Here is a 57,671-nt window from a genome sequence, read left to right on the forward strand (position 1 = left end):
CGTTAAGCAAATTCAATGGAACAAAGGAAATAAGGAAAAGCAGGGAGCCTTTTTCTTTGCCTTCTTTCTTTTGGGCAAGCAAAAGAAAGGAGGTCGCCCTTTCGGGCAAAATCCGAAACTAAAGTTAATGATGTTTATGATTCTTAATATCCGCCACCTTATGCGCCCGATAAATCGCATTAATCGCATGAACCAAGGCTAACGCTGATGATTCCACAATATCCGTTGCCAAACCGACGCCGTGGAATTTTCTGCCTTCGTGTTCCACCACAATATCCACTTGCCCTAAGGCTTCCGCACCTTCTCCCTTAGCGGTTAAATTATAGTGGGACATTTTGATGTCTAAGCCGGTTAAGTTTAAGATGGCGTTATATACCGCATCCACAGGTCCGTTACCACCAATAGAGGAAGTACTTAATTTTTCGCCGTCTAATCGTAATTGAACGAATGCCGTTGCCGGATATTCCTTGGTAGAATGAGCGGAAAGCTTATCCAACACTAAGCGATCCTCGTCACCTTGTTGCATATCGATAAATGCTAAGGCTTCTAAATCGTAGTCGAATACTTGTCCCTTTTTATCCGCCAATTTTAAGAAGGAATCATATAATTTATCCAAATCATAATCTTGCTCGGTGTAGCCCATATCGCTCATATGACCTTTTACTGCGGCACGACCGGATCGGGCGGTAAGGTTTAATTTTTCCTTCTTCAAACCAATACTTTCCGGCGACATAATTTCGTAAGTATTTTTGTTTTTCAACATACCGTCTTGGTGAATACCGGAGGAATGGGCAAAGGCATTGGCGCCTACAATTGCCTTATTCGGTTGGATCGGCATATTGCATAATTGGCTGACCATTTGGCTGACACGATGGATTTCTTGCGTATTAATGCGGGTATCCACGCCAAACAGTGCTTGGCGAGTTTTAATCGCCATGACTACTTCTTCAAGCGCGGTATTACCTGCACGTTCACCAATACCATTGACTGTACACTCAATTTGGCGTGCACCATTTTGTACGGCAGTTAGGGAATTGGCAGTTGCCATACCTAAGTCATTGTGGCAATGCACGGAAATAACGGCTTTATCAATATTCGGTACGCGATTACGCACTTGGGCGATAATATTGCCGTATTCTGTTGGTAAGCAGTAACCTACGGTATCGGGGATATTGACTGTTGTCGCACCTGCATTGATGGCTGCTTCCACAATACGACAAATATTATCAATACCAGTGCGGCCGGCATCTTCGCAGGAAAATTCTACATCGTCAGTGTAATTGCGGGCTCGTTTTACCGCAGCGACCGCCATTTCCACGACATCATCAAAAGTGCGTTTTAATTTAGCTTCCACGTGTAATGCGGAACTGGCAATGAAGGTGTGAATACGAAAGACCTCCGCGACTTTTAATGCTTCGTAGGCGGCATCAATATCTTTATCAACCGCACGGGATAAGGCAGCCACGCGTGAATGTTTAATATGGCGGGCGATCGTTTGTACTGATTCGAAATCCCCCTGCGAGGATACCGGAAAACCTACTTCCATGACATCCACCCCTAAACGTTCCAACGCCAAGGCAATTTGCAATTTTTCTTTTACTGTCAAGCTCGCTTTTAATGCTTGTTCGCCGTCACGCAAGGTTGTATCAAAAATAATTACGCGATCTGTCATAATAATATCCTTCTAAAATCACTCCGAAAGTGCGGTTGTTTTGGCAAAATTTTTTAAACAAAAACCCGCAATTCTATGAAGTGCGGGTTTATCAAAAAGAGGATTTATATTTAATTGTTTTTCATCCACAACTTAGCCGCACAAAGAATGTGTGAGCAGCAGGTTGAGAGATAAAGAAACAGAAGAAAACATAAAAATCCTATCAAAATTTGTTGTAAAACGTTTGTTATGTTACGAATAAATAAGAAACTGTCAAATGATTTTTTAGCGTTTTATCTCTGTTGTTGTGTTATTGATAACATATGGGTAGTTAAATTATCTTTTTATATTTTTGTTCTCAGAATAATATTCTGTTGTTTGGGGTTGGGAAGCTGTTTTTTCTCTGTCTTTTATTTATTTTTAAGCGTGTAAAAAAATCATCAGATTTTATTCTTTTTACGATCTTTCTCGCAAAAATGCGGTGAAAAACTCGCGAATTTTTAAGTTACTTGAATAATTAGCGATTTATTGCAGAAAAGGATGATGAACATAATGACACATATCAATGAAACTTTACTTCGTTTGATGCAGATACCCAAATTAGGTGGTGTGGCGATTAATAAAATTTTGTCAGCCATGACATTAGATGATTTGCTGAACGCAGATGAAAACGTTTTTCGCCAAATGGGATGGGGGGCGATTCAGATTCGTCGTTGGTTTAAACCAGAAAAAAAATTTATGGAATCAGCTCTCGTTTGGGCGGAGAAAGAAGGGAATTATTTGGTGAACTATTTTTCACCCTTTTATCCTTTTTTGTTAAAGCAAATTGGAAGTTTTCCTCCTATCTTGTTTGTTAAGGGGAATGCGACGGCAATTTCACAGCGTCAAATAGCGATGGTAGGCAGTCGTTATTGTACGTCTTACGGCGAATATTGGGCAAAGTATTTTGCTACAGAGCTCTCTTTTGCTGGTTTTACCATTACAAGCGGATTAGCATTAGGTATTGACGGATATTGTCATCAAGCGGTGGTGGATGTAAAGGGGCAGACCGTTGCCGTTTTAGGTAGCGGATTGGAGGAAGTTTACCCTGCAAAAAATAGACGGCTTGCCGAACAAATTTTGGAAAATAATGGTGCGTTGGTTTCTGAATTTGTGCCGAATCAGCCCCCAATTGCAACAAATTTTCCCCGTCGCAATCGTATTATTAGCGGTCTTTCTGTGGGAACGTTGGTGGTTGAAGCAACAGAAAAAAGCGGTTCTCTTATTACTGCACGCTATGCGTTAGAGCAAAATCGGGAAATTTTCGCCGTACCGGGCAATATTCAAAGTGAGTTTAGTCAAGGCTGTAATCTTTTGATTAAACAAGGTGCAATGCTGGTAGAAAATGTGAAGGATATTTTAGAAACCTTGTATCAACATTCTATTCATAGTCAAACGGAGATTGATTTTAGCCGAATTGAAAGTCAAAATTATACTCCGTCAACGAACTCTCATCAGTTAACCGAAACGCCAAGTCATCCTAAACTTTATGCCAGAATTGGCTATACCCCTGTGAGTATTGATGATCTCGCACAAGAGTTCGGTTTGAACGTAGAGGTATTGTTAGTGCAACTTTTAGATTTGGAATTACAGGATTTAATCCTCAATGAAAATGGACTTTATAAACGTGTGTAAAAATATGTTAAGATAGCGACCGATTTTATTGAGGATAAACCATGTTAGCTATTATTTCCCCTGCAAAAACCTTAAATTTTGAAAGTGCGGTCAGAAAATTTTCTTTTTTTCAACCGCACTTAACCGATTATAGCGAGCAATTAATTGAAATTTGCAGACAGCTTTCGCCGCAAGATATTGCTTCATTAATGTCTATTAGCGATAAACTTGCCGGTTTAAACGCAGCCCGTTTTACCGAGTGGACGAAAGAACACAATGAACAAAATTCTCGCGCGGCTATTTTTGCTTTTAAAGGTGATGTTTATACCGGATTGGAGGTAGAAACTCTATCTGATGAAGATATTGGTTTTGCTCAATCTCATCTTCGTATGTTGTCGGGGTTATATGGTTTACTTCGACCTCTTGATTTAATGCAACCTTATCGCTTGGAAATGGGGACAAAATTAACGAATGCCAAAGGTAAGGATCTTTACGCCTTTTGGGGTGATGTGATTACCCAATCCGTGCAACAAGCGCTTGATGAGCAGGGAGATAATGTGTTGGTAAACCTTGCTTCCGATGAATATTATAAGTCCGTAAAAGAAAGCCGGCTTCAAGCGCACATTGTAAAACCGATTTTTTTGGATAATAAAAATGGTCGCTATAAAGTTGTTAGTTTTTATGCGAAGAAAGCTCGAGGATTAATGTGTCGTTATATGATTCAAAACCGTTTAACCCGGGTTGATCAATTAAAAGACTTTGATTTGGGGGGATATTGGTTTGATGCAACGGCTTCTACTGAAAATGAATTTGTATTTAAGCGAGACCATGATGAATAAAATTCTTGTTATTTTGACCGCACTTTTGCTTTCGGCTTGCGTAGGCACGCCTTCTCAATTGGAGGTACCGAATCAAATTAAATATCACAGTAAAATTTACCGCATGGCTAGCGGGCAAGATTTAGGCTCTGTGGCTCGTTATATTTATTTGAGTAAGCCCGATACCTTAGAAAAATGGCAATCCCAGATAGAGTTGTTATTGGATCGTAATAAACAACATCGTGATATTAAAGAACGTATTACGTTACGTGAACGGATTTATCGTAATACAAATGTTGTATCATTCAAATTGATTCCGATTAGAAATGAAAAAACAAAGAAAAATGAAGGGTTGAAGGGCTATGTCGTTTATACGCCTACGGATAAGGAGCCTTCTTGGCAAGTGAATATCATGATGGGAAAAAATGTTCCTCAATGCGGTTTTGTTCAATTTCAGTATTCACAAAAAGTAAAAAATAGCCGACGCTTAAATAATAAAAAAGCGTTACAGCATTTAAAGAAATATTTGATTGATAAAGAAATGAAAGTCTTAGGAAAAATGGATTGGCAATGGTATTGCCAAAATCTAAAGTAGCCTGGAGTAAAAGTATATTTAGAACAAGGGATAAGATTTCTCAAATTTTTATAGAGCAGTATGTTTGAATGGTGTAATCTTGACAACGTTTCCGATTGATTAAATTAACTTAAGCAGGTGGTATATGATTAAAAAAATAGCAGTATTAACCAGTGGTGGTGATGCGCCCGGCATGAATGCCGCGATCCGTGGCGTAGTGCGTTCAGCATTATCGGAAGGCCTGGAAGTATTCGGTATTTATGACGGATATCAAGGCTTATATAACAACAGAATTAAGCAATTAAATCGCTTTAGCGTGTCCGATATTATTAATCGTGGCGGTACATTTTTAGGCTCTGCGCGATTCCCTGAGTTTAAGGATGAATCGGTACGGACGAAATGCGCCAAGATTTTACGTTCACACGGTATTGATGCATTAGTGGTCATCGGTGGGGACGGTTCTTACATGGGGGCAAAACTTTTAACGGAGGAACATGGTTTTCCGTGCGTGGGTATCCCCGGTACGATAGATAATGACGTGGCAGGAACGGATTACACTATTGGCTATCAAACAGCACTACAAACGGCGGTAGAAGCTATTGACCGTTTGCGTGACACTTCAAGTTCTCACCAACGTATTTCGATCGTAGAAATTATGGGACGTCACTGCAGTGATTTAACTATTTCTGCCGGTATTGCAGGGGGCTGTGAATATATTGTAGCTTCTGAGGTGGAATTTAATCGCGAAGAGCTTATTCAGCAAATTGAAAGTAGCATTATGCGAGGTAAACGCCATGCGATTGTTGCGATCACGGAGTTAATTACCGATGTTCATTCTCTTGCAAAAGAGATTGAAGCGCGAGTTAACCAAGAAACCCGTGCAACCGTATTAGGACACATTCAACGTGGGGGGACTCCTTGTGCTTTTGACCGTATTTTGGCTTCACGTATGGGGGGGTATGCGGTAGATATTCTCCTTCAAGGTAAAGGCGGTTACTGTGTAGGTATTCAAAATGAGCAACTTGTTCACCACGATATTATTGATGCAATTAATAATATGCGGCGTGAATTTAAACAAGATTGGTTACAAATGGCGAAACGCCTAGAGTAATAAAAATAAAAGTGCGGTTGTTCTTACAACCGTATTTTTAATCGGCAAGTAAAGTTTTAAAAAAGCGCTTTTAAAAGTGAGACTTGCTGTTGATAAATTCATATGTTTTTATAACATAAAAATGTGATTTCCCTTTGACTATTTTCGTTACAACAGGTAATATTCACGCCCTATGCAAAAGGTAAAACTACCCTTGACCGTTGATCCGGTTAAAGACGCACAACAAAGGATTGATTATGAAGGCTATTATTCTATTAATCAATTGGTGCGTTTGGCTGAATCCGCGGTAAATGTGCTTAGCGATGCACAGGTAACATTATCGTTTTATATTGATCCGCAAAAATTAGCGGTGATGAAAGGTAAAGCACAGGTTGAGGTTGAATTAGAATGTCAGCGTTGTGGGGAACCTTTCAAACAGAAATTGGAATGTGAATTTACATACAGTCCGGTGGTTAATTGGGATCAAGCTGATGTATTGCCCGAAATTTATGAACCGATCGAATTAAATGAGTTTGGTGAAATAGATTTACTTGGCACGGTGGAGGATGAGTTAATTTTAACTCTACCGCTTGTACCGAAGCATTCATCTGAACACTGTGAAGTGTCCGCGCAGGAACAGGTTTTTGGCAAATTGCCAGAAGAATTGGCAAAAAAACCGAACCCGTTCGCTGTATTAGCTAATTTAAAGCAAAAGTAAATTAAATTTAATTTAGGAGTATGGCCAATGGCTGTTCAACAAAATAAAAAATCTCGTTCACGTCGTGATATGCGTCGTTCACACGATGCGTTAACTACCGCTGCAGTATCAGTGGATAAAGCAAGCGGTGAAACTCATTTACGCCACCACGTAACTGCTGACGGTTACTACCGTGGTCGTAAAGTGATCAATAAGTAATCTTTTTACTTACAGGTATTCACTTGACTCGTCTAACCTTAGCGTTAGATGTGATGGGCGGGGACGTTGGTCCCCGTATTACTATCCCCGCATCTCTTCTTGCATTGGAAAAAAATCCAAGGCTTTCTTTACTTCTATTTGGTGATAACCAACAGATTTTTCCTTTGTTAAAAGATTGCTCTAAAGCACTTTTAGATCGTGTACAAATTCGACATTGCACAAGGGTTATTGATAACCACCAAGGTATTTCTTACGCTTTACGTCATAGTAAAGGTACTTCCATGCGTTTAGCACTTGAAGCGGTTAAAGACGGTTTGGCACAGGGTTGTGTTAGTGCGGGAAATACCGCTGCATTAATGGGATTGTCAAAGATTTTATTGCAGCCGCTTAAAGGTATTACTCGCCCGGCTTTAGTTTCAATGATTCCAACTATTGGAGGGGAAAAATCTGTAATGTTGGATTTGGGGGCGAACGTTGAATGTAATGCAGAAAATCTTTATCAATTTGCTATAATGGGAAGCATTTTCGCAGAGCATAGACTGAATTTAGTTTATCCCCGAATTGGATTATTAAATATTGGCGTTGAAGAAATTAAAGGACATCAATTTATTCGTGATGCGGCAAATCTATTAGAAAAATCGACCGCACTTAATTATATCGGGTTTATTGAAGGCGATTTATTACTAAACGGCAAAGCGGATGTGATTGTTAGTGATGGTTTTTCAGGAAATATTGCATTGAAAACTTTAGAGGGGGCAGCGAAAAATGTGTTGTCCCTATTTAACGAACAACCAAAACACCGTTATTTAAAATCCGTTTTTTCGTGGGTGGTTCGTCATTTGTTTCAGACAGGCTATCAGCGGTTGAAACATATTAACCCCGATGAATATAATGGTGCATCACTTATCGGCTTAAATTCAGTAGTGGTAAAAAGTCACGGGAGTGCAAATGTGAACGCCTTTGCTCACGCCATTACTGAGGCGGTTTTTCAAGCCCGCCTGCAATTTCCGGAAAAAATATTGGCGGGCTTGGCACGTTATTAATGACTTAATTTATTTGATTATGAATAGCAGAATTTTATCTACCGGTAGCTATTTACCGAGTCGTATTCGCACCAATGCGGATCTTGAGAAAATGGTTGATACTTCGGACGAATGGATTGTTACTCGTTCAGGTATTCGTGAACGTCGTATTGCCGATGAAAATGAAACTGTAGCAACGATGGGTTTTGAGGCTTCCAAAAAAGCGATTGAACATGCCGGAATTAACCCTCAACATATTGATTTAATTATTGTTGCTACCACCAGTAGCTCTCATGCTTATCCGAGTGCTGCTTGTCAAATTCAAGGGTTGTTAGAAATTGATGATGCTATTTCTTTCGATTTAGCCGCCGCTTGTACCGGTTTTGTTTATGCGTTAAGTGTTGCTGACCAATTTATTCGTACGGGCAAAGTAAAAACAGCTTTAGTAGTGGGATCTGATCTTAACTCTCGTAAATTAGATGAAACAGATCGTAGCACGGTTGTATTATTTGGTGATGGCGCAGGTGCTGTAATTTTAGAGGCAAGTGAACAAGAGGGGATTATCTCTACCCATCTACACGCCTCCGCAGATAAACACAATGGGTTAGTTTTACCTCAACCTGAGCGTGGTGTGGAAAAATCCGGTTATATTGAAATGCAAGGTAATGAAACCTTTAAACTTGCGGTGCGTGAACTTTCCAATGTGGTTGAAGAGACCTTAGCCGCAAATAATTTGAATAAAGAAGATTTAGATTGGCTTGTGCCACATCAAGCAAATTTACGTATTATTAGTGCAACGGCGAAAAAACTGGAAATGCATATGTCGCAAGTGGTTGTTACGTTAGATAAATATGCGAATAATAGTGCGGCAACGGTACCGGTGGCATTGGATGAAGCAGTTCGTGATGGTCGTATTCAGCGAGGTCAGTTGCTACTATTAGAGGCCTTTGGCGGTGGTTGGACTTGGGGTTCGGCGTTGGTGCGTTTCTGATAATTCTGTTAGAATCGCAGTGAAATTGTTGGAAAGTGCGGTTAAATTTGACCGCACTTTTTAATATATGTAATCATGAATGCCGGTTTTTATCAAAAAAATATTTCAATTTAGAATAAATAGGAAAACAGAATGAAAAAATTTGCAATGGTCTTCCCAGGGCAGGGATCTCAGAGTATCGGTATGCTTGCTGAGCTTGCCACCGAATATCCGATTGTTATTGAAACCTTTAAACAAGCTTCTGATGTGCTTGGCTATGACTTATGGCAACTTGTTCAACAAGGTCCGGTAGAAGAGTTAAATAAAACATGGCAAACCCAGCCTGCACTTTTGGCGGCATCCGTTGCGATTTATCGTGTATGGCAAGAAAAATATCCGCAATTTAAGCCGGAAGTGATGGCCGGTCATAGTTTAGGCGAGTATTCCGCATTAGTTTGCGCGGGTGTACTGAATTTTCAAGATGCCATTAAATTGGTGGAATTACGTGGTAAATTAATGCAACAAGCAGTACCTGAAGGCACTGGTGCTATGTATGCGATCATCGGGTTAGATAATGAGTCTATTATTAATGCTTGTAAACAGGCTGAACAAGGCGAAGTGGTGTCTGCTGTGAATTTTAATTCACCGGGACAAGTGGTGATTGCAGGAGCGAAGGCGGCGGTAGAACGTGCTGCCGCATTGTGTAAAGAGGCAGGTGCTAAACGTGCATTGCCGTTAGCAGTGAGCGTACCATCACATTGTGCATTGATGAAACCGGCGGCGGATAAATTAGCAACTACCTTAGAAACAATAGTGGTGAATATTCCGGAGATCGCAGTAATTAATAATGTTGATGTCGCAACAGAATCTGAAAGTGCCGCTATTCGTACGGCTCTTATTCGCCAGCTTTACAGTCCGGTACGTTGGACGGAAACGGTAGAAAAAATGGCGCAAGACGGTGTACAGGTATTGCTGGAAATAGGTCCCGGTAAGGTATTAAACGGATTAACAAAACGTATCGTGAGTGATTTACAGGCAACATCGGTAAATGATCCTGTATCACTTAATTCGCTTGAAGAACTATTAGTATAGAGGAGAGAAAAATGCAAGGTAAAATTGCGTTAGTAACGGGGGCAACGCGTGGTATTGGTCGTGCGATTGCCGAAGAATTGGTTTTAAAGGGCGCATTTGTAATTGGTACGGCGACTTCTGAAAAAGGCGCAGAAACTATTTCAGCATACTTGGGTGAAAAAGGTAAAGGTCTAGTATTAAACGTGGCGGATAAAGTCTCTATCGAAACGATGTTGGAACAAATTAAAAATGACTTTGGCGACATTGATATTTTGGTGAATAATGCAGGTATTACACGTGATAATTTACTCATGCGTATGAAAGATGATGAATGGTTTGACATCATGCAAACTAATTTAACTTCGATATATCATCTTTCTAAAGCTATGTTGCGTTCAATGATGAAAAAGCGTTTTGGCCGTATTATTAATATTGGTTCTGTCGTTGGTTCAACGGGAAATCCGGGACAAAGCAACTATTGTGCGGCTAAAGCCGGGGTGGTTGGTTTCTCAAAAGCATTAGCAAAAGAGGTCGCATCTCGTGGAATTACCGTAAATGTTGTAGCACCGGGTTTTATTGCAACTGATATGACAGAAGTATTAACGGATGAACAGAAATCAAGCATCCTTGCTAATGTACCGGCAGGGCGTTTGGGTGAAGCGAAAGATATTGCGAAAGCCGTTGCGTTTTTGGCATCTGATGATGCGGCCTATATCACCGGCACGACTTTACATGTAAATGGCGGGCTATATATGAGCTAATTCCTTGATGGAAATAGTTATTTTTTGTTAGGCGATTTCTCCTTATAAAATCATAGCCAAAGATTTTAGATAATGTTAAAATCAGCCACGCAACATAATTTAGTTATGCCTTGAATGTATAAAAGGTATATCGTTATTTTCTCTGTATGTATTTTACTTGTGATTTTGTGGTGCGACCACTTATGAAAAGATTGCAAGAATGTTAAAAATTCATACACTAACCGCTCAGCAATGAGTTATAACAACATAGGAAAAACAAATGAGCATTGAAGAACGCGTAAAAAAAATCATCGTTGAACAATTAGGTGTCAAAGAAGAAGATGTGAAACCTGAAGCTTCTTTCGTTGAAGATTTAGGTGCGGACTCTTTAGATACAGTTGAATTAGTTATGGCTTTGGAAGAGGAATTTGATATTGAAATTCCGGATGAAGAAGCTGAAAAAATCACAACTGTTCAATCTGCAATTGATTACGTTCAAAATAATCAATAATTTCAAGTCGGGCGACCTTTTTAGGTCGCCTGATTTTCTTACCTAAAATTCCCTTTAAATAGACCGCACTTTCCTTTTATAAAATTTGATCTAAATTAGTTTTTCATTAAATTCTTCAAAAAGTACTTATTGAGAATATGGTTTTATACTTCAGAAGGAGTATGATTCGCAAAGTTTTTTAATTTTTGAGGTATTTTATGCTTTATTTAGAATTTTTATTCTTACTTTTAATGCTTTATGTAGGAAGCAGGTTCGGCGGTATTGGACTCGGCGTAGTATCCGGAATCGGGCTTGCTATTGAAGTATTTATTTTCCGTATGCCGGTGGGTAAAGCTCCTATTGATGTGATGCTTATTATCCTTGCGGTGGTAACTTGTGCGGCAATATTGGAAGCCGCAGGCGGTTTAAAATTTATGTTGCAAATTGCCGAACGTATTTTGCGTAAAAATCCAAAACGTATCACATTACTTGGACCTATAGTGGTTTATTTCTTGACGTTTATGCTTGGAACGGGGCATTCCGTTTATACTATCATGCCCATCATTGGGGATGTCGCATTAAAAAACAAAATTCGTCCGGAACGTCCGATGGCTGCATCTTCTGTGGCTTCACAGCTTGCCATCACCTCCAGTCCGTTATCTGCTGCGGTCGTATTTTATTTAGGTAAAATCACGGCAATGCCGGGTTTTGAACATATCAGCTTGTTGGATATTATTTGCGTAACCGTCCCGGCAACTTTTGCCGGTACTATCGCCCTTTCTTTATACAGTATGCGCCGTGGTAAAGAGTTGGAGCAAGATCCTGAGTATCAACGTCGTTTGCAAGACCCGGTATGGTGTGAGCGTATTTTAAACACGACGAGTACGACGTTAAATGAAACGCTCCCGCAAGGTGCGAAAAAATCCGTTTATTTGTTCTTGCTCGCTTTGGTTACTATTGTCGTTATTGCGATGGTACCGGAAATTCGCACCATTGGCGGGGGTAAAGCCGTTTCAATGTCTCTCATTATTCAAATGATGATGCTATGCTTTGGCGGGATTATTTTACTTAGTACGAAAACAAATCCACAAATTGTGTCAAACGGTGTAGTGTTCAAATCCGGAATGGTAGCCGCTATTGCAATTTACGGTATCGCATGGATGAGTGATACTTACTTCCAATATGCAATGCCTGAATTTAGAGCTGCGATTACCGATATGGTGAAAACTTATCCTTGGACATTCGCGCTGGCGTTATTCGCTGTATCCGTGGTGATTAACAGTCAAGCAGCAACAGCGGTAATGTTACTTCCTGTTGGAATTTCTTTGGGTATTTCTGCTCCAATCTTAGTGGGGTTAATGCCGGCTACTTATGCTTATTTCTTTATTCCAAACTACCCTTCGGATATTGCCACAGTAAATTTTGACGTCACAGGTACAACCAAAATCGGTAAATACTATTTTAACCACAGTTTTATGGTGCCGGGTTTAATCGGTGTGTTAGTCGCTTGTTTAGTTGGTGTAACAGTCGCTGAACTTGCTATCCGCTAAGCTCCTTTTATTTTCAATCGAAGCACCTTTTCTTTGGAGGTGCTTTTTTCATTTAAGTATTGAAAGTGCGGTCATCTTTCGCCGCATTTTTAATTTTTTTGATAGAACTCGTTTTTTTGAAAAATATCTGCTTTTGTACAAGTAAAGGCAGAGAAAAATTGGAAAATCATTAACACAGAATAGTAAATAAACTCTATTCAAAAGAATAGCCTTTAGTATTAAATCTGTTAGGGAATATTCTCAATAAAGATGAATAAAAAAGCCCTTTCAAAATTTGAAAGGGCAAAATATTTGGAGTCATACTATGAATTGTTGAATAAACAAATCAGGTATGAGTAGGCATTATAGTAATATTTAAAATAAATGCAACATTTTATTAACAATTAATTGTGTGGATTACGGGTATTGGTGTTCACTAAATTACGCACTAAGAGTGCGTATTCTAAATTGATATCTTGTGGAATGTCTAAGAACACGAAATGTCCGTCACCTAATGCGGCTTCTAGTTGTTCATTTTTTCGATTTAGCATTCTTTCAATTTTAAAATTGATATTACCTTGCGGTGTCATCATTTCCACCTCATCACCAAGTAAAAATTTATTTTTTACTGCGACTTCCGCCATGCCTTGTTCATTACGTTTTCCGGTAAATTCTCCGACAAATTGTTGGCGATCGGAAATAGAATAGCCGTATTCATAATTTTGATATTCATCATGTGTATGACGGCGTAAGAATCCTTCGGTATAACCTCGGTGTGCGAGAGATTCTAAGGTATCCATCAAACTTTCATCGAAAGGTTTACCTGCCACGGCATCATCAATAGCTTTTCGATAGACCTGCGCTGTGCGGGCGCAATAATAGAAAGACTTGGTTCGACCTTCAATTTTTAAGGAATGTACGCCAAGTGCGGTGAGTTTTTCTACATGTTGTACGGCACGCAAATCTTTTGAATTCATAAAATAAGTGCCGTGTTCGTCCTCAAAGGCGGTCATTTGTTCATCCGGCTTTTGTGATTCCGTATAGAGAAATACTTTGTCCGTCACTGTTCCTTCACCGAGTGTCGGTGCAACATTTTTGACCTCGATTTGTTGTGCCGGATCAATTTTCGGCACAATATTACCAACTTCATCAACCGTACCTTCTTCCATTTTATATTCCCAGCGGCAGGCATTGGTGCACGTTCCCTGGTTTGGATCACGTTTATTAATATAACCTGAAAGCAAGCAACGACCGGAATACGCCATACATAGTGCGCCATGTACGAAAATTTCAAGTTCAATATCCGGCACTTGTTGGCGAATTTCGGCAATTTCATCCAAAGAAAGTTCACGGGACAAAATCACGCGGGTTAATCCCATTTGTTTCCAGAATTTCACTGTCGCCCAGTTTACGGCATTGGCTTGCACGGAAAGATGAATATCAATGTCAGGAAAATGTTCGCGCACTAACATAATTAAACCGGGATCCGACATGATTAAGGCATCAGGCTGCATATCGATCACGGGTTGTAAATCTTTAATGAAAGTTTTAAGTTTAGAATTATGCGGTGCAATATTCACCACCACATAGAATTTTTTGCCAAGAGCATGGGCTTCATCAATCCCAATTTTTAAATTCGCATGATTAAATTCATTGTTACGCACACGCAAGCTATAACGGGGCTGACCGGCATAGACTGCATCCGCACCATAGGCAAAGGCGTAGCGCATATTTTTGAGGGAACCGGCAGGGGAAAGTAATTCTGGTTTAAATGAGGTTGTCATAATTTTCTCTTTTCTGATGTCAAGTCAGTAGCTTGCCTTTAGGCAAACTGTATTTAAGCGTCGTATTTTAGGCGGATTTCATTATTTGTAAAGGAAAAGTGCGGTTGGTTTTCGCAAGGTTTTTTATGAGTGGAAAAAGAAATCGCCCACTAAATATGGGCGTTCTATTAGTTTGAAAGTTCACTTTCCGGGGAGGCTTGTTCCATCAAAAGTTCTCGCTCGATCTCCTCGTAGGGTATCCCATTAATGAAATAGCCATTGTCATTTTTTTCAAACTTAGCCACATAATTTTTACCTTCCGCTACAAAAGGAGGAAGAACAGTGTCATACGGTTTTATTTCACTTTGAATCATATGCCAGAATGAACTTTGTTCTTTAATCTTACTTGTTTTTTCATCCGGAATTTCAACTAACCCTTTATCAAAGGAAACCGTTAATAAACCTTTTACTCTATTTAATAAAGACCAATCATGTGATGATTTTGCTTCTTTCGGTGCTTTATTCATCACACCAGTGGATTCAAATTTTACCGGATAGGCTTTTGTTTCAGGCAATGTGTTGAGATTAAAGCTTACATTGGCATTATTTAAAATAAAATTAAGATCTCGCAATGCATTGTTCAAATATTTTTCTTGTGTTGATTTTGTTAAATAAGCCTGACAAAGCGTATAATAATCGCCTAAACAAAACATCGAAGACAAATATGATCTATGCTCATGCCCTTTTAGTGGAATAGAAATCGACAAATTCTCAATTTGCATAGCTTGTTCTGGTACACTAATTTTCTTTGTATTTAGCGTAAAACTTGCATTATGTTGATCATTTTCCAACGATTCATATTTATTATTAAATGTTAGCTCGGTTATTTTATTGCCAAATAGATCTAAGCTACGTAATGAAAAATCCATATTCGAATTTTCACTAAACTCTTTCACCCATTTTTCTTTTAAATAAGTAAAATCTTTATTATCTTTAACAGGCGGTTCTTTTACTGCTTGACTGTCTAGCCAAAACGGTAGAAATGCCAGTTCATTGGCAAGATTATAATCAGTGAATTGAATTGCGAGTTTTCCCTCTTTAGCTTCCCATTTTTGGGATTTTTCCTCGGGCGTTTGTTTCACGCTTTCTACATTCAGTTTAAAATTTCCCTCAGCTTTTGTGAGATCTTGATTGTTTAATTGCAGTATCAACTCCCCATTTTGTAAATTGAAGTAGGTTTTTTGATTTTTCGGGGCATTCACTGAAATGACGGAAAGTTTGCCATCAAAAGCATCATTCTGAGTCAGGATTGCACGAAGTAAATTTGCTCCGGCTTTGATACTTTGATTGTTGCTTTCAAGTTTTTTAAATTCATTATAAAAATTGACCGCACTTGGTACACCCTGTTGATTTAGGTTGATATTTAATCCGTCAAATGTTGTTTGGCTTTCTTCTGTCGTACGATTTTTATTGGATATACGCAAAATATCACTGCTAAATTTGGTCATTAAATTACGTTTTGCCGTGTTATTTTCTTGTTGCGTAGTATGAAATTTATAGGTGGTATTTTTTAATTGTAAGCGTGTATTTTCACCATTTAATAGTGCAAGCTCGGCATTCTCAGCGGTTAATTCGATATGTGTTAAGTCATATTGACTTGGCGTTACAGGAATAAGATGAAATTTTCCCTCAAGTTTTTTTAATTTGCTGTCGTTGTCATAGTTAAAACCGGTTAGATCTCCTTTTAATTCAATTTCTTTATTGTTTAGGAAATTTAATTCGATAGCCATGTTTTGCGGTTTATTGGCAAAATCACGAAATTCTGCCAGTATACTAGACTGTAAATAGTCGCCAACCGGTGAAAATTTACTATTAATAGTGCTTTTATCAATGGTGATATTTAACGTTTTATTTAATTTTCGTATAAGTTGATCGGAAAATTTGGATTCCGCCGTAATAAAGAAAGGCAATGTTGTTAATTTAGTGGAAATAATGTCAGTATTTTGAGCTGCATCATCTCGAATACTAAAAGTCAGATCTCTGCTAAAGAAATTTTTATTGGTTTCCGTGATAGATAGCATTGCTTGGTTATCTAAAGAATAAGGGAATTTTTGTAATACTTGATCCACTTTATGGTTAGTATAAATTTGTGCCGCAGAGCCGACGATAGCAAGGATTGTGGCAAGCGTTAAGGTGATTTTTTTTCTTTTACTCATATTGCCCTCAATTTAATATTGAAAATAAACAAGAAAGCAACCGCACTTTTCATTGAAGTGCGGTTGAATTTGGGGCTTTTAGCCTAAGATTTTATCTAATTCCTGGCTTACGGCTTCCACTTTTTGTGTGCCGTCTAGACGGAAATATTGTGTGTTACCCGCTTTCGCCTCTGCTTGATAATAATCCACTAAAGGTTGGGTTTGTTTGTGATAAACCGCTAAACGATCCAACACGGTTTCCGGTTTATCATCTGCACGGATAATGAGATCTTCACCGGTAATGTCATCTTTTCCTTCCACTTTCGGCGGATTATAGACAACGTGGTAAGAACGGCCGGAGGGTTGGTGTACACGACGACCGCTCATACGTTCAACAATCACTTCATCAGGTACGTCAAATTCTAAAACATAATCAATTTTCACACCTGACTCTTTTAAGGCATCTGCTTGTGGAATAGTGCGGGGGAAACCGTCTAACAAGAAACCGTTTGCACAGTCCGGTTGGGCAATGCGATCTTTTACTAATGCTACGGTTAATTCATCAGGTACTAATTTTCCCTCGTCCATTAACGCTTTGGCTTGTTTGCCAAGTTCGGTGTCTGCTTTAATAGCTGCACGAAACATATCGCCCGTTGAAATTTGCGGAATGCCAAATTTTTTCATAATAAATTGCGCTTGTGTGCCTTTGCCTGCACCCGGCGCGCCTAAAAGAATAATTTTCATAGAAATCTCCGTGACTAAATAAACCCGATTAAGATACTGATAAAGCGAAGTTAGGTCAAATTTTTTATAACATTTAATGAAAAAATCAACAATTTTTGATTAAAGTTATTATTAAGAATTAATTTGTTGATTTGATATAATATTTTTACATCTTATTGTGTTACAATTCATCACCTTCAAGTCACTTTAACCTTTGGAGTCTTATGCAAAATTTATCGGAAAAACATTTCCATCGTTCTTCGCTAGTTAAATTAAATATGTGGATAACATTTGGTTCTGGAATATTATTAATTTTCCTCGGATTTATAAATCAACAGATATTTTTAATCTTTGGCGTGATAAATACTATTTTAGGTATTTTCCAGCTAAGTATATTAAATAAACCTATCATTTCACTAATGAATAACCATATTCAAATAAAATCCGCCCCGCTAAGCTCAACCAAATACATCAAATATGATGATATTCAGTCCGTTGAAAATAAAAAAGGCAACTTAATCTTTCATCTTAAAACCAATAAAAAGGAAAAGTTGGTTCTAAATACAGTACAAAAAGAGCAACGGGACGAACTGGTAAAAGAATTAATGTCAATCAATCACTACATTAAAGAGGAAAAAACAAATGAATTCACCCATTAAATTACATGCTGCCGTATGGATAAGCTTTTTTATCAATATTACTTTAAGTCTTATTAGTATTGATGAATACTCCCGATATTTTGATATCGAAATAATCATTGCCTTTATCGTTATCCCTTGGTTAGTCGGTATTTTCTGCGCAATCGCATTTACTATGACACAGAAAAAATGGCAATTGATTGTCCTAATTATTAGTTTTATTCCCTTTATTCCTATTGGTTTCTTGGGGATTTGGGGCGTGTCAAAAACAATCTCTGCCCTTAATAAGAAAATGGCTGGTATTGATGAGTGATTTAATTACATTTTTTAAAACAGTACAAACTTTTTATTGCTTCGCATTCCAAGGCGCAACCCAAAACAAACAAATCATGCCTGGAATCGCCAAAAATAAGCAGATCCAAAAATAATCATAGTATCCCACCGCACTGACAACATAGCCCGAAAGCATTCCTAATCCTTTACTTGGTAAGGCTGAAAGGCTAGTGAAAAGGGCGAGTTGGGTCGCTGTGTAAAGCGGATTGGTTTCACAAGCCATAAAAGCAACAAAGGCAGCAGTGCCAAGACCTACACCGACATATTCTGCGGCAATGACGACACCTAATTTCCATAATTCGGCGGATGTGATGTAGTCAAAATGCCCGAAGTTAGCTAACCAAATAAATCCGCCGATAGTGATCATTTGCACGAAACCGAATAACCATAACGCTCGATTGATTCCTAGTTTCAACATAATTACCCCACCGGCAAGCCCCGATAAAATGCCCGCCCAAAGTGAGGTTGTTTTAACTACCAGAGCAATATCTTCTTTGCCGAATCCCATATCGTAGATAAATTTGGTTTGCAGTGTTGTGGCAAAAGAATCGCCAAATTTATATAGAAATAAAAATAGTAAAAAACCGATCGCTTGTGCAATTCCTTTACGTTGGAAAAATTCTTGTAGAGGAATCCAAAATGTTTGATAGAACGGCTGGCTATTATTTTTAGGGGAGTCCGGTTTGGGTTCTTTGGCGAGAAATAATGTCATAAAAATCCCCGCCAACATACAAAGTGCGGTCCATAAAAAGACGGTTTCCCATGGATAGAGTGTGGCAAGGTAAAGGGAAAGCCCGCCAGGAATTAAACCCGCTATTCGGTAGGCATTAATGTGAAGAGTATTGCCTAAACCAAGCTCGTGATCACTTAAAATTTCACGGCGATAGGCATCAAGCACGATATCCTGTGTTGCGGAAAAAAATGCAATTAATAAAGCAATGTTAGCAACAATACTTAACTGAGAGATAGGATCAAAAAGGCTGATAACATAAAGTAAAATGAGTAAGATAACTTGCGAAATAAGAAGCCAACTGCGGCGGCGACCTAAAAAACTTGGGAAATAGCGATCTAACAAGGGGGCCCATAAAAATTTTAACCCATAAGGTAGCATTACACCGGTCACCGCTCCGATTAATTCGACAGAAAGTTGCTTATCTGTCAGCCACACGGGTAACATTTGCGATAAAACAAATAAGGGCAAACCGGAGCTGAAACCGGTAAACACGCAAATTAACATTTTACGTGTAAAAATTTGTGAAAGCAGAGAATTCGGCATAAAGTGCGGTTAATTTTAGTAATAATTTTGGCAGCACGAGTTTCCTTACCCGTACTACCATAAGATGATATTTAAAAACGGAAAATTAGTCTCTGTACCCTTGCGGATTATTTTTCTGCCAATTCCATGTATCTTTCATCATTTGCTCAAGTCCGCGCTCGGCAGTCCAGCCTAATTCTTTCTCCGCTAAACTTGGATCCGAATAACAAGTGGCAATGTCACCCGGACGACGATCCGTTAATTGGTAAGGGATTTTAATATTGTTGGCGCTTTCAAAGGCTTTCACCATATCCAATACGGAATAGCCGTGACCGGTTCCGAGATTATAAATATGTAAACCTGCATCATCTTCGTGGCGTTGAAGAGCTTTCAAATGCCCAATCGCTAAATCAACCACATGAATGTAATCCCGTACCCCCGTGCCGTCGTGAGTATCGTAGTCGCTACCGAAAACGGAAAGCTGTGCGAGTTTACCGATCGCCACTTGGCTGATATAAGGTAATAGATTATTTGGAATACCGTTTGGATCTTCGCCGATTAAACCGCTTGAATGTGCTCCTACTGGATTGAAATAACGCAAAATCGTCATACTGAACCGAGGCTCTGCTTTAACTACATCACGTAAAATTTGTTCAACCATATATTTTGATGTGCCGTAAGGATTGGTCGTGCCGCCCACTTCGCAATTTTCGGTAATGGGAATAATTTGAGGATCGCCATATACGGTAGCGGAAGAGCTAAACACAAAATTCCATACTCCCGCTTTTTTCATTTCTTGTAGCAATACAACTGTACCGGCAACATTGTTCATATAGTATTCCGCCGGTTTTTGTACGCTTTCACCCACCGCTTTTAAGCCGGCAAAGTGAATCACCGAATGAATGGTGTTTTCGGCAAAGATTTTTTGCAGCAATGCTCGATCTAAAATATCGCCTTCATAAAACTTCGCTGTTTTACCTGTGATTTGTTTTACACGCTCAAGGGATTTAGGTGATGAATTACAAAGATTGTCTAATACGACAACCTCTTTGCCTGCATTTAATAATTCGACAACCGTATGCGAACCGATATAGCCGGCACCGCCAGTGACTAAAATTGCCATCTTTGACTCCTTTTCATAGACTTGGAATTGTTGCCGATTATAGCACTATTTCATCTCAAAATACGGATCTATTTTGACCGCACTTTTATGTGATATTTGTCACAAAACGACCTTTTGGCACTAGCATAATTTCTTGTCGAAGTATATAAAGTAGAAATAATTCTTTAACATGAGTGTTACAAATATCTATGAATCAACTTATTTCTCAACTCACAAAAATTGTTGGTACGCAGTACATTATTACAGAGCCTTCAAAAACGGAGGCTTATCGTAGCGGCTACCGTTTCGGTTCGGGAAATGCAGTTGCAGTTGTTAAACCTGCAACCTTACTTGAATTTTGGCAGGTGTTGAAAGTCTGTGTAGAACAGGATGTGATTATTATTAACCAAGCTGCCAATACGGGATTAACCGGAGGTTCAACGCCAAACGGCAATGATTATGATCGTGAGATTGTCATCATCAATGCTATGAGAATTGATGGCATTCAATTGATTAATAATGCCTCTCAAGTAGTTTGTCTGCCGGGTTCTACTTTAAATGAACTGGAAAATAAGTTGAAACCTCACGGGCGTGAGCCTCATTCGGTGATTGGTTCTTCTTGCATTGGCGCTTCCGTTATCGGGGGAATTTGTAATAATTCAGGCGGTGCATTGGTTCAACGTGGACCGGCTTATACTGAAATGGCACTTTACGCTCAGTTAAATGAACAGGGTGAATTGGAACTAAAAAATCATCTTGGCATAGATTTAGGGAGTACGCCGGAAGAAATTTTAACCAATTTGCAAGGGCATCATTATCAACAGAAAGATATTACTCAAGATTGCGGAAAAGGACATGATCACAGCTATTGCAATCATGTTCGTCAAATTGATGAAAACTCGCCGGCTCGTTTTAACGCCGATCCTGCCCGTCACTATGAAGCCTCCGGTAGTGCGGGTAAATTGGCGATTTTTGCTGTTCGTTTAGATACTTTTCCACTCGAAAGTGAAACAGCGGTTTTTTACATTGGTACTAACCAAACGGATGTTCTTAATGATATTCGTCGTCAAATGTTAGCGAATTTTGAACAGTTACCGATTTCGGGTGAATATATTCATAGAGATGCGTTTGATGTTGCCGCCCGTTATGGAAAAGATACGTTTTGGGTTATCAAAAAATTTGGTACACATTGGCTACCTAAGTTATTTGCCTTAAAAGCGAATGTTGATCGTTTAGCTAAGAAAGTTTCACTTTTACCACACCACTTAAGCGATAAATTTTTACAATCGGTTTCAAAAGTATTACCGGAACATTTACCAAAAAGTTTATGGCAGTATCGGGATCGTTATGAACATCATTTGATTATTAAAATGGGAGGGCAAGGCGTGAATGAAGCCCGTGTCTTCTTAAAAGATTATTTTAGAGATAGTCAAAAAGGCGGATATTTTGAATGTAATGCGATAGAAACACAGGCTGCTATGCTCCATCGTTTTGCTGTTGCCTCAGCCGCTGTACGCTATCGTGCAATTCACGAAAAAGAAGTTGAAGATATTGTCGCTCTTGATGTTGCATTGCGTCGTAATGATAAATCCTGGTTTGAACAGCTTCCTACAGAGATAGATAGGCAAATCAGCCATAAACTTTATTACGGGCACTTTATGTGTCATGTTTTCCATCAAGACTACATCGTTAAAAAAGGGTTTGATTGCGTAAAATTGGAACACGAAATGTTGAAATTACTTGATCAGCGGGGGGCTCAGTACCCGGCCGAACACAATGTAGGACATTTATATGAAGCGAAACCGGAGTTACATAAATTCTATAAAAAATTAGATCCTACCAATAGTTTTAATCCCGGTATTGGGCAAACTTCAAAGAAAAAATATTGGGCTGAATAACAACCTTAATTTATCCGTTTTAATAGTATTAAAAGGTCTGAGCCGATGTTGGTTTCAGGCTCTTAGATAAACATTTAATGTTTAGGCGTTAGTTATATTTTATTCAATTTTATCGGTGTATATCGGTAATACGCTCGGCTCTATTATAAAAAGTGCTGAAAAACAGCCTGTTGGCAATGACAATTAAAGGAGTAGCATATGGCAAAAAATCTAAATGTTTTTGATCAAGAATATGGTTTATTAATTAACGGCGAATGGAAAATGGGCGGCACACTACTTGCCTCTTATAATCCTGCAAACGGGGAAGAACTTGCGAAATTTGTTGATGCGACGGATGCAGATGTTGATGCTGCCGTTACGGCGGCACAACAAGCGTTTAAAACTTGGCGAAACACGACAGTCACCGAACGGGCGGCAATATTAAATAAAATTGCCGATGTTATTGATGAAAATGCAGAATTATTCGCTTTACAAGAAACCTTGGATAATGGCAAACCAATTAGAGAAACGAGAGCCGTAGATATTCCGTTAGCCTCGGATCATTTCCGTTATTTTGCCGGTGTGATTCGTGCAGAAGAAGGTTCGGCAAATCAACTGGATAGCGAAGATTTATCCTTGGTAGTGCGTGAACCGATTGGTGTGGTCGGACAAATTATTCCGTGGAATTTCCCGTTTTTAATGGCAGCGTGGAAAATCGCACCTGCGTTGGCAGCGGGTTGTACTATCGTCATTCATCCGTCTAGCGCCACGTCATTGAGTCTATTGTCTCTCGCTCAAAAAATTAATCATTTGTTACCCAAAGGTGTGCTAAATATCATTACCGGACGAGGCAGTAAATCCGGAGAATATATGTTGCATCACAAAGGATTTAATAAATTAGCTTTCACCGGCTCCACTGCCATTGGGCGTAATGTTGCTGTTGCCGCAGCAGAAATGTTAATTCCGGCAACCCTTGAGTTAGGGGGTAAATCAGCTAATATTTTCTTTGATGATATGCCGTTTGATAAGGCATTAGAGGGGGCGCAAAAAGGTATTTTATTCAATCAAGGTCAAGTATGTTGTGCCGGCTCCAGAATTTTTGTTCAAGAGGGCATTTACGATAAATTCGTCGCTGCACTAGCCGAAGAATTTAAAAAAGTAAAAGTTGGTTTGCCTTGGGAAGACGATACTCAGATGGGGTCGCAAGTCAATGGCGGTCAATTAGAGACAATTTTAAACTATGTCAAAATTGGGGAACAGGAAGGCTGCCGCATTATTACAGGAGGAAAACGCTTACGGGACGCAGGTTTGGATAAAGGCGAATTTTTAGCCCCAACATTGATTGAAGCACCGAATAATCAAGCACAAATTGCACAGGAGGAAATTTTTGGACCGGTTGCAACCGTCATTAAATTTAAAACCGAAGAAGAGGTTATAAAAATGGCAAATGATAGCGAATACGGTTTAGGCGGTGGTATCTGGAGTCAAAATATCAATCGTTGTCTACGTGTTTCTCGTGCACTTGAAACGGGTCGGGTTTGGGTAAACTGTTATAACCGCTTACCGGCAGGCGCACCGTTCGGGGGATATAAACAATCCGGTATCGGTCGTGAAACCCATAAAATGATGCTTGATGCTTATACTCAAGTAAAAAATATTTATATCAGCACGCGTGAAGAGCGTGAAGGGATGTATTAATCGCCATAAAGAAGAGGCAGCCTATAAGCTGCCTCAACAGATAGTAATATTAAGGACTGATTCCAATAATCTATTGGCGTTAGTCTGTTAGTATAAATATGGGAAATTAGCGTTCATTCCAACGTTTGATTGATTCGCGAATTACTTCTTTCGCCTCTTCAACATCACCCCAGTGTGTCACTTTTGTACTACCCGGTTTTTTCAACGCTTTATAATTGTTGAAATGGAATTCAATTTGTTTGATTAATTGAGCCGGCACATCTGCAAGGCTATTGTAAGCGTTGCCAGTATCGCGATCATCTGCCGGTACACAGACAATTTTATCGTCCACTTCTCCATCATCCACAAATTTCATCACACCAATCACTTTAGCTTCAAGGAATACACCAGTTGCAAGCGGTTGGCGGGTCAGTAATAACACATCCAGTTCGTCGCCGTCTTCATCTAATGTTTGTGGAATAAAACCATAGTTGGTTGGTTTTGCAAAAATTGCCGGTTCGACGCGATCTAATTGGAATGCCGCGACTTTACGGTTCCACTCGATTTTGTGGCAACTGCCTTCTGGAATTTCATTTACAACGTTGATAATCCCTGCATCAACATCACCAGGAGTTAAGATTTGATTAAAATCAGCCATTGTCTTTCCTTATTTAATAGAATTAAAAACGGCGGAAGTATAGCAGTTTTTACATGGTTTTGTCGCTCTAAATTTTCATGCAAAAAACGACCGCACTTTACTCACGCAAACGTTTACATATTATATTCTTTCGGTAGAATATTGCCCCTAATTCTGACTTATTTTTAGAGGCAACATGTCTAATTTAGAAAAAATCTTTGAATTGCAAAAACGTGGTTCAACTATTCGTCAAGAAATTATTGCGGGTTTAACTACATTTCTCGCTATGGTGTATTCTGTGATTGTTGTACCCAATATGCTCGGTGCTGCGGGTTTCCCGGCTGAATCCGTATTTATTGCTACTTGCTTAGTGGCGGGTTTAGGATCGATTTTAATCGGCTTATGGGCAAATGCACCTATGGCGATTGGCTGTGCTATTTCACTGACAGCATTTACCGCATTTAGTTTAGTGATTGGTCAAGGGGTTTCTATTCCTGTTGCGTTGGGTGCAGTATTCTTAATGGGGGTAGCCTTTACTCTTATTTCTGCAACAGGTATTCGTGCTTGGATTTTACGCAATTTGCCTTCCAGTATAGCTCATGGTGCCGGTATCGGTATCGGTTTATTCTTGCTTTTAATTGCCGCAAACGGCGTAGGATTAGTGGTGAGTAATCAAGCCGGTTTACCGGTGAAATTAGGTAATTTCACCTCATTTCCTGTCATGATGTCATTAATTGGTTTAGCGTTTATCGTTGGCTTGGAAAAAATGCAAGTGAAAGGCGGGATCTTATGGGTGATCATCGCCATTACTATCATTGGTTTAATTTTTGATCCCAACGTAAAATTTAACGGTGAAGTCTTCAAAATGCCCACCTTTGGTGAAAATTCTTTATTTTTACAATTAGATTTAAAAGGGGCATTACAGCCGGCTATTTTACCTGTTGTTTTTGCTTTAGTGATGACCGCTGTATTTGATGCGACCGGTACGATCCGTGCTGTTGCGGGACAAGCTAATTTATTAGATAAAGACGGGCAAATCATCAATGGGGGGAAAGCCTTAACTTCCGATTCCGTCAGCAGTTTATTCTCAGGGCTATTTGGTACGGCACCCGCAGCAGTCTATATTGAATCAGCAGCCGGTACCGCAGTAGGTGGTAAAACAGGGATTACCGCTATTGTGGTCGGAGTGTTATTTTTATTGATGCTTTTCTTTCAACCTCTTGCCTTCCTGGTACCGAATTATGCCACGGCTCCAGCACTAATGTATGTCGGGTTATTAATGCTAAGCAATGTAAGCAAATTGGATTTTGAGGATTTTGTCGGGGCGATGAGCGGGTTAATTTGTTCGGTATTCATTGTACTCACAGCCAATATTGTTACCGGCATTATGCTTGGTTTTGCCGCATTAGTGATTGGTCGTATCGTGAGTGGCGATATTAAACGTTTAAATCTCGGCACGGTACTCATTGCTATTGCGTTGGTTGTTTTCTATGCCAGCGGGTGGGCAATTTAACTTTTCGTCTAAAAAACGACGAATTTTATGACCGCACTTTGTAAAGTGCGGTTGTTTTTTTTATGTGTTTTGATCCGGCGTTATGCTGCTGTTGCACAAAACTGACATTTCAGTGTGTGCGTAGGGAGACACTGTGTAGTTCACAATATTAATAGTCCTGGAGCGCGTGCGGTTCACCCCTATATTTTGTATAAATTTTTTATTTTGTGTGTTTGCTGGATAATACTGTTTTCATCTTTATCCGATTTTTTGTTTCCTTTTCCTAGTCCTTCCTCTTATTCAATGGTAGAATTTCACGCTTTTATTAGTAAGGAAAAATAATGACATTAGTTGAATTTGTAATGGATAAATTAGACGATTTAAAAGGCACGGATATTGTGCATTTTGATGTACGGGAAAAATCTTCCGTGACAGAAAATATGGTGATTTGCACCGGTACTTCAAGTCGTCAAGTTTCTGCTATGGCAGATAATTTAATTGCAGAATGTAAGAAAGCCGGGGTTGAAACCTTTGGAGAAGAGGGAAAGAATACAGCAGATTGGATAGTGCTGGATCTGGGGCAAACCATCGTTCATATTATGCAACGCGATGCACGTGAGATGTATCAATTAGAGAAACTTTGGGCGTAAAATGCGGTCATTTTCCGGTGAGATTAAAGAGGAATACTCGTGAAAATCACATTAATTGCGGTAGGGACAAAAATGCCGGCTTGGGTAATTAACGGATTTGAGGAATACCAACGCCGTTTTCCTAAAGAAATGCCCTTTGAATTAATTGAAATTCCTGCCGGAAAACGTGGGAAAAATGCGGATATTAAACGTATTTTAGAGCAAGAAGGAAAGGCAATGTTGGCAGCTTGTGGAAAAAGTAAAATCGTTACCCTTGATATTCCCGGTAAACCTTGGACGACCCCGAAACTCGCCGAACAATTAGAAGCATGGAAAAATGACGGGCGGGATGTTTGTTTATTAATTGGCGGGCCGGAAGGACTTTCACAGGAATGCAAAGCCGCAGCAGAGCAGAGTTGGTCGCTTTCACCTCTCACGTTGCCCCATCCGTTGGTACGTATTGTGGTGGCGGAAAGTTTATATCGTGCTTGGTCACTGACAACCAATCATCCCTACCATCGTGAGTAAAAGTGCGGTCAATTTTAGATGAATTTAAAGAAATTTTTCGCTGTCCCGACACATGAGCCGATTCGTGATAAAAAAGCGGAACGGAATCTTTTTGCCCGCCGAACATTGGTGGCGTTTATTGGTATTCTTGTGCTCACCGGTGTGCTATTTACCAATATCTATCATCTCCAAGTGATCAATTTTGATACTTATCAAACGCGCTCTAATGGCAATCGAATTAAACTCCTGCCTGTCCCGCCAACCCGTGGATTAATTTATGATCGCTACGGTGAATTGCTGGCTGAAAATCTGACTTTTTTCGGTTTATACATTGTGCCGGAAAAAACTGAAAATTTAGACCGCACTTTTGAGGCACTTCGTTATGTTGTCGGTTTAACCGATGAAGATATTGAGAATTTCAAAAAAGAACGCCGCCGTGGCACACGTTATACATCTGTTATGCTCAAACCTAATTTAACAGAGGAGCAAATTGCCCGTTTTGCGGTAAACCAATATCAATTTCCAAGCCTTGAGGTACGTCCTTATTTTAAACGTAATTATTTATATGGCGATATGATGGCGCATATCCTCGGTTATGTGGGTAAAATTAACGATAAAGATGTTGAAAAACTAAAAAAAGACGAGAAATTTGCCAATTATGCCGGCTCTCATGATATGGGAAAATTAGGCATTGAGCGTTATTACGAAGATCAATTACACGGCACAACAGGCTTTGAAGAAGTAGAAATTAATAATCGTGGAAAAGTGGTCCGTAAATTACGTGAACAATCTGCGGTGGCCGGTCAAAGTATTCATCTTACCATCGATCTTGCCCTTCAACGTTATATTACGGATTTACTTGCCGGACAAACAGGTGCGGTAGTTGTGCTTGATCCGAAGGATAGTAGCGTGTTGGCAATGGTTTCTACTCCAAGTTATGACAATAATTTATTTGTGGACGGCATTTCCACTGCCAATTATAAAGCATTATTGGAAGATCCGGCCCGACCGCTTTATAGCCGTGCGACACAAGGGATTTACCCACCCGCTTCAACCGTGAAACCGTTTATTGCCGTTGCGGCGCAAACAGAGAATATTATTAATCAAAACACTACGATTTTTGATCCGGGGTATTGGATGTTACCTAATTCGACAAAACGTTTTCGTGATTGGAAAAAAGCAGGACACGGCTACACCGACTTAAATAAAGCGATTACGGAGTCTTCCGATACTTACTTTTACCAAGTGGCTTATAATTTAGGCATTGATCGTTTATCTTCGTGGATGAAACGTTTTGGTTTCGGTATGCCGACAGGAATCGAGATAAACGAAGAGGCCTCAGCAAATATGCCGACTCGGGAATGGAAACAAAAACGCTATAAACGTCAATGGGTACAAGGGGATACGATTTCTGTGGGGATTGGTCAAGGGTATTGGACATCTACCCCGTTGCAAGTGGCAAAAGCGATAGCTATTTTGGTGAATAACGGCAAAGTAAATACTCCCCATTTAATGAAATCTATTGAAGGTGTAACGGTTAAGCCTTATCAAGATCCACGGCTTTATGAAGATATTACCGAGCCGAAACAAGCCTATTGGGACGCTGCAAAGCAGGGGATGTTTAATGTGGTGAATTCCGCTACCGGAACAGGGCGAAAGGCTTTTGTCGGAACAAATTATCACGCTGCCGGAAAATCCGGTACGGCACAAGTGTTCAGTCTAAAAGAAAACCAAAGATATAATGCGGCGGATTTAAAAAAAGAGCTTCATGATCATGCTTGGTTTGCCGCTTATGCTCCTTATGAAAACCCTAGAATGGTGGTAGCGATTATTTTAGAAAATGCTGGCGGCGGTTCAAGTAATGCCGCTCCGGTTGTGCGTAAAATTATGGATTATTACTTAAATAAACGTTTACCTGAAATAGAACAAAAAGAAAATGCGGATAAGCCTCAAGGGGTTAACAACTCATTAATGGAAAACGGAACGGAATAATGGAAGAAAAAATACCAGTTTGGCTTCGTTTATGGAAGCCGTTACATTTGGATTTTGGGTTATTACTGGGGCTAATTGCTATTAGTGGTTACGGTATGTTAGTGCTTTATAGTGCTTCGGGCGGCAGTGAAATCATGTTTAGAAATCGTATTATTCAGGTCTTCCTTGGTTTTACGGTAATGTTAGTGATAGCTCAACTTCCGCCTAAATTTTATCAACGGATAGCACCTTATCTTTACTTAGTTGGTTTAATATTGCTAATTTTGGTGGATGCGATTGGAACAACCAGCAAAGGCGCACAACGCTGGTTGGATCTGGGGTTTATTCGTTTCCAACCTTCCGAGATTGTGAAACTGGCGGTACCTTTAATGGTGGCGGTTTATTTAGGTAACCGCCCGCTCCCGCCAAAATTAAGCGAAACCTTTATTGCGATAGCGATGATTATTGTGCCGACATTGTTGGTCGCAATCCAGCCTGATCTTGGTACTTCAATTTTAGTGAGTGCCTCAGGCTTATTCGTTGTTTTTCTTGCGGGGATGAATTGGTGGCTGATTCTTGCAGCTGTCGTGGGATTGGCTGGCTTTATTCCGGTTATGTGGCTTTATTTAATGCACGATTATCAGCGCACCCGGGTTCTAACCCTGCTAGATCCGGAAAAAGACCCGCTCGGGGCCGGGTATCATATTTTGCAATCGAAAATTGCCATCGGCTCGGGGGGAATATGGGGAAAAGGTTGGATGCAAGGCACACAATCACAACTTGAATTTCTGCCTGAACCTCATACCGATTTTATTTTTGCCGTGATGAGTGAGGAACATGGTATGGTAGGTTTTGGCATTTTAATCGTGATTTATATGTTTATCATTGTTCGTGGTTTAATGATTGCCGTTAATGCACAGACCTCTTTTGGGAGAATTTTAGCGGGAGCTACGACTTTAATTTTTTTCGTGTATTTATTCGTCAATATTGGTATGGTGAGTGGCATTTTGCCGGTAGTGGGCGTACCATTGCCATTATTTAGTTATGGTGGCACTTCCTATGTGGCGATTATGGCGAGTTTTGGCTTAATCATGTCAATCCATACACACCGCACAAGATTTATAAATAGGAACTAATTGACGTTTTAGTTTTCTTAGATACAACTTATTTATTGGAAAATTCATGTATGAAATTCAAAAGGCTTATAAAAGCGATTGCTCTTATGATTATTGCTGCTTTAACCGTTTTACCGGCTCAAGCGCAAAATGATCCTCTGAAACAGTATGGGATTAAAGGTGCAAATCTGACTCGTACAACATTGATTAGTTCACCAAAAAGTTATACGGTGAAGGGTAGAACCTACACTACGTATAGCTTTAATAGCGCCAAAGAATATTCAAAAAATGGAACGGCAAGCTATTACCACCGTAAATTTCATGGTCGCCGTACTTCTAGTGGGGAGCTTTATAATGCTAATCTTTACACAGCAGCACATAAAACCTTGCCACTAAATTCTTATGTCTTAGTTACTAATTTACGCAATAATAAGAAAACCATTGTACGTATTAACGATCGTGGCCCTTTTATTCGAGATCGTATTATTGATCTTTCCTATACCGCGGCGAAAGAAATCGGTTTAATTGCCCGTGGTGTAGGGCAGGTGAAAGTCGAGGCATTACATGTTGCGGCAAATGGCAAAATTTCCGGTGCAGGGACAAAAACACTTGCGAAACATGCGAGGACTAAAGCAGCCTCAGAGAGGCTTGTCATTAATATCGAAAAAAACTCGTAAATGAGCGAAGCCGATCAAAAGAACGCTATAAACTAAAAATGTTGGATTTTCACAGTGAAAATCAAGCAAATACTATTATCAATCGTTTGGCACTTGATAATATAAATTTACAAGTAAATCATCGAGACGGTCGGTACGAGATTCATTTTGGACCGATAGAAGATAAACAGATGATTACACAGTTAAAAATGAAATTACAAAAAATGGCTAGTGGAAATCCATTGGTCGTTTATACTTACAAAAATTAAGATGTTATTAAAGGAAATTCAATGTTAAAGCTAAGCACTAAATTAACAAAAACAGTATTTTTTTCAGGGATTATTGCGTTATCCTCTGTTGTTTCGGCTCAGGATGTGCAATACGGTATTAGTCCACCGGAAGTGAATGCACAAACCTATATTTTAATGGACTATAATTCAGGAGCTATACTTGCTTCGTTAAATCCCGATCAACGCCAATATCCCGCCTCCTTAACGAAAATGATGACGAGCTATGTGGTAGGGCAAGCGTTAAAACAGGGCAAAATCCATAATTCCGATATGGTGACTATTGGTGAAAGTGCTTGGGGACGTAATTTCCCTGATTCGTCAAAAATGTTTTTAAACTTAAATCAACAGGTTTCCGTTGCCGATCTAAATAAAGGTGTGATTATTGTTTCCGGTAACGATGCTTGTGTGGCACTGGCAGAACATATTTCCGGCACAGTATTAAATTTTGTGGATAGTATGAATAAATATGTCCAACAATTTGGGTTAAAAAATACAAATTTCACTACACCGCACGGTTTGGATGATCCAAACCAATATTCCAGTGCGCGGGATATGGCGATTATCGGAGCGCATATTATTCGAGATCTACCGGAAGAATATAAAATTTACGCGGAAAAAGAGTTCACCTTTAACAAAATTAAACAGCCTAACCGTAATGGTTTATTATGGGATAAAAGTATGAAGGTTGACGGTATGAAAACCGGTCATACCAGCCAAGCCGGTTATAACCTAGCGGCTTCAGCGACGAATCCGAGTAACATGCGTTTAATCTCGGTTGTAATGGGAGTTTCGACTTATAAAGGGCGTGAGGTTGAAAGTAAAAAACTATTGCAATGGGGTTTCGCGAATTTTGAAACTTTAAAAACTCTTGATGCGAATAAAGAAATTTCAGCGCAACCGGTTTATTACGGCGATGAAAGCAGCGTGAAGCTAGGCGTGTTGCTAGATAGTTTTATTACCGTGCCAAAAGGTAAACAAGCTGAAGTAAAAGCCCGTTACGAACTAGATAATAAATACTTACAGGCCCCTTTAGCAAAAGGTCAGGTGGTCGGTAAAGTGATTTATCAACTTGACGGTAAGGATATTGCGATAGTTAACTTACAAGTAATGCAAGAAGTTAAAGAAGGCGGATTTTTCGGCAATGCTTGGGATTGGTTGGTTTTAACTATAAAAAGTCTTTTCTAAAACCTCTTGAATTTTAACCGCACTTCCCCATTTTACAAAGGAACCCTATTACCTCAAACAAGGCAGACTTAGGATCTGCCCTTTGTCTCACTCAACATAGAGAAGAATTATGGCAACGGAACAAGATTACGAAAAATTGAAAGAATTAATGGAATTTCCTACTGCAATGACTTTTAAAGTAGCAGGCATAAATCGTGAAAATTTAGCACAGGATTTAATTTCTGTCGTACAAAAATATATCCCAGGGGACTATATTCCTAAAGAAAAACGCAGTAGTAAAGGTACATATAATTCTGTTTCTATTGATGTAGTTGCACAGAACTTTGAGCAAGTAGAAACGCTCTATAAAGAGCTCGCTAAAGTTGAAGGTGTGAAAATAGTTATTTAGTATGGCGACACTACCACTTATCGTACGCCAACTTGGTTTACAGGATTATCAAGAAACTTGGCATAAAATGCAAAGTTTTACGGACAATCGCAATGTTGAAACCGCAGATGAGATCTGGTTGGTAGAACATCCTGCGGTATTTACTCAAGGGCAAGCGGGAAAACCGGAACATTTGTTGCAAAGTTCTAATATCCCCGTTGTGCAATCCGATCGTGGCGGGCAAATTACGTATCATGGGCCGGGTCAGCAAATTATGTATGTGTTGATTGATATTCGCCGCCATCAAGACTTAAATGTTCGTCAATTAGTAACCGCACTTGAGCAGGTGGTGGTAAAAACTTTAGCGGATTACAGTATTGAAGGATACCCTAAACCGGATGCTCCGGGCGTCTATATTGACGGTAAGAAAATTTGCTCATTAGGATTGCGTATTCGTAAAGGTTGTTCTTTCCACGGATTGGCATTCAATATCCATATGGATTTAACGCCATTTCATTATATTAATCCTTGTGGCTATGCCGGTTTAGAAATGTGCCAACTTGCCGATTTTATCGCGAAAGAAGAGGCGACATTAGATCAAGTCTCCCCCAAATTAATTAAACACTTTGCCGAACTTTTGGGCTATAATGTAACGAATATTTAACAATAAAAATGCCTATTCTAGGCATTTTTCTTTAGGAAAGAATCATGTCAACGCCATTTAAAATGGAACGAGGTGTCAAATATCGTGACGCTGCTAAAACTTCCATTATTCCTGTAAAAAATATTGATCCCAATCAAGAGTTGTTGAAAAAACCAGAATGGATGAAAATTAAATTACCGGCAAATTCACTGAAAATTGAAGATATTAAAAACGGTATGCGTCGCCATGGATTGCACTCGGTCTGTGAAGAGGCTTCTTGTCCGAATTTACATGAATGCTTTAACCATGGTACTGCCACTTTTATGATTTTGGGGGCGATTTGTACCCGCCGTTGTCCGTTTTGTGATGTTGCACACGGAAAACCTTTACCGCCCGATCCGGAAGAACCGCGTAAACTCGCTGAAACTATTCAAGATATGAAATTGAAATATGTGGTGATCACGTCCGTAGATCGGGATGATTTGCCGGATCGCGGTGCAGGGCATTTTGCAGACTGTGTAAAAGAAGTACGAGCGTTGAATCCGGGAATTAAAATTGAAATTTTAGTACCGGATTTTCGTGGTCGTATTTCCCAAGCATTAGAAAAACTAAAAGAGAATCCACCGGATGTATTTAATCACAATTTAGAAAATGTACCGCGTCTGTACAAAGAAATTCGCCCGGGGGCGGATTATGAATGGTCGCTAAAATTACTTCGTGAATTTAAGGAAATGTTCCCGAATATCCCGACAAAATCGGGTTTGATGGTTGGTTTGGGGGAAACTAATGAAGAAATTTTAAACGTTATGCGAGATTTACGCGATAACGGCGTGACGATGCTCACTTTAGGGCAGTATTTACAGCCAAGCCGTCATCATCTTCCGGTTGCACGTTATGTTCCGCCTGTGGAATTTGATGAGTTCCGAGACAAAGCTAATGCGATGGGCTTTGAGCACGCGGCTTGCGGCCCTTTTGTTCGTTCCTCTTATCATGCGGATCTCCAAGCCAGTGGCGGTTTAGTAAAATAAAAACGACATCAAAAATGACCGCACTTTTACTGAGTAAAATGGGTTGCTTTAAAAAAGCAACCCATTTTTTTATCGGCCTAAGCCACCCAGAGCAATACCGCCAGTAGCTGCGGTGAAATAATTCTCAGGAACATCACTAACGGATAAACCGTCGCGTAAGAAAGTGAGGCTGCGCCACTGTCTTCTTTGATTTCATTAGCGAAGGCAAGAGCGGGCGGATCCGTCATCGAACCGGCGAGTAGCCCGCAAATACTGAGATAATTAAGTTTGGCATATATGCGTGCAATAATTCCAACAATCATCAGCGGGATGAAGGTAATAAACATTCCATATCCCATCCATTCAAGCCCGGCACCATTTACCAACGTATCGATAAAATTACCGCCGGATTTTAAACCCACAACCGCAAGGAAAAGCACAATACCGATTTCACGTAAGGCAAGGTTTGCACTTGGCGGCATAAACCAGTAAAGTTTCCCTATGCTACCGACTCGGGCAAGAATCAATGCGATAACAAGCGGCCCTCCCGCTAAACCGAGTTTAAGGGCGACAGGGAAGCCGGGGATATAAAAAGGGATGGAGCCGAGTAGAACACCCAAGCCGATACCAATAAATACGGGTAACATTTGTACTTGTTGAAGCTTCTGTTGCGCGTTGCCGATAACGGAGATGGCTTGATTTAGCATATCGGCATGTCCGACCATATGTAGCACATCTCCAAATTGCAGCGTACTGTTACCACTTGGCACTAATTCCACACCTGCACGGTTTAAGCGTGAAATGACAACACCGTATTTTTGGTGAACATGAAGCGTGCGGATTTTTTTACCCAATACTTTTTCATTGGTGACAACAACACGCTCGGCACGAATTTCTCCACTATTGGAAATGGGAGGCATATCCACTTCATCACCAATAATTAAGCGCATTTTTTTCAATGCTTTTCTTTCACCGACTAAATGCAATATATCGTCAAGATGAATTTCAGTATTGGCTTTGGGGACGATAACGCTGTCTCCGCGTTTTAATCGTGAACAAACGACTTCTTCATCATCAAATCCCGGAATCTCGACTAAAGTGATTCCCTGTAAATTATGATTGCTGACTTTCACCGAAATAGTGTGTAAATTTTCTTTGTCATGCCCATTTTCTTTGTTAAAACGATTTGCCTCATCTTCAATTTTTATTTTAAAGAATAGACGAATCAACCACATAGAAAGTAAAATTCCACAAATTCCGAAAGGATATGCCATGGCGTATGCCGTACCCATAGTTGCCGTAGCTTGTGACATACCTAATTCACTTAAAACCAGCTGACCCGCACCTAAAGAAGGGGTATTTGTTACTGCGCCGGAATAAATGCCTAAAACAATATCTAATGGCACATTTGCTATTTTGTGTAAAACGAACACAAAAAACGAGCCGATGAATACGATTAAAATAGCGAGGATATTGAGTTTTAAACCGGATTCCCTCAGTGAGGAAAAAAAGCCGGGGCCTACCTGAATCCCAATGGCATAAACAAATAAAATTAAACCGAATTCCTGCACAAAATGCAGAATATCGACATTCAGTTGTAAGCCATACTTACTGGTAAAATGCGAAACAAAAATTCCGCCAAATAATACGCCGCCAATTCCTAAACCGACACCTTTAATCTTCCAATGTCCAATCCACAGCCCAATAACTGCAGCAAGGGCAAGGAGGCTAATAGTGATTGCAATCTCGCTCATGCTAACCTCATTAACTAAATCTAACTATTATGGATTATAGCAATTTGAATTTTGAAAACGGTAACTAAACTCAAAAAATGATAACTTCATCACAATTTTTCTTGCTTAATCATAAACTCTGCCTAAAATGACCGCACTTTTATTTTTTACGGGTATATTTTTATGGATTACGGACAAGAAGCGATCACATCGCTCCTTTGGATTTTAAGAACGCTTGCTATTACAGCAGTGGTATTTAGTTTAGGGATTTTTTTACTGGTGCGTTTTACGCATTGGGGAAAGCAATTTTGGATGTTTGCCGGCGGTTATCTTTCGCCAAAGCGTAGCATTAAACCCTTATTATTTTTCTTGTTGATTGTGGCACTGACTCTAGTGAGTGTACGTGTCAGTTTACTGTATTCCGAATGGAACAATAGTATGTACACGTCGCTACAAGAATTTAATGAACCCGTCTTTTGGCAACAAATGGTATTGTTTTGTGTCATTGCCACCAGTTCAGTTTCCACTTATCTAGCAAGCTATTATGTTGAACAACGTTTTGTGATTGATTGGATTACTTGGCTCAATGATGAACTAACCGGTAAATGGATGGCAAATCGCGCTTACTATAAAACCCAATATCTGTCCGCTAATTTAGATAACCCTGATCAACGGATTCAACAAGATATACAATCTTATGTCAAAACCACATTGTCATTAAGCACCGGTGTTATTGATGCGGTTACCTCCATGATTTCCTACACTATTTTATTATGGGGATTGGCGGGACCAATGATGTTCTTGGGGGTAGAAATTCCGCATATGATGGTTTTCTTGGTCTTTGCTTATGTGATTTTCAGTACGCTAATTGCATTCAGACTTGGGCGTCCGCTCATCAGTCTAAATTTTGCTAACGAACGTTTGAATGCAAACTATCGATATTCCCTGATTCGTATTAAAGAATATGCGGAAAGTATTGCATTTTACGCTGGAGAAAAGGTAGAACAAAATCAGCTTTATCGCCAATTTCGTTCAGTGATCAAAAATATGTGGGATATTGTATTTAGAACCTTGAAATTTTCTGGTTTCAACTTAGTAGTGAGTCAAGTTTCTGTCGTATTCCCCATACTGATCCAAGTGGGGCGTTATTTTGAAAAACAGATCAAACTGGGTGATTTAATACAAACATTACAAGTGTTCGGTCAATTACATTCCAATTTATCTTTCTTCCGTAGCTCGTATGATAACTTTGCTGGCTATAAAGCGACCCTTGACCGTTTAACTGGCTTTACTTACGCCATTGATATGGCAAATCGTGAATCGAAAACAGATATTCATGTCAGTGAAAAGGATGTGATTTTTGAACATTTAAGCATTAAAAATCCCTTTGGGCAGACATTAATTGAGAATTTAAACTTGGTGTTACCACAAGGGGCAAGTTTATTGATCCAAGGGAATTCCGGCGCAGGAAAAACTTCTTTATTACGTACAGCTGCCGGACTTTGGTCTTATTCTTTAGGAAAAGTATATTGCCCGAAAGAGCAACTTTTCCTTTCACAAAAACCTTATTTGCCGCAAGGTAGCCTACTGACAGCATTGGCATATCCGAAAAATGTGGAAGAAATTGACCGCACTTTGGTAGAACAAATCTTACGCAAAGTTCAACTTGGGCATTTACTCGAACGCATTGAGCAAGAGCAAGATTGGACTCGTATTCTTTCCCTTGGCGAGCAACAACGTTTAGCCTTTGCCCGACTATTGCTGCATAAACCGAAAGTCGCCTTTTTAGATGAAGCAACGGCGAGTATAGACGAAGGATTGGAATATGCGATGTATCGTTTATTAAAAGATGAATTACCGACAACGACAATTATTAGCGTGGGGCATCGTTCTACATTGAAGGCTTTCCATCAACAGCAGCTTAATCTTTTATCTAAAGGCGAATGGTCGTTAAATCAACTCAATGGATAACTGAGTAAAAGTGCGGTCGTTTTTTAGCGCATTTTTCTTATGGGGTATAAAAATACTGTTATCAATAGCGATTTTTTGGTACATTTAGCACAATTTTTTGTGCATTCAAATATGATCAAATTTTTAATCAATTCAAATTAACGGAATTATTATGTTATTTAAAAAAATACGCGGTTTATTTTCAAATGATCTCTCTATCGATTTAGGTACGGCAAATACGCTGATTTATGTAAAAGGGCAGGGGATTGTACTAGACGAGCCTTCTGTCGTGGCGATTCGCCAAGATCGTATGGGGGCGTTAAAAAGTATTGCGGCGGTAGGTAAAGAAGCCAAACAAATGTTAGGGCGTACGCCAAAAAGCATTGTGGCTATTCGTCCGATGAAAGATGGTGTAATCGCAGACTTTTTTGTAACCGAAAAAATGCTGCAGTATTTTATTAAGCAGGTACATAGCGGCAACTTTATGCGTCCAAGCCCTCGGGTGTTAGTGTGCGTGCCGGCTGGTGCAACACAGGTTGAACGCCGTGCAATTAAAGAATCGGCGATTGGTGCCGGGGCTCGTGAAGTGTATTTAATTGAAGAACCGATGGCTGCGGCAATCGGCGCAAAATTACCGGTTTCTACCGCAGTCGGTTCAATGGTTATTGATATTGGTGGGGGAACAACCGAAGTCGCCGTGATTTCTTTAAACGGCATCGTGTATTCTTCTTCTGTTCGTATTGGCGGTGACCGTTTTGACGAAGCGATTATTTCTTATGTACGTCGTACTTTTGGTTCAGTCATTGGAGAACCTACGGCAGAGCGTATTAAGCAAGAAATTGGTACGGCTTACATTCAAGATGGTGACGAAATTAAAGAAATGGAAGTGCATGGTCATAACTTGGCTGAAGGTGCGCCTCGTTCTTTCAAATTAACCTCTCGTGATGTATTGGAGGCTATTCAACAGCCTCTTAATGGTATTGTTGCGGCAGTACGTACAGCGCTTGAAGAATGTCAGCCAGAACATGCGGCGGATATTTTTGAACGTGGTATGGTTTTGACCGGAGGCGGTGCATTACTACGCAATATTGATATTTTGCTTGCACGTGAATCCGGTGTTCCGACAATTATTGCCGAAGAACCGCTCACTTGCGTGGCGCGTGGCGGCGGTGAAGCGTTAGAAATGATCGATATGCATGGTGGCGATATTTTTAGCGATGAAATCTAATTTATCATCAATAAAAAGTGCGGTTGATTTTGACCGCACTTTTGCTTTAAGCCATTAATGGATTAGGTGTTTTAATGAAACCGATTTTTGCTAAATCTCCTCCTTTAGGATTCCGCCTGGTTCTTGCGGTGATTGTTTCTAGCGGTCTTATTTTTGCGGATGGGCAGGATTCGATGAATAAAGTTCGCAGTATGATGGAAACGGCGGTTGGCGGTTTGTATTATTTGGCCAATAGCCCACGTACTGTATTAGACGGAGTATCGAATAATTTTGTAGATACCAACAAATTGCAAATTGAAAATAAGGTATTGCGTGAGCAGCTTCGTGAAAAAAATGCGGATTTGTTGTTGTTAGATCAAATTAAAGTCGAAAATCAGCGTTTACGTTTATTACTCAATTCGCCGTTAAGAACCGATGAATATAAAAAAATTGCGGAGGTACTGACAGCTGAAACTGATATATATCGCCAGCAAATTGTTATTAATCAGGGCGAAAAGGACGGTGCTTATGTAGGGCAACCGGTCATTGATGAAAAAGGCGTGATTGGGCAAATTATCTCAGTAGGGGCTAACACCAGTCGTGTATTGTTGATGACGGACGTGACTCATTCTATTCCTGTGCAAGTGCTGCGTAACGATGTACGTGTGATTGCCAGTGGAACCGGGCATACTGACGAACTTACGCTTGATAACGTACCGCGTTCAGTGGATATTGAAAAAGGCGATTTATTAGTGACGTCAGGTTTAGGGGGGCGTTTTCTTGAAGGTTATCCCGTAGCAGTAGTACAAAGTGTATCACGTGACGGAACAAATTATTTCGCCGCAGTAAAAGCCCAACCTCTCGCATCTTTAGAACGTTTACGTTATGTGCTTTTACTTTGGCCAAGCACCCTAGATATATCGAAAGTAAAATCTATGTCACCGGAAGAAGTGCGCGAGCTTGTTCAAAAGCGGTTGGAAAGCCAAGCTAATGAGATGAACAATAAAGTGCACAAAATGAAAATTACCGAGGAACAAGAACCAAAAGCCGAAAATAATAAGGAAGAAATTGAGCCTGAAATTCCGACTGAAACACCGCAAGACGAGCCTGTTTCACCGGAGCAGCGGGAATATAGGGAGGAAGGCTAATGCAAATGCGCTTAATTTTGCAATGGGTAACGATACTCTCATTCTTTATTGTCGCTCTTGTTATGGAACTTGCACCTTGGCCAATAGGCTTTCAAGCTTTTAAACCCTCTTGGTTAATTTTGGTGTTAACCTACTGGGGATTAGCAATTCCTAACAAAGTAAGTATTGGTATTGCTTTTTTACTGGGTGTGATTTGGGATATTGTTCTTGGTTCAACCCTTGGTATTCATGCTCTAGTACTTTCAGTCGCTTTTTACTTTATTGCTAAAAATTATTTGGTGTTGCGTAACCTTTCCTTATGGTTTCAAAGCCTATTAGTGATTATTTTTGTATTTTCTATCCGTTTTGCTATTTTCCTTGTGGAACTATTTTTACACAGTGCGATTTTTAATTGGCAAGAAATTTTTGGCGCTATCGCTTCAGGTATATTATGGCCGTGGATATTTTTATTAATGCGAAAAATGCGCAGAAAAGTTGGGCTAAGTTGAAATAAGAAGAGTAGCAGAGAAATTATTCGGCGAACTTTTATAATGATATAACAAAAGGGAAACATCAGTTTCCCTTTTGTTATATCCGATTTTTGTGATGCTATCGGACTATTACGAACGTTTCATAATTTCAAAAAACTCTTCGTTAGTTTTTGCAACACCGAGTTTGTCAATGAGCCATTCCATTGCTTCCACTTCACCCATTGGGTTAAGGATTTTGCGCAGAATCCACATTTTTTGCAGTTCATCGGGAGTAGTGAGTAAATCTTCTTTACGCGTTCCCGAGCGATTGAAGTCAATAGCAGGGAATACGCGTTTTTCGGCAATTTTACGAGAAAGATGGAGCTCCATATTACCGGTTCCTTTAAATTCTTCGAAAATTACTTCATCCATTTTTGAGCCGGTATCGACAAGTGCAGTAGCAATGATAGTTAAACTACCACCTTCTTCTACATTACGGGCGGCACCGAAGAAACGTTTAGGACGGTGTAATGCGTTTGCATCCACACCGCCGGATAAAATCTTACCGGAAGCAGGAGTTACCGTATTATAAGCACGGGCTAAACGGGTAATGGAATCAAGTAAAATCACCACATCTTTTTTATGTTCGACGGAACGTTTAGCCTTTTCGATCACCATTTCTGCCACTTGAACATGGCGTGCCGCAGGCTCATCAAAAGTAGAAGCGATAACTTCTCCTTTTACTGAGCGTTGCATTTCCGTTACCTCTTCCGGGCGTTCATCAATTAATAGGACGATGAGTTCGCATTCCGGATAATTATGGGTAATGCTTTGAGCAATATTTTGCAGTAGCATTGTTTTCCCTGCTTTTGGCGGAGCAACAATTAAACCCCGTTGACCTTTACCAATCGGTGAGGCTAAATCTAGAATACGGGCGGTTAAATCTTCGGTTGAACCGTTACCCCGTTCCATTTTAAGACGGGAGTTAGCGTGGAGCGGTGTTAAGTTTTCAAAGAGAATTTTACTGCGGGATACTTCAGGTTTGTCATCATTGACTCGATCAACTTTAAGTAGGGCAAAATAGCGCTCACCTTCTTTAGGCGGACGGATTTTGCCTTCAATCTTGTCACCGGTTTGTAAGTTAAAACGACGAATTTGGCTTGGTGAAACATAAATATCGTCAGGACCGGCTAAATAGGAACTGTCGGCGGAACGTAAAAAACCGAAACCATCAGGTAAAATTTCTAACACGCCGCCGCCAAAGATATCTTCGCCGCTTTTAGCGTGTTGTTTTAAGATTGCAAAGACAATATCTTGTTTACGCAAACGGGCTAAATTTTCTAAGCCCATTTGCTCTTCGCCAAGTTTCACAAGATCCGAAACAGGCGTATTTTTAAGTTCTGTTAAATGCATAGTGAATAATTGTTGGGATTGTTAAGAGTTGAATTAATTGAATGGTGGAGTCTTATCCTAAAATTTTTGCGTAAGGTATCACTAAAACTGCATACTGTCTAGTTGTCAGCATAAACTTTTATAAATTTATTTTATTTTTTACGATATTGCCCCGGTGTTAATTGATAATATTTTTTAAATGCTTTTCCAAAATTACTTTCCGACTGAAAACCGCAATTTAACGCAATACTGAGTATGGATTGTTGGGAATGTTTAAGTAATTCCACTGCTTTTTGTAATCTGACATGATTGACAAAATTATATAGGTTAATACCAAGTTGCTGATTAAATAATCGTATAAGTTGAGCTTTGGATAGATTCGCTATATGACAAAATGTTTCAATTTTCCAACCCTGCTCAGGTTTGGCAATAATATTGGATATCACATTGTAAAGACGTTTATCGCGTAATCCGTTAAGCTGAGCATTATCCTGTTATAAATAGGCTCGAATTAACAAGGTTAGCAATACGCTGAGTAAGGCATTAATAATATTTGCGAAACCGGGCTGATAATCGTCGGCTTCCCGTTGCAGTATGTCAAGTAAGGGGGTTAAAGAGGCATCCTGCAAGTTTAATAAAATAACTTCCGGTAGGTTATTAAATAATTCCGATTGTTTATCATAAGTAAAATTGGCACAAAATAAGCTTAAATCGGGTGATTCACCGCCGCATTGTTTCAATGTAAATGCACCGTTAGAAATAGTGTTTATTTTGCTCGGACCCTCGTAGTTAGGCTGGTGTGTTAGGGAATGGCCTAATGAATGGGGGAGAAATACCACATCGTTAGCCTTAAGTTTTATTGCATTTACCATCCCGTCAATATGTAAATATCCCTCTCCTTGTGAAACTATATGCACAATTCCGTGACAGGTTTGTCTATCATGGCGAATATACCAAGTGTCTTGCAATTTACATTAAACATTAATGCTACCGGATATTTGAGCAAATTTAATGAGCTTATCGAGAATATCCATTACTTACCTCTATAAATAAAAATAGGGAGCCAACTCCCTATTTTCGTTTGCATTGTATATTTTATTAAGCCAACCCGCCGGCTTTTTTACGCAGAATTCTATTTGCACATTCTGCCGCTACGGTTAATCCGCCTGCCATCATAATAATGTCTTTTAAAATCAAGTATCCTGCTGCGGATAAATAAGGGAAGCCGTAATTTGGGGTAGGAAATCGCCGCCTAAATTAGGCACCCAAGTTTCCGGTGTGGTAATCAGGAACGAAAGCGTAACAATTGACATACCGAAGGTCAAGAGTCCTCCAATCAACCCGATATTGGCATTCTAAATTCCCATCAGGGTTAAAATGCCAATGGTGACAATCACCACGCCTAACCCGTAAGAGAAGGTATAAGTACCGTTTTGTTTATGCCATTCAATATTTTTTTGTACCATTTTTTCTTCGGGGTTCTTGTGTAAAACATATTCTTTAACCATTTCGCCTTTTTCATTTGGTGCGTATTTATCGCTGTTATTATAAAAAAGCTCATAAAAGGGCTATTGGATACGAAATAAGCAATACCGTCCGCTTCGTATTGGAAAGTTTTTTAAGTCGCCAAGCCATAACAATAAAAATGGCAATTCGAATAAAATTAATAAATTGATGTTGCTAAGGGGCAATTATTTTAGCAATAAATTCAATCAAAGCTTGCATAGATAACTCCTAATTATTAATGATAAAACAGGTTTAAATTTTAAGGTAATTAAGCCAAAGTTATTAGACGATTTGTCTTAATTTATCTATAAATCGTCTCATTTTATCATTGGATGTATCGGCGATTTCTTTAAAATATTTCACTTATTTAGGGGGAGTTGATAAAATAGTCCTTTCAAAAATTCCGTATGTTTTGACCGCACTTTGGGGTCTATTGAGAATAAGAAAGAGGATATTATGGCACTTTGGGGTGGGCGTTTTACACAAGCAGCAGATAAGCGTTTTAAAGATTTTAATGATTCATTACGTTTTGATTATCGTCTGGCCGAACAGGATATCGAAGGATCAATCGGTTGGTCGAAAGCGTTAGTAACAGTGAATGTATTAACACCGGATGAACAACAACAGTTAGAGCAGGCATTAAATGAATTATTGATTGAAGTGCGGTCGAATCCGCAAGCAATTTTGCAAGATGAAGCAGAGGATATTCACAGCTGGGTGGAAAGTAAACTGATTGATAAAGTGGGCAATCTTGGCAAAAAATTGCATACCGGACGTAGCCGTAACGATCAAGTTGCACTTGATATAAAAATGTGGTGTAAACAACGTGTAATCGAATTGCAGGATTCGATTCGGAATTTGCAACGTCATTTAGTGCAAACCGCTGAAAATACCCAAGAAGCCGTGATGCCGGGTTACACCCATCTCCAGCGTGCTCAACCTATTACTTTTGCCCATTGGTGTATGGCTTATGTAGAAATGTTTGATCGGGATTACACCCGTTTGGCCGATGCTTATAAACGTATGAATACTTGCCCGCTTGGTAGTGGTGCGTTGGCAGGGACAGCTTATGCGGTGGATCGCGACGCACTTGCTCAAGATTTAGGGTTTAATTTTGCGACCCGTAATAGTTTGGACAGCGTGTCGGATCGTGATCATATCGTAGAATTACTTTCCACTGCCTCCCTGAGTATGGCGCATCTTTCCCGTTTTGCAGAAGATATGATTATTTTTAATAGTGGAGAAGCAAACTTCGTAGAATTATCGGATCGTGTAACTTCAGGTTCATCTTTAATGCCACAAAAGAAAAATCCGGATGCCTGTGAATTGATTCGTGGCAAAACAGGTCGCGTAATGGGCGCTTTAACCGGAATGTTGATGACTTTAAAGGGGTTGCCGCTCGCCTACAATAAAGATATGCAAGAAGATAAAGAAGGGATTTTCGATGCTTTGGATACTTGGCAAGATTGTTTGGATATGGCAACCTTTGTGCTGGACGAGTTAAAGGTGAACGTTAAACGTACCCGTGAAGCCGCCTTAAAAGGTTATTCAAATGCTACCGAATTGGCTGATTATCTCGTTGCTAAGGGCGTACCTTTCCGTGATTCTCATCACATTGTGGGGGAAACCGTGGTGTATGCTATTGAAAAAGGCAAAGGCTTGGAAGATTTAACTATTCCGGAGTTTCGTCAGTTTAGCGAAGTTGTAGGTGATGATGTGTACGACATTCTTTCTCTGCAATCTTGTTTGGATAAGCGTTGTGCGAAAGGCGGTGTTTCACCATTACGGGTGGCAGAAGCTATTGCAGAAGCGAAAGCAAGATTTGCTTAACCGGTAAAGTAAATAAAGTGCGATGAAAAAATATTTGAATTATCTCAGTATTATATAGCAGTTGCACAAAATATTATTTTGTATGTTTACGACTGATATTTATAATAGGGTTAAAAACGACCGCACTTTAGCCTATAAAAATATATGCTAATGTGTGATTAAAACCCTCTGTAGCGAAAGCTAAGGGTATTTTTAGAGGTGCGGTTGAAAATTTCAATGATCTATGACAGGTAAATATCTAAAGTTATTGAGGGTTAGGCGTTGATGTGGTCTAATATTGGGACTAATGGATTTGCTTGTTAAGAGTAAGTTATTTGATAAGCACAGGTGAGCTTTTGTTGGTTTTAGCAAGATGCTGTGTATTGTTACGAATAGGAACTATTTTAATAGCTTAAAGTAAGGTTATCATTAATACTTTTAAAATTAACAAACCAAAGTTTTTGTAATAAAACTATTTTTTTTTAAAACTTAGCGTTATAATAAAACACGTGTAAAGTAGGCGCATAGGTCTTTCAATTTTAAATTCAGGACATACACTGATGAACAGCAGACAGCAGACAGCAGACAGCAGACAGCATAGTTTTTCTTTCTTTTTCCACTCCGAAAAGGTTAGGTGGGTTTCCGTTTACTAAAAACTCAAGATTGAGAGTTCTTGTATCAAGAATACTCAATCTTGAGTTTTTTGTATTTTTGTTTCTTAAAAAATTCAAGTGTTGAGGGTGTTTGGAGTGATATTTTCAATATCACTCGAATGTTTTCAGCGATATTATTTTTCCTCGATTGTTTGGCTAGGATTGCCCCTGATGCGATGGAATTGTGTTGTGTCAAGGAAAAATCATTTTATTTATTGAATCTCAATAAATTTACTAACTATTAAAGAGGTTAAATATGAAAAAAACATTTCTTTGTCTCGGCATGGTAGTTGCATTGACCGGCTGTGCACGAGATGCGAATCAGCCGCTAGAAAAGTGGAGTAATTTTGAACAAAGCAAAATTAATGCCCAGTTAGCAGAAAACCAATCTTTGGCAGTGTTCTATCGTCAAGATGATGTAGAAGGCCCGGCAGTCAATATTTACATTGATAGTAACTACCAAACGTCTTTATTACCAAATGCTTTTACCCCGATTGCAGTTTGTGCGGATAAACACCTATTTAGTGCATCGTATACAACGAATACTCAATTTGGTAATCGTACACAAGGTGTGAACTATACTTTACCGGTTAACGAAGTGGCTTATATCAAAGTCGAGCAACAAAACGGCAAATTAACCTTTACCCGAGTAGAAAGTGAGATCGGAGCACAAGCCGTTTCTCAATTACCAAGAGAAAATCAAACGTTTTCACGCGTACCGGCACCGAATAACTGTGGTGCAGGCGTATTAGCGGTGGAATCATTAGATGCGAGTGCATTATTCGGTTTCAATAAGTCAAGTTACAACGACATTTTACCGAACGGTAAAGAGAAAATTCAGGAATTTGCAGCGAAAACAAAAACAATGTCTATCAGCAAAATTACCGTATCCGGGCATACCGATCCGGTAGGCTCTGACAGCTATAATAAAGCTTTATCACAAAAACGCGCAAATACCGTGAAATTAGCCTTACAAAAAGCGGGCGTGACTGCGTCGATTAGTGCTGTAGGTTACGGTAAAGCAGAACCGGTGGTTAGTAATTGTGAAGCTTACAAAAGTGCGCAACGTAATCAGTGCAACCAACCGAATCGCCGTGTAGAAATCGCGGTTTATAGAAAATAATGATTTAAGGAATATTTATGTCAACCACATTAAAAGTATTAAGTGCTAAAAAAGTTATTGCCAACCACCAAATTACTCAAGGTGAAATGTTGGTCATTGAAGCAAGAGATAAATCAAATTACCAATTAATCGATGATCAAACTGGTTTCGGTCCGCAAAATATCATCGCAAAACGTGAAGGAAAAGATTTAAAGCTGTTTTTAGAAGACGGTGATATGAGTGCTGACGTTGTGATTAAAGGTTATTACGGCGACGAAAATTCGGAAGAAGTGAGCAACTTAATTGTTGGTCAACATGAAAACGGTGGCATTTATGCTTATGTACCGGAATCAGGCTTAAAAGCGGATGCGGTCAGTATGCTTGCGGAAGAAGTTGCGGCTCCACAGGCTTTAGGCGGAGAAGAACTATCCAGTGCATTTTGGGCGTTTAATCCTTGGTGGTTATTAGCGTTAGTTCCGTTAGCAGCGGGTATTGCGATTGCGGCAAGTAATAACGGAAGTAGTGGTGGCGGTAATGACAATACAGCAGACAAACCAATATTAGATGCTAAAGCTGATGGTTCGGTAACTGTAAAACCTGGTGAAGACAATACAAAAGTTGTTGTGAAATATACCGATGAAAGCGGCAATGAAAAAAACGCAACCTTGACAAAAGATGCAAATGGCAACTGGTCATCAGACAATCCGGATGTTACACCGAACGGAGATGGCTCATTTACCATTCCGGCAGATAAAGTGAAAGACGGTTCTAAAGTAACGGCTACCGGTTCGGATGAGAAAGGTAATACGGCAGATACGGATGCGATTGCAGGCAACAACCCAAGCACACCACGCGTACCGGGCGATGTAGATGGCGACGGCGATGCGGATGATGACGATAATGACGCAACCACGGAAAAAGGTGCGCCGAAAGTTAGCATTCCTGAAGCGACAGACGGTGTGAATGCGGAAGAAGCCAAAGACGGCGTGCAAGTGGATGTAACTTTACCGAAAAACACTAAAGCAGGTGACACAGTGACTTTAACCGTAACCAAACCGGACGGCTCAACTGCAACAGTTGAACACGAAGTTACTGCGGCAGAAGAAGGTGCAAATAAAGCAACCGTAACGATTCCTGCAGCGGATGTAGGCGCAGATGGTGACTACAAAGTGGTGGCGAAAGTGACTACGCCGGACGGTCAAGAAAGTAAACCAAGTGCGGAAGCGCCGTTTAGCGTTGACCAAACCGCACCGGCAACCCCGGATGTTCAAGCGGCGGCAGACGGTTCGGTAACGGTTGAACCGAAAGATGAAAATCCGGTGACAATCAAATACAAAGATGAAGCAACCGGTGAAGACAAAGAATTTACCGTGAAGAAAGATGATAGCGGAAACTGGGTATCAGACGATAAACCGGCAAACGTTGTGGTTGATCCGGCAACAGGTAAAGTGACTATTCCGGCAACAGAAGTGAAAGACGGTGAAAAAGTTACCGCAACTGCAAAAGATCCTGCGGGTAATGAAGCGAAAGGGGAAGCAACGGCAGGTAACAACCCAAGCACACCACGCGTACCGGGCGATGTAGATGGCGACGGCGATGCGGATGATGACGATAATGACGCAACCACGGAAAAAGGTGCGCCGAAAGTTAGCATTCCTGAAGCGACAGACGGTGTGAATGCGGAAGAAGCCAAAGACGGCGTGCAAGTGGATGTAACTTTACCGAAAAACACTAAAGCAGGTGACACAGTGACTTTAACTGTAACCAAACCGGACGGCTCAACTGCAACAGTTGAACACGAAGTTACTGCGGCAGAAGAAGGTGCAAATAAAGCAACCGTAACGATTCCTGCAACGGATGTAGGCTCAGATGGTGACTACAAAGTGGTGGCGAAAGTGACTACGCCGGACGGTCAAGAAAGTAAACCAAGTGCGGAAGCGCCGTTTGCAGTTGATCAAACTGCACCATCAGATCAGACTACACAAGTTACGGTGAATAATGTAGCAGGTGATGATGTTGTTAATCTAACGGAAACTACGGAAGCAACATTACCTGTAACAGGTAAAGTAACCGGAGAATTTAAAGAAGGTGATAAGGTTGATGTTAAGATTGGTGATGAAGTAATCGGTACCGCAATCGTTAATGCAGCTGGTGAATTTACGGTCAACGTACCAACCGAAAAACTTACCGGAGCCGCTGATAAGAAAGTGACTGCAACTGTTACGGCTACGGATCCTGCGGGTAATACTGCTGAGATTTCTTCAGCAGAGAAACCGTATACAGTGGAATCGGTAGATACAACGCCAGCTATTGATATTAATGATATTGCTGGTCAAGCTCAGGTTGCTGAGGGCACAGAAGGTTATGCACAATTCTTGCCGTCGAATATTGCAACTGAAGAAATAAGCCGTACGACGGAAAATGGTGTAACAACCGTTGTTAAAGGTTTTGTTGTAAAAGGTACAACGACTAATGTTCCGGCTGATACTGAGGTTGATGTTACGATTACCGCTAACGGAGAAAATTATTTCACCGGTAAAGCTAAAGTTGGTGCTGATGGTACTTGGGAAGTTAAAGTACCGACAAGTACTGTAACGACAACAGTAGTTGGTTCTGGCGAGGATGAGACTACAGAAACAAAAACTGAGTTTAATAATCCTAAATTTGATACTGTTTATGATGTTACAGCGAAAGTCACCGTTGATGGTAATGCAGTAACAGATACGGATAAAACAGAAAGTGCACCGATTGTTACGGATATCTATCTTCAAGATAAATTAACGGACGATGCGCCGAATGTGGCAGACTTCTATACGGACACAGATAAATATGTCGGACGTATCGATGGAATGACTGATACTGATGCAACTAAAGCAATTAGTCGCCAAACCGGTTTGACTAATGATCCAACCGCAGCATTACACTTTACCCTTGATAAAGCGCTTAAAGCCGGTCAAACAGTAAAAGTGTTACGTTATAAAATTGTTGACGGTGCGGAATCGACGGTTGAAGACTTAACCGGTCAAATGACAAATGAGGGTCTTAATTACACCGTTGCACCGACTACGCCACAATCTGAAACAACGAACCAGTTATATCGTTATAAAGTCTTGGTAGAAGATGATAAAGGATTTGATTTATCCGAAAAAGACTTTACTTATCGCTTAGATACTATTGTGGAAGCGATGGATGTTAAAGAGTTAAATTCTGATACCAACACAATGGTTCTTCAAGCAAATGGTCTTTCTGAAATTGGTGCAACCATTAAGTATAAATACTATAACGGCACCGGCGAAACCGACTTAAAAGAGGCGGTTGATAATGGAGACGGTACATATACCCTTGATTTAGCCAACTGGAACCGTAAAGTGCCGGGAAGTATCACACTTCAAGTTACAGATGCCGCAGGTAATGTCTCTGAAACCAAAATTAATGCGGTGAGAAACTTGTTTAATGATTACACATTAGAGAAAGGTTTGAATCCTAATGGTAATAATTTTGATGACCCGCTTATCACAGGATTAGGACCTAATGTAGGGGGACAATCGAGTTCTCTTGTTGCGGATGATTCACAAACATTTGCAGCTACAGCAGGCAATGATACCCTTATCATTGGTTTAGATAACTTTGGTGGTATGGGTGTAGGTAATGGTTCTGTGGGACGTGGTATCTATGTTGGTGGAACAAATCGTATTGAAATGGGGAATGGCGATGACCATATCCACGTTCGCGGTACGATGCAATCAATGGGCGCTGATACAGACGGTTATTTTGATATGGGCGAAGGCAACGACAAAATTACCTTTGGCGGAACATTTCTTGTAGGTAACTATAATATTAGAATGGGCGAGGGTAACAATGTCATTGATTTTGGCGGGACGACCGTTCAAGCTGCAGGTTTAGATATTAGCTATGGCGATGGCAATGACGTATTGCGTGCCGATGTGAATAAAGATTTCGCCGGAGGTAAAACAATTAGTTTTGGTAATGGCGATAACTATATGGAAGTCGGCTACATGTACGATAACAATGAGATCACTTTCGGTAACGGAAATGATACCTTTATTGCTAAATCTGTTGGTACTAAAGCACCGTCAAGCGGCACCATTGATATGGGTGAAGGTAATGATACTTTCATTGTTAGTGGCTTATTAGCGCGCCAAGAAGTTAAATTAGGTGCAGGTGATGATGTGGCGATTATGGGTGATCGTATTGAAACCGGTGTAGCTTGGGCAAGACTCGATGGTGGTGATGGTAACGATACCTTAGTCTTAACTAAATCAGACGGCAAAGTGAGCTTACAGAATGTACTCAACTTTGAAGTAATTGATTTAACCGCACCAACACCACAAATTATCGGTATCAGTAATGACTACATTACTCAAGCCAATGACACCACAAAAACTATCTACATTAAAGGTGGTACTGAAGATACCGTTGACTTCGGTGATAACGGTAAATATATTAACGGTACTAAATTTAAAGATGGCGGCGGTGCTATTAAATCTAACTGGAACTTCTGGGAAAAAACAGAATCCGATGTGGTTCACGAAGGTATTACTTATGACAAATATACCTATCGTACATCTGTCGGCGACGTTAATGATGAGGCTATCTACATCCAACAAGGTATCCAAATCATCTAATGATTTGTATGCTTTAATCTAAATAAGTCCCCTGATACTTATCGGGGGATTTTATCTATCTAATTTTTTGACTTTTTATTTGAAAAATGCAAAATAGGCAGGACTTTATTGATCCTGATTGCTTACAGGTGTAGATATCAGAGAAAACTATGAAAAATTTTTTATTTAAGCAAGGATTATCGGTTGTTTTTACCGGTTCGCTCATGCTTTTTCCATCTGCATTATTGGCGAAGACAACCTTAAATGAAATTCTTCAACATGCTTTTGTGGCGGATCCGACTTTGGATGAGGCGAAAGCAAATATTGAAATGGCTAAAAGCCAAACTAAGGTTTCCGAGGCGGGACATTTGCCGATAGTGTCGGTTACGAATACCTCGGTGGCAAGCCAATACCATCGTGATACCAGTAACCGCCGTTCAGGGCCGGGGGTTAATGCCCGTTTAAATTTATATGCCTGGGGCGGTATCGAAGCTGAAATCGAACGGGATAAACATAGAGAAGGCTATTATCAGCATAAATTAACCGAAACCAGAGAAATGATGGGGCAACAAATCGGGCAGCTGTATTTAACCGCATTACGTGCGAAAGATATGATTGCCGTCTATCGGGAAAGTCTGCAACGGCATAATAAAATTCTGAAGGATTTAACGGTTATTGCCGGTTATGATGAAGGACGTACTTTTGAAGTTAATGAAGCCCTATCACGTAAAAATCAAGTTGAGTCGAGTATTTTAATTCAACAACGTATTATGCATTCCGCCTTAAATCAGCTAAGACGTTATACCAAAGCGAAATTAACCGAACAGGATTTGGTCGATCCCTTTGAAAAAATAAACGTATCGGCGTTTATTAATCGTTTTCATAATCCGAAACTTGAACAAAATCCAAGCTATCTCGCACAACAGGAAGAGTCAGCCAGTGCCAGAGCTGCGGTGAAAGCAGCGAAAGCCAGACAATTACCGGCAATAAATCTAGAGGGAACGGCAAGCCGTCATAATCATGAAGTGTATATTAATATGTCGTGGGATATTTATAATCCGGCGGCAAAATACAGCGAACAACAAAGTTACTATTCCCAAAAAGCGGCAGAGGCCAAGTTACGTGAAATTGAATTGAACATACAGGAACGTGCATTAACTTCCGAAGCAGATATGTTGCGCAACCAGCAGTTGATGAGTGTCACGAGAAAGCAGATTGGTCTGCAACGTAATGTTGTGAAAGATAATGAATTACAGTTTGAAGTAGCGGCGCGAAGTCTGATTAATTTATTGGATTCTTACCAAGATCTAACCGGCATACAAATCACAGAGGTGACGGCACGCAATGATTTCAGAGATGCGGCGTTGCTATATCTTGCTTCACAGGCACGTATCACCCGGTGGGCAGGTAATAAATAAAAGTGCGGTCAAATTTTGAGAAGTTTTGACCTGAACACTGGGGCTAAAAAACTATCGTGTAGGCATCTCCATTCCACATTGAATTTAACACCCTCATTTGTCCGTGGTGATATCATCGCAAAAATCGATTTAAAGATAGTAATAAGGTATTCATCGTTGGAGTTAACCCAAAACCATCTTATCGAAAGTATTTAAAGTAAACTTAATATTATGAAATCTATTATTGAACATTTGGCATTGGTCACGCAATTGCATGGCAATCCCGTTGCACAGGAGGCCTTAACGGCACAGGTTGTGCGGGATCGGGATTTAAACATTAATTTCGCTTCATTAAGCGAGGTGTTAAGAACTTACGGGTTTGATAACCGAGTTTCCGAACGCAAACTGGAAGATATACCAAGCCTTGCCGTACCGATGATGGCTATTTTGCATAATGAAGAAGCATTGGTGATTACCAAAATTGCTGGTAGCGGCAGAATGCGTGAGTTTACCGTGCGTCAATCCGATGCAGTGGAAAAGGTGTTGAGCTACGAGGAATTAAGCCGACTTTATTTAGGTTATTGTTGGTTTGTAAAGCCTAAAGTCGTGTCCGATATTCGTTCCGAACTACCGGAATACCATATGCCTAAGGCCTGGTTCTGGAAAGTGATCTGGCGTTTTAAAGCCTATTACGGTCAAGTTGTGTTGGCGACTTTTATTATTAACTTTCTGGCGTTGGTTAGTTCGTTATACGTGATGAATGTGTATGATCGGGTTATTCCGAATAAAACCTATGAGACCTTATGGGCATTGAGTATTGGGGTTGTGCTTGCCATTAGTTTTGAATTTATGGCGAAAATGATTAGGGGACATTTAACCGATATTGCCGGTAAAAAAGCCGATTTGATTATTAGTGCGGCATTATTTAGACGAGTAATGGCATTGCGTTTGATTGATAAACCGGCTTCCTCGGGCTCCTATGCAAATAACCTACGGGATTTTGAATCGGTGCGTGAGTTTATGACGAGCGCCAGTTTGTTAGTATTGGTCGATTTACCGTTCTTGCTGTTATTTGTTTTCGTTATTTATTTAGTCGGTGGGAAATTGGCGCTTGTGCCACTTGTGATTATTCCGACCGTTATTATTGTAGGCATTGCGATACAACCTAAATTAGCGGCAAAAATTAATGAATCCATGCGCGAGGGATCACAACGTCAGGGGCTGATTGTTGAAGCGTTAGACGGGATTGAAACCTTAAAAGCTAATAATGCGACTAACTGGGCGCAACAACGTTGGGATATGTATACGGCAAAAACCTCGGCATCGCAGATAAAAGTGAAAGATTTAAGTAACTTTGTGGTGAATTTCTCGGTTGCTTTGCAACAGTTGAATACGGTGTTTTTGGTAATTTTAGGGACATATTTAATTCATAGTCAGGATGAAGCTAGCCGTATTACTATGGGGGCATTAATCGCGTCAGTGATTTTATCCGGCCGGGCTTTGGCTCCATTATCACAAATCGCCGGTCTTGCTACGCGTTTTCAGCAGGCGCGTTTAGCCTTAAAAGGTGTTGATGATATTATCAACCGCCCGATTGAGCGTGATGCAGAACGGAAATATATCACCTTAAAACAGGTACAAGGCAAACTGAATTTTAACAATGTCAATTTCCAATACAATAAAGAAAGTGTTAATGCGCTGAATAAAGTGAATATTACGATTCAGCCCGGTGAAAAAGTGGCTATTTTAGGGCGGGTCGGCAGTGGTAAGAGTACCTTGTTAAAGTTGGCATCGGGGCTTTATGAACCGCAAAGCGGCGGTGTTACGTTGGATAATGTAGATCTTCGTCAAATTGATCCGAATTATGTACGTAATCAGATTTCACTGTTAGGGCAGGCTCCCCGTTTATTTTTAGGAACATTGCGTGAGAATCTGGATATTGCCCGCACGGATAATTTTTCCAGTGATCAGGAACTGGTCAACGCATTACGCCGTTTCGGTTTAGAAACGTTAGTCAATAGTCATCCTCGAGGATTGGATATGCCTCTGGGTGAAAACGGTCAGGGCTTATCCGGCGGTCAGAAACAATTAGTGGCATTAGCACGTTTGACTATTAAAGATCCTCAAGTCGTTTTATTAGATGAACCGACCAGTGATTTAGATCAGGGATCGGAAGAAATGGTATTGCAGGCCTTGGGTCACTGGGTGCGTAATCGGACAATGATTGTTGTAACACATCGTATGCAAGTGTTGAAACTGGTCAATCGCGTAATTGTAATGGAAAACGGAAAAGTCGTGATCGATGGTCCACGGGATGCCGTCTTGGCGCATTTACAGAAAAATGAACAACAGCAAAAAACGCTAAATCGGAACCAAAGCACTGAACATACCGAACAGGAAAACGGTTCTTCAGGAAAAGCAAACGGGCAAGCGACTGAACAAGGAACAGAAAATGCATAATAATGATGAAGTAAAAAAAGCGGATTTAGTATTAATTAACGATTTAAATGCCGCATTACAAACGGAAAAACATTGGGGTATTTTCTCGGTAATTATCCTGTTTGCTTTATTTTTGGTGATATTTGTTATTTGGGCGTATTTTAGCCCTCTAGAGGAAGTGACACGTGGGCAAGGTAGTGTGATTCCAAGTAGTCGCGAGCAGATTGTACAAAGTTTAGACCCGGGCATTATTCAGGAAATGAAAGTGAAAGAAGGAGACGTGGTTGAAAAAGGACAGGTTCTTTTAGTACTCGATGACACCCGAAGTTCGGCAATTTTGCGTGAGAGCGAAGCCAAAGTAGAGAGTTTACGCGGGATCGTTGCCCGATTGAGAGCTGAAAGTTCGGGCGAACCGTTGCAGTTTCCGGAAGATATTCCGCAAGAAATCAAAAATCGTGAAACGGCGGCTTATAACGCACGGCATAAAGCTATGCAAGATGCAATTAGCGGATTAAGTCAAAGTAAAGCATTACTCGATCGTGAAATCAGTATTACTCAACCAATGGTGAAAAAAGGCGTGATGTCGGAAGTGGAATTGTTGAGAATGATGCGCCAATCTTCCGATTTGGCACAGCAGCTTTCCGAACGCCGTAATAAATATGTGACGGATGCCAGTAATGAATTGGTGCAGACTGAATCGGAATTAGCTCAGGCTCGTGAGAATATGGTGATGCGTGCCGATCCGGTAGAACGTTCGCAAATTAAAGCGCCGTTGCGCGGTGTGGTAAAAAATATTCGGATTAATACGGTAGGCGGTGTTGTGCAGGCAGGGCAGGATATTTTAGAGATCGTACCCTTGGATGAAGCTTTGTTGGTGCAGGCCTATATTAGCCCGAAAGATGTTGCGTTTATCCGCCCCGAACAACCGGCATTAGTTAAAATAAGCGCCTATGATTATGCGATTTACGGCGGGCTGGAAGGTAAAGTTGAATTAATCAGTCCGGATACATTGCAGGATGAACGCCGACGTAATGAGCTGAATTTGAATCCGGATCAGGCGTACTACCGAATTTTAGTGAAAACTGATGGTAATCATATCACCGACCGTAACGGTAATCGTTTAGATATTACACCGGGGATGACCGCTACCGTTGATATTAAAACCGGCGAAAAAACGGTGTTTCAATACTTGATCAAGCCGATTACAAGGATGAAGCAGGCGCTACAGGAAAGATAAAGTGTGGTAGATTTTTCCGATAAATGATTAGTTTCCATTACTGATGGGATTCCGACCGAATGCTGATAGACTCAGATACCCAAGTATAGCCTCTATCGTTCGTATCATACCAAATACATTGGTGCCCCGTTAGTGAAGGTATGGCAGATTGAGCTGTTGCAAAAAAACACCGCCGAAAATGACCGCACTTTCATACAAGAGTGAATATGTCGGTGAAATTTGAGGGAAAAGAAATGCCTTTCGCGATTTGAGATCGGAAAGGCATTAAAATTGGTTGCGGTTTTAGGGTTTTGTATAACTGTTACATAATACCGGAATTTCTAACTGCACTTTTTCTTGGCTAAAAAGAATTAATCTCTAAAGTTATTAAACTGGAAGGGTTGCCCTAATTCCGCACCTTTTACAAGTTGAATCACAGCTTGTAAGTCATCACGGGAT

The 57,671-nt window shown here is 40.1% G+C and carries 50 protein-coding genes and 2 pseudogenes (1 of these 52 running past the window's edge); 36 read left to right on the top strand and 16 right to left on the bottom strand.

The window, feature by feature from the left end:
- Positions 1–124: 124 nt before the first annotated feature.
- A complete protein-coding gene (gene leuA, locus BKL51_RS07370) occupies positions 125–1,672 on the bottom strand; it encodes a 2-isopropylmalate synthase (protein ID WP_077466073.1) in 1,548 nt (515 codons plus the stop codon).
- A 531-nt stretch (positions 1,673–2,203) separates the two neighbouring features.
- Here leuA and dprA point away from each other — a divergent pair.
- The 12 genes from dprA to BKL51_RS07430 all read left to right on the top strand — a co-directional run bounded on the left by dprA (position 2,204) and on the right by BKL51_RS07430 (position 12,545).
- A complete protein-coding gene (gene dprA, locus BKL51_RS07375) occupies positions 2,204–3,325 on the top strand; it encodes a DNA-processing protein DprA (RefSeq protein ID WP_077466074.1) in 1,122 nt (373 codons plus the stop codon).
- A gap of 41 nt (positions 3,326–3,366) precedes the next feature.
- Positions 3,367–4,143 carry a peroxide stress protein YaaA gene (gene yaaA, locus BKL51_RS07380; RefSeq protein ID WP_077466075.1) on the top strand — a complete coding sequence of 259 codons (777 nt, stop codon included), beginning with the start codon at positions 3,367–3,369 and terminating at the stop codon, positions 4,141–4,143.
- Positions 4,136–4,717 (top strand): hypothetical protein, encoded by a 582-nt coding sequence (locus tag BKL51_RS07385; RefSeq protein WP_077466076.1) that lies wholly within the window; start codon positions 4,136–4,138, stop codon positions 4,715–4,717. Before yaaA ends, BKL51_RS07385 begins: the two co-directional genes overlap by 8 nt.
- Before the next feature lie 124 nt (positions 4,718–4,841).
- Positions 4,842–5,807, top strand: a complete 966-nt coding sequence (gene pfkA, locus BKL51_RS07390; protein ID WP_077466077.1) for a 6-phosphofructokinase — start codon at positions 4,842–4,844, stop codon at positions 5,805–5,807.
- Between the two features lie 172 nt (positions 5,808–5,979).
- Positions 5,980–6,504, top strand: a complete 525-nt coding sequence (gene yceD / locus BKL51_RS07395) for a 23S rRNA accumulation protein YceD (RefSeq protein WP_077466078.1) — start codon at positions 5,980–5,982, stop codon at positions 6,502–6,504.
- Positions 6,505–6,531: 27 nt separating this feature from the next.
- Positions 6,532–6,702 carry a 50S ribosomal protein L32 gene (rpmF, locus tag BKL51_RS07400; RefSeq protein WP_005544470.1) on the top strand — a complete coding sequence of 57 codons (171 nt, stop codon included), beginning with the start codon at positions 6,532–6,534 and terminating at the stop codon, positions 6,700–6,702.
- Between the two features lie 23 nt (positions 6,703–6,725).
- Positions 6,726–7,745, top strand: a complete 1,020-nt coding sequence (plsX, locus tag BKL51_RS07405; RefSeq protein ID WP_077466079.1) for a phosphate acyltransferase PlsX — start codon at positions 6,726–6,728, stop codon at positions 7,743–7,745.
- 19 nt (positions 7,746–7,764) lie between these two features.
- Entirely contained in the window at positions 7,765–8,715 is a 951-nt protein-coding gene (locus tag BKL51_RS07410; protein ID WP_077466080.1) for a beta-ketoacyl-ACP synthase III, read from the top strand.
- A 132-nt stretch (positions 8,716–8,847) separates the two neighbouring features.
- On the top strand, positions 8,848–9,786 hold the full coding sequence (gene fabD, locus BKL51_RS07415; RefSeq protein ID WP_077466081.1) for an ACP S-malonyltransferase: 939 nt from the start codon (positions 8,848–8,850) through the stop codon (positions 9,784–9,786).
- A gap of 11 nt (positions 9,787–9,797) precedes the next feature.
- Positions 9,798–10,526, top strand: coding sequence for a 3-oxoacyl-ACP reductase FabG (gene fabG / locus BKL51_RS07420; RefSeq protein ID WP_077466082.1), 729 nt, complete (start codon positions 9,798–9,800; stop codon positions 10,524–10,526).
- Between the two features lie 259 nt (positions 10,527–10,785).
- Entirely contained in the window at positions 10,786–11,016 is a 231-nt protein-coding gene (gene acpP, locus BKL51_RS07425) for an acyl carrier protein (RefSeq protein WP_005544465.1), read from the top strand.
- 197 nt (positions 11,017–11,213) lie between these two features.
- Positions 11,214–12,545, top strand: a complete 1,332-nt coding sequence (locus BKL51_RS07430) for an anaerobic C4-dicarboxylate transporter (protein ID WP_077466083.1) — start codon at positions 11,214–11,216, stop codon at positions 12,543–12,545.
- A gap of 383 nt (positions 12,546–12,928) precedes the next feature.
- On the opposite strand, the gene yegQ is transcribed toward BKL51_RS07430, so the two are convergent.
- From yegQ to adk, 3 genes are all read right to left on the bottom strand, one after another.
- Positions 12,929–14,308 (bottom strand): tRNA 5-hydroxyuridine modification protein YegQ, encoded by a 1,380-nt coding sequence (yegQ, locus tag BKL51_RS07435; RefSeq protein WP_077466084.1) that lies wholly within the window; start codon positions 14,306–14,308, stop codon positions 12,929–12,931.
- Between the two features lie 167 nt (positions 14,309–14,475).
- Positions 14,476–16,503, bottom strand: a complete 2,028-nt coding sequence (locus BKL51_RS07440; RefSeq protein WP_077466085.1) for a hypothetical protein — start codon at positions 16,501–16,503, stop codon at positions 14,476–14,478.
- 78 nt (positions 16,504–16,581) lie between these two features.
- Positions 16,582–17,226, bottom strand: a complete 645-nt coding sequence (adk, locus tag BKL51_RS07445) for an adenylate kinase (protein WP_077466086.1) — start codon at positions 17,224–17,226, stop codon at positions 16,582–16,584.
- A gap of 203 nt (positions 17,227–17,429) precedes the next feature.
- Here adk and BKL51_RS07450 point away from each other — a divergent pair, with 203 nt between their 5' ends.
- Complete coding sequence (locus BKL51_RS07450; RefSeq protein ID WP_077466087.1) at positions 17,430–17,864, top strand: hypothetical protein; 435 nt, start codon at positions 17,430–17,432, stop codon at positions 17,862–17,864.
- Positions 17,848–18,156 (top strand): ABC transporter permease, encoded by a 309-nt coding sequence (locus BKL51_RS07455; RefSeq protein WP_077466088.1) that lies wholly within the window; start codon positions 17,848–17,850, stop codon positions 18,154–18,156. Before BKL51_RS07450 ends, BKL51_RS07455 begins: the two co-directional genes overlap by 17 nt.
- A gap of 33 nt (positions 18,157–18,189) precedes the next feature.
- Here the strand turns inward: BKL51_RS07455 and BKL51_RS07460 are convergent, their stop codons facing one another.
- A complete protein-coding gene (locus tag BKL51_RS07460) occupies positions 18,190–19,413 on the bottom strand; it encodes an MFS transporter (RefSeq protein ID WP_077466137.1) in 1,224 nt (407 codons plus the stop codon).
- Positions 19,414–19,537: 124 nt separating this feature from the next.
- Positions 19,538–20,554, bottom strand: a complete 1,017-nt coding sequence (gene galE / locus BKL51_RS07465; RefSeq protein ID WP_077466089.1) for a UDP-glucose 4-epimerase GalE — start codon at positions 20,552–20,554, stop codon at positions 19,538–19,540.
- A gap of 182 nt (positions 20,555–20,736) precedes the next feature.
- On the opposite strand from galE, the gene dld reads away from it, so the two are divergent.
- Both dld and BKL51_RS07475 read left to right on the top strand, forming a co-directional pair.
- On the top strand, positions 20,737–22,431 hold the full coding sequence (gene dld / locus BKL51_RS07470; protein ID WP_077466138.1) for a D-lactate dehydrogenase: 1,695 nt from the start codon (positions 20,737–20,739) through the stop codon (positions 22,429–22,431).
- 198 nt (positions 22,432–22,629) lie between these two features.
- On the top strand, positions 22,630–24,108 hold the full coding sequence (locus tag BKL51_RS07475; protein ID WP_077466090.1) for an aldehyde dehydrogenase family protein: 1,479 nt from the start codon (positions 22,630–22,632) through the stop codon (positions 24,106–24,108).
- A 106-nt stretch (positions 24,109–24,214) separates the two neighbouring features.
- Here BKL51_RS07475 and BKL51_RS07480 read toward each other — a convergent pair whose 3' ends face one another.
- Positions 24,215–24,745: an inorganic diphosphatase gene (locus BKL51_RS07480; protein ID WP_005695476.1), complete on the bottom strand. Its 531-nt coding sequence runs from the start codon at positions 24,743–24,745 to the stop codon at positions 24,215–24,217.
- A 175-nt stretch (positions 24,746–24,920) separates the two neighbouring features.
- On the opposite strand from BKL51_RS07480, the gene BKL51_RS07485 reads away from it, so the two are divergent.
- The 10 genes and pseudogenes from BKL51_RS07485 (at position 24,921) to lipA (ending at position 34,607) form a co-directional block, all read left to right on the top strand.
- Complete coding sequence (locus BKL51_RS07485; protein WP_077466091.1) at positions 24,921–26,237, top strand: NCS2 family permease; 1,317 nt, start codon at positions 24,921–24,923, stop codon at positions 26,235–26,237.
- A gap of 320 nt (positions 26,238–26,557) precedes the next feature.
- Complete coding sequence (gene rsfS, locus BKL51_RS07490; protein ID WP_077466092.1) at positions 26,558–26,866, top strand: ribosome silencing factor; 309 nt, start codon at positions 26,558–26,560, stop codon at positions 26,864–26,866.
- A 39-nt stretch (positions 26,867–26,905) separates the two neighbouring features.
- The gene (gene rlmH, locus BKL51_RS07495; RefSeq protein ID WP_077466093.1) at positions 26,906–27,373 is read left to right on the top strand and encodes a 23S rRNA (pseudouridine(1915)-N(3))-methyltransferase RlmH; all 468 of its coding nucleotides are present in this window, start codon (positions 26,906–26,908) and stop codon (positions 27,371–27,373) included.
- Between the two features lie 18 nt (positions 27,374–27,391).
- The gene (mrdA, locus tag BKL51_RS07500) at positions 27,392–29,344 is read left to right on the top strand and encodes a penicillin-binding protein 2 (protein ID WP_077466094.1); all 1,953 of its coding nucleotides are present in this window, start codon (positions 27,392–27,394) and stop codon (positions 29,342–29,344) included.
- Positions 29,344–30,459: a rod shape-determining protein RodA gene (gene rodA, locus BKL51_RS07505; protein ID WP_077466095.1), complete on the top strand. Its 1,116-nt coding sequence runs from the start codon at positions 29,344–29,346 to the stop codon at positions 30,457–30,459. Before mrdA ends, rodA begins: the two co-directional genes overlap by 1 nt.
- A gap of 50 nt (positions 30,460–30,509) precedes the next feature.
- A pseudogene (locus tag BKL51_RS07510) lies at positions 30,510–31,363 on the top strand (septal ring lytic transglycosylase RlpA family protein).
- A gap of 21 nt (positions 31,364–31,384) precedes the next feature.
- A complete protein-coding gene (locus BKL51_RS07515) occupies positions 31,385–32,569 on the top strand; it encodes a serine hydrolase (RefSeq protein WP_077466096.1) in 1,185 nt (394 codons plus the stop codon).
- Positions 32,570–32,678: 109 nt separating this feature from the next.
- On the top strand, positions 32,679–32,957 hold the full coding sequence (gene ybeD / locus BKL51_RS07520) for a DUF493 family protein YbeD (protein ID WP_077466097.1): 279 nt from the start codon (positions 32,679–32,681) through the stop codon (positions 32,955–32,957).
- A 1-nt stretch (position 32,958) separates the two neighbouring features.
- Positions 32,959–33,600: a lipoyl(octanoyl) transferase LipB gene (gene lipB, locus BKL51_RS07525; protein WP_077466098.1), complete on the top strand. Its 642-nt coding sequence runs from the start codon at positions 32,959–32,961 to the stop codon at positions 33,598–33,600.
- 44 nt (positions 33,601–33,644) lie between these two features.
- Positions 33,645–34,607, top strand: a complete 963-nt coding sequence (gene lipA, locus BKL51_RS07530; protein ID WP_077466099.1) for a lipoyl synthase — start codon at positions 33,645–33,647, stop codon at positions 34,605–34,607.
- Between the two features lie 77 nt (positions 34,608–34,684).
- Here lipA and BKL51_RS07535 read toward each other — a convergent pair whose 3' ends face one another.
- Positions 34,685–36,340, bottom strand: coding sequence for a putative transporter (locus BKL51_RS07535; RefSeq protein WP_077466100.1), 1,656 nt, complete (start codon positions 36,338–36,340; stop codon positions 34,685–34,687).
- 162 nt (positions 36,341–36,502) lie between these two features.
- On the opposite strand from BKL51_RS07535, the gene BKL51_RS07540 reads away from it, so the two are divergent.
- The 4 genes from BKL51_RS07540 (at position 36,503) to mreD (ending at position 41,112) form a co-directional block, all read left to right on the top strand.
- The gene (locus tag BKL51_RS07540; RefSeq protein ID WP_077466101.1) at positions 36,503–38,290 is read left to right on the top strand and encodes an ABC transporter ATP-binding protein/permease; all 1,788 of its coding nucleotides are present in this window, start codon (positions 36,503–36,505) and stop codon (positions 38,288–38,290) included.
- Between the two features lie 151 nt (positions 38,291–38,441).
- Positions 38,442–39,497: a rod shape-determining protein gene (locus BKL51_RS07545; RefSeq protein WP_077466102.1), complete on the top strand. Its 1,056-nt coding sequence runs from the start codon at positions 38,442–38,444 to the stop codon at positions 39,495–39,497.
- Positions 39,498–39,571: 74 nt separating this feature from the next.
- Positions 39,572–40,624, top strand: coding sequence for a rod shape-determining protein MreC (gene mreC / locus BKL51_RS07550; RefSeq protein ID WP_077466103.1), 1,053 nt, complete (start codon positions 39,572–39,574; stop codon positions 40,622–40,624).
- Positions 40,624–41,112 (top strand): rod shape-determining protein MreD, encoded by a 489-nt coding sequence (mreD, locus tag BKL51_RS07555; protein ID WP_077466104.1) that lies wholly within the window; start codon positions 40,624–40,626, stop codon positions 41,110–41,112. Before mreC ends, mreD begins: the two co-directional genes overlap by 1 nt.
- Positions 41,113–41,223: 111 nt before the next feature.
- Here mreD and rho read toward each other — a convergent pair whose 3' ends face one another.
- The 7 genes and pseudogenes from rho to BKL51_RS12350 all read right to left on the bottom strand — a co-directional run.
- Positions 41,224–42,486 carry a transcription termination factor Rho gene (gene rho, locus BKL51_RS07560; RefSeq protein WP_077466105.1) on the bottom strand — a complete coding sequence of 421 codons (1,263 nt, stop codon included), beginning with the start codon at positions 42,484–42,486 and terminating at the stop codon, positions 41,224–41,226.
- A 131-nt stretch (positions 42,487–42,617) separates the two neighbouring features.
- Entirely contained in the window at positions 42,618–42,911 is a 294-nt protein-coding gene (locus tag BKL51_RS07565; RefSeq protein WP_077466106.1) for an AraC family transcriptional regulator, read from the bottom strand.
- Between the two features lie 48 nt (positions 42,912–42,959).
- Entirely contained in the window at positions 42,960–43,433 is a 474-nt protein-coding gene (locus BKL51_RS07570) for a cupin domain-containing protein (protein WP_077466107.1), read from the bottom strand.
- A gap of 130 nt (positions 43,434–43,563) precedes the next feature.
- Positions 43,564–43,662, bottom strand: a complete 99-nt coding sequence (locus BKL51_RS12335) for a DUF417 family protein (protein WP_369801912.1) — start codon at positions 43,660–43,662, stop codon at positions 43,564–43,566.
- Complete coding sequence (locus BKL51_RS12340; RefSeq protein WP_369801913.1) at positions 43,659–43,778, bottom strand: DUF417 family protein; 120 nt, start codon at positions 43,776–43,778, stop codon at positions 43,659–43,661. Before BKL51_RS12340 ends, BKL51_RS12335 begins: the two co-directional genes overlap by 4 nt.
- A 42-nt stretch (positions 43,779–43,820) precedes the next feature.
- Positions 43,821–43,973: a DUF417 family protein gene (locus BKL51_RS12345; protein ID WP_369801914.1), complete on the bottom strand. Its 153-nt coding sequence runs from the start codon at positions 43,971–43,973 to the stop codon at positions 43,821–43,823.
- 8 nt (positions 43,974–43,981) lie between these two features.
- Positions 43,982–44,026: pseudogene (locus BKL51_RS12350) on the bottom strand (hypothetical protein); the annotation flags it as partial.
- Between the two features lie 401 nt (positions 44,027–44,427).
- Between BKL51_RS12350 and argH the strand changes: the two are divergent.
- The 6 genes from argH (at position 44,428) to BKL51_RS07605 (ending at position 57,233) form a co-directional block, all read left to right on the top strand.
- Positions 44,428–45,801: an argininosuccinate lyase gene (gene argH, locus BKL51_RS07580; RefSeq protein WP_077466108.1), complete on the top strand. Its 1,374-nt coding sequence runs from the start codon at positions 44,428–44,430 to the stop codon at positions 45,799–45,801.
- A gap of 888 nt (positions 45,802–46,689) precedes the next feature.
- Positions 46,690–47,556: an OmpA family protein gene (locus BKL51_RS07585; RefSeq protein ID WP_077466109.1), complete on the top strand. Its 867-nt coding sequence runs from the start codon at positions 46,690–46,692 to the stop codon at positions 47,554–47,556.
- Positions 47,557–47,573: 17 nt separating this feature from the next.
- Positions 47,574–52,181: an Ig-like domain-containing protein gene (locus BKL51_RS07590; protein ID WP_077466110.1), complete on the top strand. Its 4,608-nt coding sequence runs from the start codon at positions 47,574–47,576 to the stop codon at positions 52,179–52,181.
- A gap of 149 nt (positions 52,182–52,330) precedes the next feature.
- Positions 52,331–53,578: a TolC family protein gene (locus BKL51_RS07595; protein WP_077466111.1), complete on the top strand. Its 1,248-nt coding sequence runs from the start codon at positions 52,331–52,333 to the stop codon at positions 53,576–53,578.
- Positions 53,579–53,788: 210 nt separating this feature from the next.
- Positions 53,789–56,017, top strand: a complete 2,229-nt coding sequence (locus BKL51_RS07600) for a type I secretion system permease/ATPase (RefSeq protein ID WP_077466112.1) — start codon at positions 53,789–53,791, stop codon at positions 56,015–56,017.
- Positions 56,010–57,233: an HlyD family type I secretion periplasmic adaptor subunit gene (locus BKL51_RS07605; protein WP_077466113.1), complete on the top strand. Its 1,224-nt coding sequence runs from the start codon at positions 56,010–56,012 to the stop codon at positions 57,231–57,233. Before BKL51_RS07600 ends, BKL51_RS07605 begins: the two co-directional genes overlap by 8 nt.
- A gap of 350 nt (positions 57,234–57,583) precedes the next feature.
- Here BKL51_RS07605 and BKL51_RS07610 read toward each other — a convergent pair whose 3' ends face one another.
- Positions 57,584–57,671: the 3' end of a YajQ family cyclic di-GMP-binding protein gene (locus BKL51_RS07610; RefSeq protein ID WP_077466114.1), read on the bottom strand. Its footprint extends 404 nt past the window's final position; 88 of the gene's 492 nt are visible here — the last part of the coding sequence; the start codon falls outside the window, past its right edge — the gene reads right to left on this strand; the stop codon is at positions 57,584–57,586.

It is taken from the genome of Rodentibacter sp. Ppn85 (genome assembly GCF_001999335.1).
In the GTDB taxonomy this organism is placed as follows: Bacteria; Pseudomonadota; Gammaproteobacteria; order Enterobacterales; family Pasteurellaceae; genus Rodentibacter.

What these genes read in the sequence shown, in the direction of transcription:
- leuA (WP_077466073.1), bottom strand. Translation starts at nt 1,672, where the DNA reads ATGACAGATCGCGTAATTATTTTTGATACAACCTTGCGTGACGGCGAA.
- dprA (WP_077466074.1), top strand. Translation starts at nt 2,204, where the DNA reads ATGACACATATCAATGAAACTTTACTTCGTTTGATGCAGATACCCAAA.
- yaaA (WP_077466075.1), top strand. Translation starts at nt 3,367, where the DNA reads ATGTTAGCTATTATTTCCCCTGCAAAAACCTTAAATTTTGAAAGTGCG.
- BKL51_RS07385 (WP_077466076.1), top strand. Translation starts at nt 4,136, where the DNA reads ATGAATAAAATTCTTGTTATTTTGACCGCACTTTTGCTTTCGGCTTGC.
- pfkA (WP_077466077.1), top strand. Translation starts at nt 4,842, where the DNA reads ATGATTAAAAAAATAGCAGTATTAACCAGTGGTGGTGATGCGCCCGGC.
- yceD (WP_077466078.1), top strand. Translation starts at nt 5,980, where the DNA reads ATGCAAAAGGTAAAACTACCCTTGACCGTTGATCCGGTTAAAGACGCA.
- rpmF (WP_005544470.1), top strand. Translation starts at nt 6,532, where the DNA reads ATGGCTGTTCAACAAAATAAAAAATCTCGTTCACGTCGTGATATGCGT.
- BKL51_RS07410 (WP_077466080.1), top strand. Translation starts at nt 7,765, where the DNA reads ATGAATAGCAGAATTTTATCTACCGGTAGCTATTTACCGAGTCGTATT.
- fabD (WP_077466081.1), top strand. Translation starts at nt 8,848, where the DNA reads ATGAAAAAATTTGCAATGGTCTTCCCAGGGCAGGGATCTCAGAGTATC.
- fabG (WP_077466082.1), top strand. Translation starts at nt 9,798, where the DNA reads ATGCAAGGTAAAATTGCGTTAGTAACGGGGGCAACGCGTGGTATTGGT.
- acpP (WP_005544465.1), top strand. Translation starts at nt 10,786, where the DNA reads ATGAGCATTGAAGAACGCGTAAAAAAAATCATCGTTGAACAATTAGGT.
- BKL51_RS07430 (WP_077466083.1), top strand. Translation starts at nt 11,214, where the DNA reads ATGCTTTATTTAGAATTTTTATTCTTACTTTTAATGCTTTATGTAGGA.
- yegQ (WP_077466084.1), bottom strand. Translation starts at nt 14,308, where the DNA reads ATGACAACCTCATTTAAACCAGAATTACTTTCCCCTGCCGGTTCCCTC.
- BKL51_RS07440 (WP_077466085.1), bottom strand. Translation starts at nt 16,503, where the DNA reads ATGAGTAAAAGAAAAAAAATCACCTTAACGCTTGCCACAATCCTTGCT.
- adk (WP_077466086.1), bottom strand. Translation starts at nt 17,226, where the DNA reads ATGAAAATTATTCTTTTAGGCGCGCCGGGTGCAGGCAAAGGCACACAA.
- BKL51_RS07450 (WP_077466087.1), top strand. Translation starts at nt 17,430, where the DNA reads ATGCAAAATTTATCGGAAAAACATTTCCATCGTTCTTCGCTAGTTAAA.
- BKL51_RS07455 (WP_077466088.1), top strand. Translation starts at nt 17,848, where the DNA reads ATGAATTCACCCATTAAATTACATGCTGCCGTATGGATAAGCTTTTTT.
- BKL51_RS07460 (WP_077466137.1), bottom strand. Translation starts at nt 19,413, where the DNA reads ATGTTAATTTGCGTGTTTACCGGTTTCAGCTCCGGTTTGCCCTTATTT.
- galE (WP_077466089.1), bottom strand. Translation starts at nt 20,554, where the DNA reads ATGGCAATTTTAGTCACTGGCGGTGCCGGCTATATCGGTTCGCATACG.
- BKL51_RS07475 (WP_077466090.1), top strand. Translation starts at nt 22,630, where the DNA reads ATGGCAAAAAATCTAAATGTTTTTGATCAAGAATATGGTTTATTAATT.
- BKL51_RS07480 (WP_005695476.1), bottom strand. Translation starts at nt 24,745, where the DNA reads ATGGCTGATTTTAATCAAATCTTAACTCCTGGTGATGTTGATGCAGGG.
- BKL51_RS07485 (WP_077466091.1), top strand. Translation starts at nt 24,921, where the DNA reads ATGTCTAATTTAGAAAAAATCTTTGAATTGCAAAAACGTGGTTCAACT.
- rsfS (WP_077466092.1), top strand. Translation starts at nt 26,558, where the DNA reads ATGACATTAGTTGAATTTGTAATGGATAAATTAGACGATTTAAAAGGC.
- mrdA (WP_077466094.1), top strand. Translation starts at nt 27,392, where the DNA reads ATGAATTTAAAGAAATTTTTCGCTGTCCCGACACATGAGCCGATTCGT.
- rodA (WP_077466095.1), top strand. Translation starts at nt 29,344, where the DNA reads ATGGAAGAAAAAATACCAGTTTGGCTTCGTTTATGGAAGCCGTTACAT.
- BKL51_RS07515 (WP_077466096.1), top strand. Translation starts at nt 31,385, where the DNA reads ATGTTAAAGCTAAGCACTAAATTAACAAAAACAGTATTTTTTTCAGGG.
- ybeD (WP_077466097.1), top strand. Translation starts at nt 32,679, where the DNA reads ATGGCAACGGAACAAGATTACGAAAAATTGAAAGAATTAATGGAATTT.
- lipB (WP_077466098.1), top strand. Translation starts at nt 32,959, where the DNA reads ATGGCGACACTACCACTTATCGTACGCCAACTTGGTTTACAGGATTAT.
- lipA (WP_077466099.1), top strand. Translation starts at nt 33,645, where the DNA reads ATGTCAACGCCATTTAAAATGGAACGAGGTGTCAAATATCGTGACGCT.
- BKL51_RS07535 (WP_077466100.1), bottom strand. Translation starts at nt 36,340, where the DNA reads ATGAGCGAGATTGCAATCACTATTAGCCTCCTTGCCCTTGCTGCAGTT.
- BKL51_RS07540 (WP_077466101.1), top strand. Translation starts at nt 36,503, where the DNA reads ATGGATTACGGACAAGAAGCGATCACATCGCTCCTTTGGATTTTAAGA.
- BKL51_RS07545 (WP_077466102.1), top strand. Translation starts at nt 38,442, where the DNA reads ATGTTATTTAAAAAAATACGCGGTTTATTTTCAAATGATCTCTCTATC.
- mreC (WP_077466103.1), top strand. Translation starts at nt 39,572, where the DNA reads ATGAAACCGATTTTTGCTAAATCTCCTCCTTTAGGATTCCGCCTGGTT.
- mreD (WP_077466104.1), top strand. Translation starts at nt 40,624, where the DNA reads ATGCAAATGCGCTTAATTTTGCAATGGGTAACGATACTCTCATTCTTT.
- rho (WP_077466105.1), bottom strand. Translation starts at nt 42,486, where the DNA reads ATGCATTTAACAGAACTTAAAAATACGCCTGTTTCGGATCTTGTGAAA.
- BKL51_RS12340 (WP_369801913.1), bottom strand. Translation starts at nt 43,778, where the DNA reads ATGTCAATTGTTACGCTTTCGTTCCTGATTACCACACCGGAAACTTGG.
- BKL51_RS12345 (WP_369801914.1), bottom strand. Translation starts at nt 43,973, where the DNA reads ATGGTTAAAGAATATGTTTTACACAAGAACCCCGAAGAAAAAATGGTA.
- argH (WP_077466108.1), top strand. Translation starts at nt 44,428, where the DNA reads ATGGCACTTTGGGGTGGGCGTTTTACACAAGCAGCAGATAAGCGTTTT.
- BKL51_RS07585 (WP_077466109.1), top strand. Translation starts at nt 46,690, where the DNA reads ATGAAAAAAACATTTCTTTGTCTCGGCATGGTAGTTGCATTGACCGGC.
- BKL51_RS07590 (WP_077466110.1), top strand. Translation starts at nt 47,574, where the DNA reads ATGTCAACCACATTAAAAGTATTAAGTGCTAAAAAAGTTATTGCCAAC.
- BKL51_RS07595 (WP_077466111.1), top strand. Translation starts at nt 52,331, where the DNA reads ATGAAAAATTTTTTATTTAAGCAAGGATTATCGGTTGTTTTTACCGGT.
- BKL51_RS07600 (WP_077466112.1), top strand. Translation starts at nt 53,789, where the DNA reads ATGAAATCTATTATTGAACATTTGGCATTGGTCACGCAATTGCATGGC.
- BKL51_RS07605 (WP_077466113.1), top strand. Translation starts at nt 56,010, where the DNA reads ATGCATAATAATGATGAAGTAAAAAAAGCGGATTTAGTATTAATTAAC.